This window comes from Azospirillum fermentarium, assembly GCF_025961205.1.
GTDB classification, from domain to species: domain Bacteria; phylum Pseudomonadota; class Alphaproteobacteria; order Azospirillales; family Azospirillaceae; genus Azospirillum; species Azospirillum fermentarium.
The window spans coordinates 2,265,950-2,323,620 of record NZ_JAOQNH010000001.1; the positions used below are offsets into that span (position 1 = coordinate 2,265,950).

Annotated in this window: 45 protein-coding genes and 1 tRNA gene (2 of these 46 running past the window's edge); 23 read left to right on the forward strand and 23 right to left on the reverse strand. The window is 67.8% G+C overall.

Translation table 11 applies throughout. From position 1 onward, the window contains the following. On the forward strand, positions 1-211 hold the 3' portion of the coding sequence (locus tag M2352_RS10735; RefSeq protein ID WP_264664481.1) for a hypothetical protein. It extends 179 nt beyond the left edge of the window; 211 of the gene's 390 nt are visible here — the last part of the coding sequence; its start codon lies off the left edge, out of view; it ends in the stop codon at positions 209-211. An 11-nt stretch (positions 212-222) separates the two neighbouring features. On the opposite strand, the gene M2352_RS10740 is transcribed toward M2352_RS10735, so the two are convergent. Then, a complete protein-coding gene (locus M2352_RS10740) occupies positions 223-1,305 on the reverse strand; it encodes a BsuBI/PstI family type II restriction endonuclease (RefSeq protein WP_264664482.1) in 1,083 nt (360 codons plus the stop codon). Further along, positions 1,302-3,113: an HsdM family class I SAM-dependent methyltransferase gene (locus tag M2352_RS10745; protein WP_264664483.1), complete on the reverse strand. Its 1,812-nt coding sequence runs from the start codon at positions 3,111-3,113 to the stop codon at positions 1,302-1,304. Before M2352_RS10745 ends, M2352_RS10740 begins: the two co-directional genes overlap by 4 nt. A 195-nt stretch (positions 3,114-3,308) precedes the next feature. On the opposite strand from M2352_RS10745, the gene uvrB reads away from it, so the two are divergent. Continuing rightward, the gene (uvrB, locus tag M2352_RS10750; RefSeq protein WP_406567245.1) at positions 3,309-5,489 is read left to right on the forward strand and encodes an excinuclease ABC subunit UvrB; all 2,181 of its coding nucleotides are present in this window, start codon (positions 3,309-3,311) and stop codon (positions 5,487-5,489) included. Positions 5,490-5,560: 71 nt separating this feature from the next. Further along, entirely contained in the window at positions 5,561-7,018 is a 1,458-nt protein-coding gene (locus tag M2352_RS10755) for a TrkH family potassium uptake protein (protein ID WP_264664484.1), read from the forward strand. A gap of 28 nt (positions 7,019-7,046) precedes the next feature. Here M2352_RS10755 and M2352_RS10760 read toward each other — a convergent pair whose 3' ends face one another. Continuing rightward, complete coding sequence (locus tag M2352_RS10760; RefSeq protein ID WP_264664485.1) at positions 7,047-7,946, reverse strand: manganese catalase family protein; 900 nt, start codon at positions 7,944-7,946, stop codon at positions 7,047-7,049. A 102-nt stretch (positions 7,947-8,048) separates the two neighbouring features. After that, positions 8,049-8,555 (reverse strand): GNAT family N-acetyltransferase, encoded by a 507-nt coding sequence (locus M2352_RS10765; RefSeq protein ID WP_264664486.1) that lies wholly within the window; start codon positions 8,553-8,555, stop codon positions 8,049-8,051. A gap of 153 nt (positions 8,556-8,708) precedes the next feature. On the opposite strand from M2352_RS10765, the gene glmM reads away from it, so the two are divergent. After that, entirely contained in the window at positions 8,709-10,082 is a 1,374-nt protein-coding gene (glmM, locus tag M2352_RS10770) for a phosphoglucosamine mutase (protein WP_264664487.1), read from the forward strand. After that, entirely contained in the window at positions 10,083-10,883 is an 801-nt protein-coding gene (gene thiD, locus M2352_RS10775; protein ID WP_264664488.1) for a bifunctional hydroxymethylpyrimidine kinase/phosphomethylpyrimidine kinase, read from the forward strand. It begins immediately after the preceding gene. Positions 10,884-10,967: 84 nt separating this feature from the next. On the opposite strand, the gene M2352_RS10780 is transcribed toward thiD, so the two are convergent. Then, positions 10,968-13,814 carry a beta strand repeat-containing protein gene (locus tag M2352_RS10780; protein ID WP_264664489.1) on the reverse strand — a complete coding sequence of 949 codons (2,847 nt, stop codon included), beginning with the start codon at positions 13,812-13,814 and terminating at the stop codon, positions 10,968-10,970. Positions 13,815-14,063: 249 nt separating this feature from the next. Here M2352_RS10780 and M2352_RS10785 point away from each other — a divergent pair, with 249 nt between their 5' ends. Beyond that, positions 14,064-15,647, forward strand: coding sequence for a tetratricopeptide repeat protein (locus tag M2352_RS10785; protein WP_264664490.1), 1,584 nt, complete (start codon positions 14,064-14,066; stop codon positions 15,645-15,647). Between the two features lie 24 nt (positions 15,648-15,671). On the opposite strand, the gene M2352_RS10790 is transcribed toward M2352_RS10785, so the two are convergent. Genes M2352_RS10790 through M2352_RS10805 form a run of 4 tightly spaced genes read right to left on the reverse strand, consistent with a single transcriptional unit; the run spans position 15,672 to position 18,982 of the window. Beyond that, positions 15,672-16,295: a GNAT family N-acetyltransferase gene (locus tag M2352_RS10790; RefSeq protein ID WP_264664491.1), complete on the reverse strand. Its 624-nt coding sequence runs from the start codon at positions 16,293-16,295 to the stop codon at positions 15,672-15,674. A gap of 27 nt (positions 16,296-16,322) precedes the next feature. Beyond that, complete coding sequence (gene sseA, locus M2352_RS10795; RefSeq protein WP_264664492.1) at positions 16,323-17,198, reverse strand: 3-mercaptopyruvate sulfurtransferase; 876 nt, start codon at positions 17,196-17,198, stop codon at positions 16,323-16,325. Between the two features lie 48 nt (positions 17,199-17,246). Next, positions 17,247-17,954, reverse strand: coding sequence for an alanyl-tRNA editing protein (locus tag M2352_RS10800; protein WP_264664493.1), 708 nt, complete (start codon positions 17,952-17,954; stop codon positions 17,247-17,249). Positions 17,955-17,980: 26 nt separating this feature from the next. Beyond that, positions 17,981-18,982, reverse strand: a complete 1,002-nt coding sequence (locus tag M2352_RS10805) for a cysteine synthase A (RefSeq protein ID WP_264664494.1) — start codon at positions 18,980-18,982, stop codon at positions 17,981-17,983. Between the two features lie 237 nt (positions 18,983-19,219). Here M2352_RS10805 and M2352_RS10810 point away from each other — a divergent pair, with 237 nt between their 5' ends. Beyond that, positions 19,220-20,380 (forward strand): phosphoserine transaminase, encoded by a 1,161-nt coding sequence (locus M2352_RS10810; RefSeq protein ID WP_264664495.1) that lies wholly within the window; start codon positions 19,220-19,222, stop codon positions 20,378-20,380. A gap of 27 nt (positions 20,381-20,407) precedes the next feature. Here M2352_RS10810 and M2352_RS10815 read toward each other — a convergent pair whose 3' ends face one another. Then, positions 20,408-21,028, reverse strand: a complete 621-nt coding sequence (locus M2352_RS10815; RefSeq protein ID WP_264664496.1) for an NUDIX domain-containing protein — start codon at positions 21,026-21,028, stop codon at positions 20,408-20,410. 133 nt (positions 21,029-21,161) lie between these two features. On the opposite strand from M2352_RS10815, the gene M2352_RS10820 reads away from it, so the two are divergent. Next, positions 21,162-21,350: a hypothetical protein gene (locus M2352_RS10820; protein ID WP_264664497.1), complete on the forward strand. Its 189-nt coding sequence runs from the start codon at positions 21,162-21,164 to the stop codon at positions 21,348-21,350. A gap of 79 nt (positions 21,351-21,429) precedes the next feature. Further along, positions 21,430-21,669 carry a hypothetical protein gene (locus M2352_RS10825; protein WP_264664498.1) on the forward strand — a complete coding sequence of 80 codons (240 nt, stop codon included), beginning with the start codon at positions 21,430-21,432 and terminating at the stop codon, positions 21,667-21,669. A gap of 70 nt (positions 21,670-21,739) precedes the next feature. On the opposite strand, the gene M2352_RS10830 is transcribed toward M2352_RS10825, so the two are convergent. After that, positions 21,740-21,813: transfer RNA gene (locus tag M2352_RS10830), tRNA-Cys, on the reverse strand. A gap of 286 nt (positions 21,814-22,099) precedes the next feature. Here M2352_RS10830 and M2352_RS10835 point away from each other — a divergent pair. The 4 genes from M2352_RS10835 (at position 22,100) to M2352_RS10850 (ending at position 27,946) form a co-directional block, all read left to right on the forward strand. After that, a complete protein-coding gene (locus M2352_RS10835; protein WP_264664499.1) occupies positions 22,100-22,771 on the forward strand; it encodes a protein-L-isoaspartate O-methyltransferase family protein in 672 nt (223 codons plus the stop codon). Positions 22,772-23,009: 238 nt separating this feature from the next. Beyond that, positions 23,010-24,422 (forward strand): TolC family outer membrane protein, encoded by a 1,413-nt coding sequence (locus tag M2352_RS10840; RefSeq protein ID WP_406567246.1) that lies wholly within the window; start codon positions 23,010-23,012, stop codon positions 24,420-24,422. A 108-nt stretch (positions 24,423-24,530) separates the two neighbouring features. Further along, positions 24,531-25,232: a DUF2497 domain-containing protein gene (locus M2352_RS10845; protein ID WP_264664501.1), complete on the forward strand. Its 702-nt coding sequence runs from the start codon at positions 24,531-24,533 to the stop codon at positions 25,230-25,232. 65 nt (positions 25,233-25,297) lie between these two features. Next, on the forward strand, positions 25,298-27,946 hold the full coding sequence (locus tag M2352_RS10850; RefSeq protein WP_264664502.1) for a valine--tRNA ligase: 2,649 nt from the start codon (positions 25,298-25,300) through the stop codon (positions 27,944-27,946). 61 nt (positions 27,947-28,007) lie between these two features. On the opposite strand, the gene M2352_RS10855 is transcribed toward M2352_RS10850, so the two are convergent. After that, a complete protein-coding gene (locus M2352_RS10855; protein ID WP_264664503.1) occupies positions 28,008-28,208 on the reverse strand; it encodes a hypothetical protein in 201 nt (66 codons plus the stop codon). 234 nt (positions 28,209-28,442) lie between these two features. Here M2352_RS10855 and gyrA point away from each other — a divergent pair, with 234 nt between their 5' ends. Both gyrA and coaD read left to right on the forward strand, forming a co-directional pair. Beyond that, positions 28,443-31,196: a DNA gyrase subunit A gene (gyrA, locus tag M2352_RS10860; RefSeq protein ID WP_264664504.1), complete on the forward strand. Its 2,754-nt coding sequence runs from the start codon at positions 28,443-28,445 to the stop codon at positions 31,194-31,196. A gap of 23 nt (positions 31,197-31,219) precedes the next feature. Beyond that, the gene (gene coaD, locus M2352_RS10865) at positions 31,220-31,762 is read left to right on the forward strand and encodes a pantetheine-phosphate adenylyltransferase (RefSeq protein WP_264664505.1); all 543 of its coding nucleotides are present in this window, start codon (positions 31,220-31,222) and stop codon (positions 31,760-31,762) included. 251 nt (positions 31,763-32,013) lie between these two features. Here the strand turns inward: coaD and M2352_RS10870 are convergent, their stop codons facing one another. The 5 genes from M2352_RS10870 to M2352_RS10890 all read right to left on the reverse strand — a co-directional run bounded on the left by M2352_RS10870 (position 32,014) and on the right by M2352_RS10890 (position 39,937). Then, positions 32,014-35,145 (reverse strand): efflux RND transporter permease subunit, encoded by a 3,132-nt coding sequence (locus M2352_RS10870; RefSeq protein ID WP_264664506.1) that lies wholly within the window; start codon positions 35,143-35,145, stop codon positions 32,014-32,016. A 10-nt stretch (positions 35,146-35,155) separates the two neighbouring features. Further along, entirely contained in the window at positions 35,156-36,334 is a 1,179-nt protein-coding gene (locus M2352_RS10875; protein WP_264664507.1) for an efflux RND transporter periplasmic adaptor subunit, read from the reverse strand. Then, positions 36,331-37,008 (reverse strand): TetR/AcrR family transcriptional regulator, encoded by a 678-nt coding sequence (locus M2352_RS10880; protein ID WP_264664508.1) that lies wholly within the window; start codon positions 37,006-37,008, stop codon positions 36,331-36,333. The genes M2352_RS10875 and M2352_RS10880 overlap by 4 nt, the downstream gene beginning before the upstream one ends. Positions 37,009-37,073: 65 nt before the next feature. After that, complete coding sequence (locus M2352_RS10885) at positions 37,074-37,361, reverse strand: hypothetical protein (RefSeq protein WP_264664509.1); 288 nt, start codon at positions 37,359-37,361, stop codon at positions 37,074-37,076. A gap of 125 nt (positions 37,362-37,486) precedes the next feature. Beyond that, entirely contained in the window at positions 37,487-39,937 is a 2,451-nt protein-coding gene (locus M2352_RS10890; RefSeq protein WP_264664510.1) for a methyl-accepting chemotaxis protein, read from the reverse strand. Between the two features lie 519 nt (positions 39,938-40,456). On the opposite strand from M2352_RS10890, the gene M2352_RS26580 reads away from it, so the two are divergent. Further along, positions 40,457-41,005 carry a helix-turn-helix domain-containing protein gene (locus M2352_RS26580; RefSeq protein WP_406567247.1) on the forward strand — a complete coding sequence of 183 codons (549 nt, stop codon included), beginning with the start codon at positions 40,457-40,459 and terminating at the stop codon, positions 41,003-41,005. 20 nt (positions 41,006-41,025) lie between these two features. On the opposite strand, the gene M2352_RS10900 is transcribed toward M2352_RS26580, so the two are convergent. The 3 genes from M2352_RS10900 to dacB form a co-directional block, all read right to left on the reverse strand. After that, positions 41,026-41,817, reverse strand: a complete 792-nt coding sequence (locus M2352_RS10900) for a methyltransferase domain-containing protein (RefSeq protein WP_264664511.1) — start codon at positions 41,815-41,817, stop codon at positions 41,026-41,028. 4 nt (positions 41,818-41,821) lie between these two features. After that, entirely contained in the window at positions 41,822-42,466 is a 645-nt protein-coding gene (locus tag M2352_RS10905) for a chemotaxis protein (RefSeq protein ID WP_264664512.1), read from the reverse strand. Positions 42,467-42,570: 104 nt separating this feature from the next. Then, positions 42,571-44,055 carry a D-alanyl-D-alanine carboxypeptidase/D-alanyl-D-alanine endopeptidase gene (gene dacB / locus M2352_RS10910; RefSeq protein ID WP_264664513.1) on the reverse strand — a complete coding sequence of 495 codons (1,485 nt, stop codon included), beginning with the start codon at positions 44,053-44,055 and terminating at the stop codon, positions 42,571-42,573. A gap of 103 nt (positions 44,056-44,158) precedes the next feature. Between dacB and M2352_RS10915 the strand changes: the two genes are divergently transcribed. The 3 genes from M2352_RS10915 to ade all read left to right on the forward strand — a co-directional run bounded on the left by M2352_RS10915 (position 44,159) and on the right by ade (position 48,690). Continuing rightward, positions 44,159-45,982: an FHA domain-containing protein gene (locus tag M2352_RS10915; RefSeq protein WP_264664514.1), complete on the forward strand. Its 1,824-nt coding sequence runs from the start codon at positions 44,159-44,161 to the stop codon at positions 45,980-45,982. Then, the gene (locus M2352_RS10920) at positions 45,983-46,810 is read left to right on the forward strand and encodes a hypothetical protein (RefSeq protein ID WP_264664515.1); all 828 of its coding nucleotides are present in this window, start codon (positions 45,983-45,985) and stop codon (positions 46,808-46,810) included. 152 nt (positions 46,811-46,962) lie between these two features. Continuing rightward, positions 46,963-48,690, forward strand: a complete 1,728-nt coding sequence (ade, locus tag M2352_RS10925; RefSeq protein ID WP_264664516.1) for an adenine deaminase — start codon at positions 46,963-46,965, stop codon at positions 48,688-48,690. Between the two features lies 1 nt (position 48,691). On the opposite strand, the gene M2352_RS10930 is transcribed toward ade, so the two are convergent. Beyond that, positions 48,692-50,659, reverse strand: coding sequence for a methyl-accepting chemotaxis protein (locus M2352_RS10930; protein ID WP_264664517.1), 1,968 nt, complete (start codon positions 50,657-50,659; stop codon positions 48,692-48,694). Positions 50,660-50,867: 208 nt separating this feature from the next. On the opposite strand from M2352_RS10930, the gene M2352_RS10935 reads away from it, so the two are divergent. From M2352_RS10935 to M2352_RS10950, 4 genes are all read left to right on the forward strand, one after another. Continuing rightward, positions 50,868-52,232: a cytochrome ubiquinol oxidase subunit I gene (locus M2352_RS10935; RefSeq protein WP_264664518.1), complete on the forward strand. Its 1,365-nt coding sequence runs from the start codon at positions 50,868-50,870 to the stop codon at positions 52,230-52,232. 5 nt (positions 52,233-52,237) lie between these two features. Beyond that, positions 52,238-53,257, forward strand: a complete 1,020-nt coding sequence (gene cydB / locus M2352_RS10940; protein ID WP_264664519.1) for a cytochrome d ubiquinol oxidase subunit II — start codon at positions 52,238-52,240, stop codon at positions 53,255-53,257. A gap of 186 nt (positions 53,258-53,443) precedes the next feature. Continuing rightward, the gene (locus M2352_RS10945) at positions 53,444-54,469 is read left to right on the forward strand and encodes a methyl-accepting chemotaxis protein (RefSeq protein WP_264664520.1); all 1,026 of its coding nucleotides are present in this window, start codon (positions 53,444-53,446) and stop codon (positions 54,467-54,469) included. 79 nt (positions 54,470-54,548) lie between these two features. Continuing rightward, entirely contained in the window at positions 54,549-55,886 is a 1,338-nt protein-coding gene (locus M2352_RS10950) for an amidase (protein ID WP_264664521.1), read from the forward strand. 381 nt (positions 55,887-56,267) lie between these two features. Here M2352_RS10950 and hisI read toward each other — a convergent pair whose 3' ends face one another. Then, positions 56,268-56,711, reverse strand: a complete 444-nt coding sequence (gene hisI, locus M2352_RS10955) for a phosphoribosyl-AMP cyclohydrolase (protein ID WP_264664522.1) — start codon at positions 56,709-56,711, stop codon at positions 56,268-56,270. Positions 56,712-56,725: 14 nt separating this feature from the next. Continuing rightward, positions 56,726-57,671, reverse strand: partial view of a cystathionine beta-lyase gene (gene metC, locus M2352_RS10960; RefSeq protein WP_264664523.1) — the 3' portion only. The gene runs 230 nt beyond the window's last position; only the last 946 of its 1,176 coding nucleotides appear in the window; its start codon lies off the right edge, out of view; its stop codon occupies positions 56,726-56,728.

Consider the following 57,671-nt stretch of genomic DNA (forward strand, 5'->3'; position numbering starts at 1 on the left):
CACGCTGGACCCCGCCGTTCGGCGGCAGGTGGCGGCGGACGCCGACAATGCCGCCCGCGACACGGTGGAACTGCGCCACCGGGTGGGCGGCTTCCTCGGGACGCCCGTGCGCAAGCCCGTGCCCGCCGCGCCCTCGGCCCAGGCCGGCAGCGCCTTCCTGGCCGCGCTCAACAACCGCCGCCGTCAGACCGGCGGCGGGCGGGAAGGGTAAGGGCGCCGGCCCTACCCGATGAAGCCCGCGTTGGTGCGCAGGCTGAGCAGCAGGTCGGGTTCGGCCATGAACCACAGATAGCCGTCCACCGCCACCGCCGACAGCCGCGCCTTGGCCGGGGCGGCACCGCGGTGTTCGAACACGCTGACGAACACCACCTGCCGGTCGGCAAAGCCCGCCCGCCGGGTCATGGCCAGCAATTCGGCCTTGCGGTCCTCGGTCACCGGGCCGTCGGTGGCGACGATCTCCACGAACACCACCAAAATCTCCGGCGCGCCCAGGTCGGCCAGAACCACGTCGGGCAGCAGCTTTTGCTGGTCGATGGGCAGGCCGATGTCGCGCATCAGCGCGTCGTCCTGCGCCACCACCTTGGCCCCGCTCTCGCTGATCCACAGCACGGCGGGCTGGCGCAGGTGGCGGGGCGCGAAGTCCTCGATCACCGCCTTGGCCATCTGGGAGCTGAGGCCGGGGGCCATCATCCGGCTGCCGCCGCTGGGCAGGCGCACCTCCACCGCGTCGCGGTCGGCGACCCGGGTGCGCAGGATGCGCACGCGGGCCAATTGGTCCGGGCGCAGGTTCTGTTCGGTCCAGGCGGCGGCCAGGGCCGGGAAGTCCTCTTCCCCCGCCGTGACGACGGCGGCGAAGCTGGCGCGCAGCGCGTAGCGGCCCAGGCTGCTGGTGGTGGACACCCCCTCGCGCTGGATCACCGCGTTGTTGGTCAGCAGCCCCTGGCGCAGGGTTTCGTCGCGGATGGGTTCGCGGGTGTTGTCCTTGTACCACGGCTTGCCCAGCGCCTGGAAACCGGGGCGTACGGACTCGTCGGCGAACGACGCCCGCTCCCGCGGTTCGGTCAAGACGGCCTGGGCATCGCTCATGCGGCAGACCTGCCGCGGGGCCAGCCACACGCCGCCGTTCTCCACCGCCCCGATGTAGAGCATGGCAAAGATGGTGCGCGCCGCCATCTTGCGCACGACATAGTTGTGATCAGCGATGCCCTCGGGGAAGATGACGGGCAGCCGCTCCTGAATCACCTCCACCGGCACCAGGGCCGGCAGCTCGGGCGGGAACAGGGGCAGGTGGGGCAGATGGCTCATGGGCCGTACACCTTCCAGATCAGGGCCTCGACCGCGGCATGGTCAGCGCCTGTGTCCATCAGCGCCTGGATGCGCAGCATGTCGGCGGGGGCGGGGATGGGGGTGGCTTCCACCTCGTACGCCGACACCGCGGGTGTGCCGTTGATGCAGCGGAAGGCCAGATCCGCCGCCTCGCTGTTCAGCAGCCGGGCGATGGTGGAGGCACGCACCACCGGGGTGGTCCCGGCGGCGGGGCGGATCATGTTCAAGTGGTTTTCCACCGACACCGCCCCCTTGTGCTCGTCGATGAACGACTGGGGCAGTTCGGCGGCGATCAGCCGGCGGGCCTGCTCCAGCGCGGTGGTCCGTTGCAGCAGCACGCAGGCGCGGCGCACCACGTTGGACTGGTCGCGCGGGCCGGGGGTGAACCACAGGCGGTGGTTGCGGGTGGCCCCCTTGAACTCGAACCGGCCCGACCCGTCGGACGCCACGCATTCGGCCCAGATGACCGGGATGGCGCCGCGCGCCCGGCGGTCGTGCAGCTTGTCCTTGTGCCTATTCCACACCAGCGGTCCGGTGGACACCTCGTACCCCAGATCGGCCAGCCGGTGGGGCAGGGCCGACAGGCGGCGGGCGAGCGGCACATGGCTTTCGTGGCGGGGCAGGGTCCAGGGCCGCGACGGATCGGCGGGCAGGGCATAGGTGCCGCCCGGCTTCACCAGCGCCCCCCCCTGTTCGCGGGCGCTGAGGAACGACACCCGCACATCCCCCGCGGTCCCGCCGCGGCGGTAGACGGCCAGCAGCGTTTCCTGCAGCACGTCGGCGAACACGCCCTTGCGGGTGTCCACGAAGTCGATGGACAGCGGCGGCGCCTCGTCCACCAGCAGCCGGCGCAGGTGCTTGAAATACTCGCCGCCCAGGAATCCGGCGGGGGTGACGAAGCCCACCACCCCGCCGGGCCGGGCCAGCCGCACCGCCAGATCGGTGAACAGGCCATAGATGTTGGCGTGCCCGTACAGGCCGCGCGCCCACCGTTGCCGCTCCTCCGCCGACAGGGTGACGCGGCCATAGGGCGGGTTGCCGATCACCAGATCGTACCCGCCATCCGTGTCGATGGCCTCGTCGGGCAGGGTCAGGCTGTTGCGCACGGTGATGCCGTCCAGCCGCAGCCGCCGGCCCGCCGCCAGCATGTCGGCGGCCAGGGACGCCTCCAGGAACAGCCCGGCCATCCAGGCGGCCACCCGGTCGATCTCGAAACCCGACAGGTGGCGTTCCACATGGGCCAGCCGTTCCCGCGGGGTGCGGTCGGCCAGGGCCGCCACCATCCGCCGGGCGATGGGGGCCAGAAAGGCGCCGCCGCCGCACGCCGGGTCCAGCACGCGGGCGGTGGTCCAGTCCACCCCCGCCGCTTCCGCCTGATCCAGCAGCCGTTCGGCCAGGGCCGGGGGCGTGTAGAACACGCCCAGTTCGCCCCGATACCCCGGCGGCAGCAGGATGGTGTAGATGGAGCCCAGCAGATAGGCGGCCTCCGTCACCCCGAACCCGGCGGCGACGTCGGCCAGCGCGTGGGCCAGGCTCTTTTCCCCGGCGCGCAAGGCCCCCTTGGGCTGGCCGGCGGGCCACGGCGGGGCCAGCGTGTCGGGCACCGTCAGCAGCCAGTAATGCCCCACCGCCAGCATGGCGAAGGTCTGGGCGAAGCGCAGCCGCTCGCTGTCGCCGATCCGGGATTCGGCGAAGCGCCGCGCCGCGTTGCGCAGTTCCTTAAAGGCATCGTGGGGCGCCGGGCCGGAGAGGGAGGCCGGCACCCTGTCGTCAAGTCTGGGCGGCACGCGCGGGTCTTCGCGGAAGGGACGATGGGGCGGGGAACTCTAGGCCAACGCCCCGCCCGCCGCAACGCGGGTGAGCGGCGCATGAGCCCCCGGCGCCTCACGGGACTGGTGTGCGCCGCCGGGTGGTGACATAGTGCTCCGGTTCCTGTTCCGTACCAGTTCTCCCGTCGTTTCCGCAAGGGTGGTGATCCCATCATGGCCGTCCCCGTGTTGACCAACCCGCCCCCGCCCCGTCCGCCGCTGGCCAAGCTGATGCCCGGCAAGCGGCTGGAGGTGGTGTCGCCCTTCGAACCCGCCGGCGACCAGCCGCGCGCCATCGCCGAACTGACCGAGGGGCTGGTGCGCGGCGAGCGGGATCAGGTGCTGCTGGGCGTCACCGGCTCGGGCAAGACCTTCACCATGGCCCATGTGATCCAGACGGTGCAGCGGCCCACGCTGATCCTGGCACCCAACAAGACCCTCGCCGCACAACTTTATGGGGAGATGAAGTCGTTCTTTCCCAACAACGCGGTGGAATACTTTGTCTCCTACTACGACTATTATCAACCGGAAGCCTATGTTCCGCGCACCGACACCTATATCGAGAAGGAATCCTCGATCAACGAGCAGATCGACCGGATGCGCCACTCGGCCACCCGCGCGTTGCTGGAACGGGACGACGTGATCATCGTGGCGTCGGTGTCGTGCATCTACGGCATCGGCTCGGTGGAGACGTACTCGGAAATGACGGTGGACCTGCGCGCCGGCACCTTCGTCAACCGCAACGACCTGCTGCGCTCGCTGACCGAACTGCAGTACAAGCGCAACGACGCCGCCTTCGGGCGCGGGCTGTTCCGGGTGCGCGGCGACACGGTGGAACTGTTCCCCGCCCACATGGAGGACCGCGCGTGGCGTATCTCCCTGTTCGGCGACGAGATCGAGGCGATTCACGAGATCGACCCGCTGACCGGCGAGAAGCTGATGGCGCTGGAGGCGGTGCGCGTCTATCCCAACAGCCACTATGTGACGCCCAAGCCGACGCTGCATCAGGCGATCCAGCAGATCAAGCGCGACCTGAAGCTGCGGCTGGAGGAATTCACCCGCGACGGCAAGCTGCTGGAGGCCCAGCGGCTGGAGCAGCGCACCACCTTCGACATCGAGATGATGGCCGCCACCGGGGCCTGCGCCGGCATCGAGAACTACAGCCGCTACCTGACCGGGCGGGCGCCGGGGGAACCGCCGCCGACCCTGTTCGAATACCTGCCCAACGACGCGCTGCTGATCGTGGACGAAAGCCACGTGATGGTGCCGCAGATCGGCGGCATGTACCGCGGCGACTTCATGCGCAAGGCCACGCTGTCGGAATACGGCTTCCGCCTGCCGTCCGCCGCCGACAACCGCCCGCTGAAGTTCGAGGAGTGGGAGGCGATGCGGCCCCAGACCGTGTTCGTCTCCGCCACGCCGGGCAATTGGGAGATGGAACGCACCGGCGGCGTCTTCGCCGAACAGGTGGTGCGCCCCACCGGCCTGATCGACCCGGAGGTCATCATCCGCCCCACCGAGACCCAGGTGGACGATCTGATCGACGAGTGCAAGCAGCTCTCGGCCCGCGGCCAGCGGGTGCTGGTCACCACGCTGACCAAGAAGATGGCCGAGGCGCTGACCGAATACATGCACGAGGCGGGCTTGCGGGTGCGCTACATTCACTCGGACGTGGAAACGCTGGAACGCATCGAGATCATCCGCGACCTGCGGCTGGGCGCCTATGACATCCTGATCGGCATCAACCTGCTGCGCGAGGGGCTGGACATCCCCGAATGCGCCCTGGTCGCCATTCTGGACGCCGACAAGGAGGGCTATCTGCGCTCCAAGACCTCGCTGATCCAGACCATCGGGCGCGCGGCGCGCAACGTGGAGGGCCGGGCCATCCTCTACGCCGACAAGATCACCGACAGCATGAAGTACGCCATCGACGAGACCAACCGCCGCCGCGAACGGCAGCGGGCGTACAACGAGGCCAACGGCATCACCCCGGAAAGCGTCAAGAAATCCATCACCGACATTCTGGAAAGCGTCTATGAGCGCGGCGACCACGTGACGGTGAAGACCGGCACCGGCGATACCCAGCTTGTGGGGCACAACCTCAAGAGTGTGATCGCTGATCTGGAAAAGCGGATGAAGGCCGCCGCCGCCGACCTGGAATTCGAAGAGGCGGCCCGCCTGCGCGACGAACTCCGCCGGCTGGAGGCCATGGACCTGGGGCTGGAGGGGGAGGGCGAGGCCCTGCCCAAGATCGGCATCTCCACCGGGCGCATCGGCCGCGGCGTGCCGGCGGGCGCCGACCCCGCCGGGGGCAAGAAGAGCCGGGGCGGCGGGCGGCGGCGCAAGGGGCCGTAAGCGTGGACAGGGCGCCCTACCTCCGTTAGACAAACCGGACAGAGGCTTGGCTGAACGGGGTTGGAGCCATCGTGCACGGACGCATCACCTTTCGCCCGGTCTTTCACATCATCGGCGTGCTGCTGACCGTGCTGGGGCTGGGGATGCTGATCCCGGCGCTGGCCGACGCCGCCGTGGGCAACCCCGACTGGACCGCCTTCGTCGGCGCCAGTGCCGCCACGCTGGCGGTGTCGGGGGGCATGTACCTGGGCACGGCGGGGGAGATCGAGACCATCAGCGTGCGCCAGACGTTCCTGCTGACCGTGCTGGCGTGGGTGATCCTGGCGACGTTCGGCGCCCTGCCGTTCCTGTTCTCCAGCCTGAAGATGGATTTCACCGACGCCTATTACGAGGCCATGTCGGGGCTGACCACCACCGGCGGCACGGTGATCGTCGGGCTGGATTACGCCCCGCCGGGCATCCTGCTGTGGCGGTCGCTGCTGAGCTGGCTGGGCGGGGTGGGGATCATCGTCATGGCGATTGCCGTGCTGCCCATCCTGCGGGTGGGCGGCATGCAGCTTTTCCGCACCGAATCCTCGGACAAGAGCGACAAGCCCTTCGCCACCGTCGCCGACACGGCGGGCGGCATCATCATGACCTATCTGATCCTGACCATCCTGTCGGCGGTGCTGTTCCGGGTGGCGGGGATGAACTGGTTCGACGCCGTGTGCCATGCCATGGCGTCGATTTCGACCGGCGGTTTCTCCACCAAGGACAGCTCGCTGGGCTTCTTCGATTCCCACGCGGTGCTGTGGGCCGCCACCGCCAGCATCGTCGCCGGGGCGATGCCGCTGACGTGGTACATCCGCATGCTGCGCAACACCCGCGGGTTCGCGCGGCTGGACCGGCAGGTGTCGGCCATGCTGAAGATCCTGGGCGTCAGCATCGCCGCCATGACCCTGTGGGCCTGGCTGAAGGTGGGGCTGCCGTTCTGGGACGCCCTGTCCCACAGCGCGCTCAACGTCTCGTCGGTCATCACCACGTCGGGGTTCGTGTCCACCGACTATTCGGCGTGGGGCAGCTTCGCCATCGTGGCGTTCTTTTTCTTCTTCTTCATCGGCGGCTGCACCGGCTCCACCACCGGGTCGATCAAGATTTTCCGCTGGCAGGTCCTGGCCCAGTCCATGCGCAATCAGATGCTGCGGATGCTGAAGCCGCGGCGGGTGCTGGTGTCGCTCTACAACGACAAGCCGCTGGACCCGGACGTGGTGGATTCCGTGATCAACTTCGCCTTCGCCTATATGGCGTCGTTCGGCATCCTGGCCCTGGCCATGGCGGCGCTGGACGTGGATTTCCTGTCGGCGGCCAGCGCCGTCGCCGCGGCACTGGGCGGGGCAGGGGCCGGGCTGGGGCCGGTGGTCGGGCCGTCGGGCACCTTCGCCCCCTTGCCCGACGCCGGCAAATGGCTGCTGTGCCTGGCGATGCTGCTGGGCCGGCTGGAGGTGTTCACCGTGCTGGTGCTGCTGATCCCCAGCTTCTGGAAGGATTGAGGGGGCCGGGTGCCGGCCCCCCCGCCGCTTACGCCTTGACCGGCTTGGTGGTGCCGGCACCCGGCCCGGCGCCGAGGTCGGCCCCGGTGGTGGGGTCGATGCCGGTGCGCGACATGGTGCGCTTGGCGGTCTTTTCGATGGCCTTCATCTCGGCGGCGGCCAGCTTGACCGTGGGGTTGCCGTCGCCGCCGTCCACGGCGCACTGTTCATCGAACGAATCCACGTACTGCCACTGGTCGCCCTCGTTCCACGGGCCGCGGCTGTCGCCCTCGCCCTGGCTGGAGTTGAAATATTTGTCGGCGTAGGCGGGATTGCCCGGCAGCTTGCCCGGCGGGAAATTGTTTTCGATGGAATAGAGCGCCTTTTCGAAGGATTTCTGGTGCGCCACTTCGCGGGTCATCAGGAACCCCAGCGCGTCCTTCACGCCTGGATCGGTGGTGACGTTGATCAGGCGCTCATAGATGATCTTGGCCCGCGATTCCGCCGCGATGTTGGACCGCAGGTCGCAGGTGGGATCGCCCAGCGTGTCGATGTAGGCCGCCGTCCACGGCACCCCGGCGGAATTGACCAGCGCCGGCCCGCCGCCGTACAGCAGCGACAGGGTGTGGCTTTCGCCGCCGCCGGTGATGGTGGAATAGAGGTCGGCGGTCTCCTCCGCCCCTTCCGACAGTTTGCCCTTCACCCCCTTGGTCAGCATGGCGACGATGTTGCCGATGACCTCCAGGTGGCTCAGCTCTTCGGTGGCGATGTCGATCAGCATGTCCTTGCGGCCGGGGTCCAGTTCGCCGATGCCCTGGGTGAAATAACGCATGGCGGCGGCCAGCTCGCCCTGCGGCCCGCCGAACTGCTCCAGCATCAGGCTGGCCAGACGCGGATCGGGTTCCGACACGCGCACGGTGTACATCAGCCGTTTGTTGTGCATGAACATGGAAGCAAACCTCCCGTTAAGCCGTGGCATGGCCGAGGCTGTCCGCCCCGGTCCTGCGAGCCAACAGGAGGTTTTTGTAACCGTTCCAAACAAAAAGACCGCTTACCCTTCCGACAGAACCCTTTGCAGGAACACCAGCGTCAGCCAGCGCCCGAACTTCTGCCCCACCTCGGGCATGCGGGCGGTTTCGGTGAAGCCGGCGCGGGCGTGCAGGTACAGGCTGGTGGCGTTGTCGGCGTCGATGCCGGCCACCATGACGTGAAAGCCCTGGCCCCGGCCCCGCTCCACCAGGGCGGCCAGCAGTTGCCCGCCGATGCCCTGGCCGCGGCGGGCCGGGTCCACGTAGAGCGAATTCTCCACCGTGCCGCGGAACCCCGGCCAGGGGCGGAAGGGGCCGTAGCTGGCGAAGCCGGCCACATGCCCGGCGTCATCCACCGCCACCAGCACCGGCATGCCCTGCTCCTGCTTCAGGGCGAACCACGCCCGCTGCTCGTCGGGGGTGCGCGGGGTTTCGGTGTAGACGGCGGTGGTGTTGACCACGGCGTCGTTGTAGACGGTCAGTATGGCATCGAGATCGCCGGGGCCGGCATCGCGGATCAGAACGGGCATCGGGGGCATCCTGGCGGGAAGGGCAGCGGTTGGCCTACCCCGATCATGCCAGTGCGAAAGGGCGCTTGACCACAGGCATCCCCATTCCCAAGAAGTGTTTTCATAACGCTTTGTGCGTTACAGTACCGCACCATTTTCCCAAGGGATCTTCATATGACGCGACACCTGTTCGGCACCGACGGAATCCGCGGCACGGCCAATACCGAGCCGATGACCGCGGACATCGCGTTGCGGGTGGCGATGGCGACGGCGTTGCAGTTCCGCCGCGGGGACCATCGCCACCGGGTGGTGATCGGCAAGGACACCCGCCTGTCCGGCTATCTGCTGGAACCGGCGCTGACCGCCGGCTTCATCTCCATGGGGATGGACGTGGTTCTGGTGGGGCCGCTGCCGACACCGGCGGTGGCGATGCTGACGCGCTCGCTGCGCGCCGACATGGGGGTGATGATCTCCGCCTCCCACAACCCATACCAGGACAACGGCATCAAGCTGTTCGGCCCGGACGGCTACAAGCTGTCGGACGAGATGGAAATGGCGATCGAGGCGCGCATGGCGCTGCCCTTCGCCCCCGATCTCGCCGGATCCGCCGATCTGGGCCGTGCCAGCCGGCTGGACGACGCCACGGGCCGCTACATCGAGTATGTGAAGAACACCTTCCCCCGCGGGCTGCGGCTCGACGGGCTGAAGATCGTGGTCGATTGCGCCAACGGTGCGGCGTACAAGGTGGCGCCCAAGGTGCTGTACGAACTGGGCGCCGACGTGATCCCCATGGGGGTGTCGCCCAACGGCACCAACATCAACGACGGCTGCGGGGCCACCGCCACCAAGGCGCTGCAGGACCGCGTGGTGGCCGAGGGCGCCCACCTGGGCATCGCGCTGGACGGCGACGCCGACCGCCTGATCATGGTGGACGAGGGCGGGCGCAAGATCGACGGCGATCAGGTGATGGGCCTCGTCGCCACCTCGTGGGCCCAGGCACAGACGCTGCGGGGCGGCGGGCTGGTCGCCACCGTCATGTCCAACCTGGGGTTGGAGCGTTACCTGAAGGGGCTGGGGCTGGAACTGGTCCGTACCCCCGTGGGCGACCGCTATGTGGTTGAGCACATGCGCGAGCATGGCTACAACGTGGGCGGGGAACAGTCGGGGCACATCGTGCTCAGCGATTACACCACCACCGGCGATGGCCTCCTGGCCGCGTTGCAGGTGCTGGCGGTGATTCAGACCTCGGGCCGGGCGGCCAGCGCGGTGTGCCGGGTGTTCGATGCCGTGCCGCAGAAGCTGACCAACGTCCGCTTCGCCGCCGGCTCGGCGCCGCTGGCCGTTCCCGCGGTGAACGAGGCCATCCGCGACGGGGAGGCCCGGCTGGCCGGCAACGGCCGGCTGCTGATCCGCAAATCCGGCACCGAACCCCTGATCCGCGTCATGGCGGAAGGCGACGATGCCACATTGGTGGACAGCGTGGTGGGCGATATCGTGTCGGCCATTCAACAGGCGGTAAACCAGGAACAGACGGTAGAGGCGGCGTAAATGAAAGGTCGGGTGCTGATCGTTGCCGGGTCCGATTCCGGCGGCGGGGCCGGAATTCAGGCGGATATCAAAGCGGTCAGCGCCCTTGGCGCCTATGCCGCCACGGCCATCACGGCCCTGACGGCGCAGAACACGCTGGGGGTCCATGGCGTTCTGCCCATCGACCCGGCGTTCGTGGTCCAGCAAATGGCGGTGGTGCTGGACGACATCGGCGCCGATGCCGTCAAGGTCGGCATGCTGGCCACGGCCGAGGTGATCGAGGCCGTGGCCGCCACCTATGAAACCCGCGCGGTGAACGTGCCGCTGGTGGTCGATCCGGTGATGGTGGCCAAGGGCGGACATTCCCTGTTGGCCAGGGAAGCGGAACTGACGCTGAAGAAGCGCCTGCTGCCGCTGGCCGAGATCGTCACCCCCAACCTGCCGGAGGCCGAGGCGCTGACCGGGCTGGCAATCCACGATCTGGACGAAATGCGGCGGGCCGCCGGCATGATCCTGTCTTTCGGCGCCCGCGCGGTTCTGTTGAAGGGCGGGCATATGGAGGGGGAGCGGCTGCAGGATCTGCTGCTGACCGAGGATGGGGAGCGGGTGTTTGAAAGCCCGCGCCTGCACACCCCCCACACCCACGGCACCGGCTGCACGCTGGCCTCCGCCATCGCCGCCGGCATCGCCCAGGGGCTGAACGTGGTGGACGCGGTGACCCGTGCGCGCACCTATGTGCAGATCGCCATCGAAACGGCGCCGGGCCTGGGCCATGGGCACGGGCCGCTGAACCATCTCCACACGGTCAGGCCCTTCACCTGAGCCTGTCGGCCTTTCAGCGGTCCGAAGAAAAGCAGAGCGGCCCGGCGGGATCATCCCGCCGGGCCGTTTCCCCGTGGGGGATGCTTATGTGTTGTAAACGCTGAAGTTGTCGGCGCTCAGCCCGGTGGTCCCGCTCACCAGGCCCAGAAGCGACACTTCCCCTGCACCCACCCCGCCGGTGCCGTTGCTCTTGACCAGATAGATGCCGGTGTCCGTACCGTTGTTTGCCGCGACGATCAGGGAGGCCGTGCCGTCGTTGGTCAACGATCCCAAGGCCGTGCGGAAGTTCTGATACCCGCTGTCGGTCAGGGAGCCGCTGACGGCGGAGGTCAGGATGACGATCTCATCGCCGGAGGCATCCACGGTTCCACCTGCCCGGTTGGTGACCGTCAGACCCGACGATCCCTTGTCGATTTCGGACAGCAGGGGACCCGTCTGAATGGCAATGCTGTCGTAACCGGCATCGAAATTATAGATGGTGTCGTAACCGCTGTTCACTCCGGCGGCGGAACCGTCGGTGGATGCGGTGTAGACGATGCTCTGATGGCTGGGCGGGCTCCAGACGGTTCCGGGCATGTTGAACGTGTCCCCGCCGCCGCCGCCGATCAAGGTGGCGTTTCCGTCGGAGACGTTGATGGTCTCGCTTCCCTCCGTGCCGTACAGCACGTCGATCCCGTTGATGGTGAGAACGGTGCTGGAGCCGGTCAGATGGACCGCCTGATAGGAGGAATCCCCCGACAGATTGCTGAATCCCTGAATGGTCATGGAGGAGGCGTTGCCGACGATCGAAACGCTGCGCGATGCACCGTCTTCGGACGCCAGCGATTCCACATCGCTGACCTGCAGGGTGAAGCCGTTGCTTCCGGCCACGCTCACGGCGTCATAGCCGGCACCGCCGACGATGGTTTCGATGTTGTAGACGGACACGGTGTTGCCCGACGAACCGAGGGTGAGGGACTGCGCCGGATTCCAGTAAGGATAGCCCTGGTCCACCACCTTTTCGACGTTCGAGACGCCGATGTCGCCGCCGCCCGTGATGGTGACCGTGTTGTATTGGTCGTTGCCGATGATCTGGTAGTTGCCCTTTACGGTCACGGATGTCTGCGTCCCGCCCAGCGTGACGGTGTTGTGACCTCCGGTCTCCCACGACTGGTAAATCTCTTCGATCCCGTTGATGGTCAACTGATTGAAGGAGCCGATGAGATTCACGGTCTGATAGCCGTCGCCGCCGTTCAGAACCTCCACGTTCTTCACCGCGATCCAGCTCTGTGCCGGAGCGACGGTGACGACATCGGTCCCCGTTCCGCCGGCCACCGTGTCGATACCGGCCACGGTGACGGTGTTGCCGCCGTTGGCAAGGTGGACATCGAAGCCGCTGCCCTGGCTGACGATCGATTCAATGGACGAAACGGTGATGGTCGAGGAACCGCCCTGGAGCGTCAGGGTGTTGAAGGAGGTGTTTCCGATGATGGAATGGGCGTTGGAGGAGCTGATGAAGGTCAGATCGTTCTGATAGTCCCCCAGCCGGACGGCGTTGTCCGTGTAGCCGCCGTGCACCGTCTCGATCCCGCTGATGGTCAGGATGTTCGCGCTGTCGCCGGCCAGGGTGACGGTTTGGTTGGTGCCGGACCAGTCCGTCAGATATTCGAGGTTGCCGACAGTCAGGTTGCCGATGCTGTGGGTCAGGATGGCAGCCTCATAGCCGCCGACACCGCCATGGATTTCCCGGATACCGGGGCCGGACACGAAAACGGTGCCCCCGCCGTCGGCAAGGCGGACGGTGTGATAGCCGGAGTCGCTGGTGATCGATTCGATCGACGAAACGTTCACATCCGACGAGGAACCCATCAGCGTCAGGGTGTTGAAGGACGCGTTGCCGATGATGATGTTGCGAACACCGGAGCTGCCGTTCTGGTACGTCAGATCGCTCTGACCGCTGGCCAGAGTGATGACATTGGTTCCCGAATAACCGCCCTGGACCGTCTCGATGCCGCTCACGGTCAGGGTGTTGCCATAATAACCGGAAAGAACCGCCTTCTGAGCCTTGCCGGACAGGTCGGTCAGCGATTCGATGCCACTGACCGTCACGATGCCGGTGCTGCCGGTCAGGGTGACCGCATCGTACCCGCTGCCCCCGTTAACCATTTCGATCCCGTTGAGGGTGATCAGGTTCACGCTGTTGTCCGACAGACTCACCGCCTGTGAGGCGCCGGAGACATCGGTCAGGGATTCGATTCCGCGGACGGTCAGAAAGTTGATGCCGCCGGCCAGTATGACCGCATCGTAGCCGCCGGTGCCGGTGATCTCCTCGATCCCGTTGACGGTGACGGCGCTGCTGCTCCCGGTCAGGGTGACCATCTGGTATGAGCCGTCACCCACAACCGATTCAATCGAAGACATGGTTACGTTGCTGCTGCCCTGGATCGTCAGGGTGTTGAAGGAGGCGTTGCCGATCACGGCCTCCACCTCTTTGACCGCGTACGATCCGGTGATCGTCAGCGCCGTCTGGCCGTCACCCAGGATAACGGCGTCATACCCGTAGCCGCCCTGGACCGTTTCGATTCCCTGGACGGTGATGATGTTCGTGCCGCCTTCCAGCGCCACCGCCTGACTGGTGCCGGTCAGGTCCGTCAGGGATTCGATGCCCTGGACCGTCAGGAAGGAAGAGGTTCCGCTCAGCGCCACAGCATCGTAGCCGTTGCTGCCGGCAAGATGTTCCACACCACTGATGGTCAGAAAATCAACGGAATTGCCCAGAGTAACGCTGTCTATCCCACTGGATCCCTGCACCGCCTCCACATCATAAATGGTGGTATGGAGCACATGCTGGCCGAGGGTGATCGAATCCGCACCATCGGTGCCGATCACCGTCACGAAATCATATGTATCAATAAATTGGTGCCCGCCGCTCAATTCGATTGTGGTCGCCATGACGATCGCCGCTTCCTGAGGGGGTTGGTCTTTAGCATCGACTATAGGTGGTGATTAGCTTTGTATGCCATGGTAATTTGTCGCACAAGTATGTTTCTCGGGGGAAAAATTTCGTGAAAGGCGAAATAGCTGCGACTAAAATACCTTTAATAAGGCATCGAATGAATTATGTGGGGGGCACCATGAAACAGGACGGTGCGATCCGGGGGTGGCGGCAGCGTGCCTGATGTGTTTATGGGAAGGTCCGACGTGACCGTCCGCCGGGGTGCTCCGCCGTCGGTGGAGCAGGCTGCGGAACAGATGCTCCGCTCCGGCCGCCTCGACGAGGCGGAGCGGCTGTGCCGCCGGGCTCTGTCCGTGACACCGGACTCGCCACAGGCGCTGGGCGTGCTGGGGCTGGTGTTCCAGCGCCGCGGGCGCGTGGCGGAGGGAATGCGGATGGCCGGGCGGGCGCTGGCCACCGCGCCGTCCGCGGCCGCACCGTGGCTGTACCGTGGGATGATTCATCAAGGCTTGGGCGATGCGCCAAGGGCGGAGGCGGACTTCCGTTGCGCTTTGGCCCTGGCACCCGCCTTGGGGGAGGCCTGGGGGTATCTGGGGTTGGCGGTGCAGCGCCGCGGCGCTGCCGTCACGGGAGAACGGCTGCAGCGCCGTGCCGTGAGCCTGAGTGGTCCCGATGCGGTCAATCTGTTCAACCTGGCCTGCTGTCTGGAAGCGCAGGGGCGCGTCACCGCCGCCGAGGGGCTTTACCGCCGTGCCGCGGCCCTGCGGCCCGACATGGCGCAGGTTCACGTCAACCTGGGTTACGCCGCCCTGGCCCGCACTGCCGATTCAGAGGCGGAGGCCGGATTCCGCCGGGCGGCGCTGCTGATGCCGTCCCTCGCGCCGGCCCATTGGAATCTCGGGCTGGCGTATCTGAAGCGGGGGATTCTGGACGCCGGATGGCGGCATTACGAGCACCGTTTCGCCGCCGTCGGCATGTCGCTGTCCTTCCCCATGCCGCGCTGGAACGGGGCGGCGTTGGACGGGCGCCGGCTTGTGGTGTGGCGGGAGCAGGGGCTGGGGGACGAGCTTCTCTTCGCGTCCTGCTACCCGGATCTTGAGCGGCTGAACAGTCCGGTGACCATCGAATGCGACCCACGGTTGCTGGGGCTGTTCGGGAGGTCGTTTCCCTGGGCCGACCTGCGCCCCGTCGGGCGCCCGGTGCGCCGGGGAGACGCCGACGTGCAGATTCCCGCCGGATCGCTGCCGCAACTCTGCCGGTTCCGTCTGGCCCGCGTTCCCGCCCGCACCGCCTATCTTCAGCCCGATCCGCTCAAGCTGGCGTGGTGGCGCCGGCATCTGGCGCCGCTGGGGCAGGGGCGGCTGCTGGTGGGCATCGGCTGGCGCAGCCAGAAGATCGACGCCTACCGCCGCAACGCCTACACCGATCTGGTCCGGGAATGGGGGCCCATCCTGACGGTACCGGGGATTTCCTTCGTCAATCTGCAATACGACGATTGCAGCGACGAGATCCGCCGGGCCGAGGACCGTTGGGGTGTCCCGCTCCACCGTTTCGCCCATCTGGACCTGAAGAATGACCTGGAGGGGCTGGCGGCGCTGATCGCGGCGCTGGATCTGGTGATCGTGCCGGCCACCGCCGCCGGCGAACTGGCCGGGGCGCTGGGGGTGCCGGTGTGGCGGCTGTGCCGGGACGACTGGACCCGGCTCGGCACCGGCACGCGGCCCTGGTTTCCCAGCCACCGGGTGTTCTCCCCGGCTCTCTGCCAGGACATGGGGGAGATGCTGCCCGCCGTGGCAGCCGCCTTGCGGCGGCTGTCGGCGGGGCGTTGATCCCGGCCCAAGGGAAAGAAAGGGTCAGGACGCGGCCAGCGGGATGTGTGCGGCGCAGCCGCGCGGCAGCACCCCTTGCAGCCGGGGATCGGTCACCACCCGCGTCACGTGGCGCACCGGAACGAACCCCAGGCTCTGGTACAGCGGCAGTGCCCGGGGGTGGTCGAAGGAGCAGGTGTTGACGGTCAGCGCCGCCGCCCCGCCGTCCCACGCCATGCGGATGCCGCGGTCCAGCAGCCACGGCCCCAGCTTGCGCCCGATGAAGTCGGGGAGCATGCCGAAATAGGCGATGTCCGCCGCCGCCGGGTCGCGGCGGTCGATCTCCACATAGCCGGCGGGGGTGCCGCCGTCGTACAGAACCCACACCTCCACCCGCGGATCGGTGACGATGGGGGCCAGTTCGGCATCGGTCATCCGCCGCCGCTCATGCCACAGCCACGGTTCACCCACCGTGTTGTAGAGGTAGCGGTAAAACGAGACACCGGGCGGGTCGGCCCGCCGCAGTTCCAGCCGCGCGGCCCCCGCCGGGGCGGGGACGGGGGGCCGGTCGGGCGGGGCGGCCATGGACAGGTAGGTGACGATGACCGACAGATGCCCGCGCGGCACCGGCGCGGACTTGCCGGGCTTCAACTCGAAACGTTCAGCCATGATGCTCTGTGATGTGTCCTGAAACGGTCAATCGGCGGGGCCGGTGGCCACGGGCGTGTCGCCGGGCAGGCCCCACTCGGCCCACGACCCGTCGTACACCGCCACATCGGTCTTGCCCAACTGATACAGCCCCAGCGCCAGGACGCAGGCCGTGACCCCGCTGCCGCACGACGCCACCACCGGACGGTCCAGCGTCACGCCGGCCCCGGCGACCTTGCCCTGAAGCTGATCGGCGGGCAGAACCACCTTGGTCGCCGGGTCGAGCAGGTCGGTGAAGGGCAGGTTGCGGCTGCCGGGAATGTGGCCGGCGCGGCGGCCGGGCCAGGATTCCGCCACCGACCCGTCGAACCGCCCGGCGGCGCGGGCATCCACCACCTGTTCCTGCCGGCTGGTCAGGTTGGCGAGCATATCGGCCTTGCTGCGCACCAGTTCGGGGCGGAAGGCGGGGGTGAAGGTCTTGAACGCCGGGGTCGGCTGGCCGCCCACCACGGCGTGCCCATCAGCGATCCATTGGGGCAGGCCGCCGTCCAGCACCGCCACGCGGTCATGCCCGAACACGCGGAACATCCACCACGCCCGCGCCGCGGTCATCAGCCCGTGGGTGTCGTAGCACACCACGAAATCCTCGTTGCCGATCCCCAGCGCCCCGACCTTGGCCGCGAAATCATCGGCGGACGGCAGCATGTGGGGCAGGGGATCGGTGTTGGGCCGGGCGATGGCGTCGATGTCGAAGAACACCGCGCCGGGGATGTGCCGTTCGGCGAAGGCCGCCTTGGGATCGGCGCCGCTGGCCGGCATGGCCCAGGTGGCATCGACGATGTGCAGGTCGGCGTCGTTCAGGTGTTCCGCCAGCCAGGCCGTGCTGACCAAGGCGCCGGGTTTGCGGGTACCGGAGTTCTGCATGGTGGGGTTCCGCCCTTCTTGTCGGTCTTTACCGGCGCGCCGCCGTCATCACGAAGTCAGGGCGATGATGACACGCCGGTTCTGTTTGCCCTTGTTCTCGATCTTCACCACCTCGACCGTTCCGATCTCGCCGGTGCGGGCCACGTGGGTGCCGCCGCAGGGCTGGAGATCGACCCCCTCCACGGACAACACCCGCACCCGGCCGGAACCGCTGGGCGGCTTTACCGACATGGTGCGCACAAGTTCGGGGTTGGCGGCAAGTTCTTCGTCGCTGATCCAGGTTGTGGCGACGGCAATATCGCCGGCGACGATGCGGTTGATGGCCGCGGCGATGGCGTCCTTGTCCAGGCTGGCCGTGGGAACGTTGAAATCCAGCCGGCTCTTGTCCGCGGCGATCTGGCCGCCGGTCACCGATCCCGGCACCACCGCGCACAGCAGGTGCAGGGCGGTGTGCATGCGCATGTGGCGGTAACGGCGCTCCCAGTCGATTTCGGCGTCCATCGCCGTGCCGGGGGCGGGGAGGGGAACCCCCGCCGCCGGGATGTGCAGCACGTCGTCCGGCCCGCGGCCGCCCTTCACCGTGTCGATGATGGGGATCTCCACCCCGCCGGCCCGCAACACCCCGGTGTCGCCGGGCTGGCCGCCGCCGGTGGGATAGAACACCGTGCGGTCCAGGCGGATGCCGGTCTCGTCGGCGGACACCACCGTGGCGGTGCAGGTGCGGGTGTAGGCGTCGTCGCGGAACAGCAGCTCCATAACCCCTCCGTTTGCGGATGGCCGGGTCAGTCCAGCCAATCGGGCACGGGAAGATTCTTCTCACGCAGGAAGGTCGGATTGAAGAGTTTCGATTGATAGCGCTGCCCGCCGTCGCACAGAATGGTGACGATGGTGTGCCCGGGGCCGAGATCGCGGGCCACACGCATGGCCGCGGCCACGTTGATGGCGGTGGAACCGCCCAGAACCAGACCTTGCGTCTTCACCAGGTCGAACAGGATCGGCAGCGCCTCCTCGTCGGTGATCTGCAGGGCCGAATCGATGGGCGCCCCTTCGAGGTTGGCGGTGATGCGCGCCTGCCCGATGCCTTCGGTGATGGAGGTGCCCTCGGCCTTCAGCTCGCCGCTGGTGTAGTAGTGGTAGAGCGCGGCGCCCATGGGGTCGGCCAGCACGATGCGGATGTCCGGGTTGAATGCCTTCAGCGCCAGCCCCACCCCGGCCAGCGTGCCGCCGCTGCCCACCGCGCAGGTGAAGGCATCGACCCGCCCGCCGGTCTGCTCCCAGATTTCCGGGCCGGTGGTCAGGCGGTGGCCGTCGCGGTTGGCCACGTTGTCGAACTGGTTGGCCCACACCGCCCCGTTGGGCTCGGTGGCCGCCAATTCCTCGGCCAGACGGCCGGAATAGCGCACGTAGTTGTTGGGATCCTTGTACGGCACGGCCGGGACCAGCCGCAGGTCGGCGCCGATCAGGCGCAGCATGTCCTTCTTTTCCTGGCTCTGGGTTTCCGGCATCACGATGACGCTGCGGTAGCCCAGGGCGTTGCCCACCAGCGCCAGCCCGATGCCGGTGTTGCCCGCGGTCCCCTCCACGATGGTGCCGCCGGGCTTCAAGAGGCCCCGCTGTTCGGCGTCGCGGATGATGGCCAGCGCCGCGCGGTCCTTCACCGACCCGCCGGGGTTGAGGAACTCCGCCTTGCCCAAAATTTCACACCCCGTTGCCCGCGACGGGCCGTCGAGCCGGATGAGCGGCGTGTTGCCGATGGTACCGATGAAACCGTCGCGGATGGTCACGGCTGTGTATCCTCTGAGAAAACGGATGAAACGCCGAAATCATATCGGAAAAAACAGCAGGGTTTCAATGTTGGTTTGTTGATTGCCTGGAATACACATAATTTATATGTTGTTTATCAGGGCTGCCCGATCCGCCCGTTGACGCCCGCTTCGCGGCGGCCCTATGGTCCGAATGGCGTGGGATACGTCCCTCGCCGATCTTGCGCGATGCCTGTCCCTGTTTTGAGGATACCGTCCATGAAGCCGTCGGTTCGGCCCGCTGTTCCCACTTTCTCCTCCGGTCCCTGCGCCAAGCGTCCCGGCTGGTCGCTGTCGGCGCTGGACGATGCTTTTCTGGGCCGCTCCCACCGCTCCAAGACCGGCAAGGCCAAGCTGGCCGAGGTGATCGAGCGCACCCGCGCGGTGCTGGGCATCCCCGCCGACTACCGCATCGGCATCGTCCCCGCCTCCGACACCGGGGCGGTGGAGATGGCGCTGTGGTCGCTGCTGGGCACCCGCCCGGTGGATGTGCTGGTGTGGGAAAGCTTCGGCAAGGAGTGGGCCACCGACATCACCAAACAACTGGCGCTCGACGCCCGCGTGCTGGAGGCGCCCTATGGGCAGGTGGCCGACCTGAACGCCGTGGACTGGTCGCGCGACGTGGTGTTCGCCTGGAACGGCACCACCTCGGGCGTCCGGGTTCCCGGCGCGGACTGGATCGCCGACGATCGCCAGGGGCTGTCCATCTGCGACGCCACCTCGGCAGCGTTCGCCATGGACCTGCCGTGGCACAAGCTGGATGTCGTCACGTGGTCCTGGCAGAAGGTGCTGGGCGGGGAGGCGGCCCACGGCATGCTGGTGCTGAGCCCCCGCGCGGTTGAGCGGCTGGAATCCGCCCCCCCGCCGCGCCCGTTGCCCAAGATCTTCCGCATGACCAAGGGCGGGAAGCTGATCGAGGGCATCTTCAAGGGCGAGACCATCAACACGCCGTCGATGCTGGCGGTGGAGGATGCCATCGACGGGCTGCAATGGGCCGAGTCCATCGGCGGCCTGCCGGCTCTGATCGCCCGCAGCGAGGCCAACCTGAAGACGGTGGCCGATTGGGTGGCGACAAGCCCGTGGATCTCGTTCCTGGCCACCGACCCGGCGGTGCGCTCCTGCACCGCCATCTGTCTGGTGATTTCCGATCCCGCCGTGACGGCGCTGCCCGCCGCCACCCAGGAGGAGATCGCCAAGAAGATCGTCTCGCTGCTGGACAGGGAAGGGGTGGCGTACGACATCGGCTCCTACCGCGACGCGCCCGCGGGCTTCCGCCTGTGGGGTGGGGCGACGGTGGAGACGGCGGACATCGCGGCGCTGCTGCCCTGGCTCGACTGGGCCTTCGCCACCGTGAAGGCCGAGGTTCTGGCCGCCGCCTGACGGGAATGTGGGGGGGACGGGGGCCGCTCAGGCCCCCGCCTCACCACCCAGCCATTGCGCACGCACGGTGTCGCGGTGGCGGGCGAACCACGCCAGGGCGATGACCGTCACCGAGTTGTTCAGCTTGTTTTCGTCCAGCAGGCGGATGCCTTCCTCGGCGCTCAGCACGTCGATGCGGATGTCCTCGTGCTCCTCGGCCAGCCCGCCGATGCCGCCGGCCCCGCTGCTGTCCACCCGGCCGCAGAACACCGTGACCCTTTCGGAAAAGGCGCCGGGGCTGGAGAAATAGTCGCAGACCTTCACCAGATCGGTCACCACGCAGCGCGCCTCCTCCAGGGCTTCGCGGCGGGCAACGTCCTCGGGCGTCTCACCCTCTTCGATGATACCGGCCACGGTTTCCCGCATCCACGCCGGCCCGCCGCCGGCGGCGGCCCCCACGCGGAACTGCTCGATCATCACCAACTCGTCCCGCACGGGGTCATAGAGCAGGACGCCCACCGCGTGGCCGCGCTCGCACACCTCCCGCGGGGGGAGCACGCCGCTCCAGGTGCCATCGAACTTCTTGTGACGCAGGCGGTAGACATCGACCTGCAGATAGCCCTTGTAGGCGGTCTTCTTCTCGACGATTTCGATGTCGGGATGGTCCATGGCGGGTGCTTTCCCCTGATGCGGCGGGCCGATATGCCCGGCCCAAGATGTAACGCAAACAGCGGGCACGATGAAACAAGGGCGCCCGCCGGGGCGTTGTTCGTGCATCGACAACGGCGCCGGGATGCCCGCCATGCCCATTCACAGCGATGCCGACCTGGAAAAGGCGGTTTCCGAGTTCCAGACGCTTCAGGACGCCCCCGACGATTCGGCGCAGGCCGAGCGGCGGCGCGAACTGGACGCGGCCATCAAGGATTATTACGCCCGCCACGGCAACGACCTGCGCCCCGGCAAGCCGCCGTCGGCTCCCCACGGCGGCTGACGGGCAACAATCCGCTCGACCTTGCGGGGCGGGTGGCCGTAAATGGTCGCTCCCGTGATTTTCCCGCCCGTGAGCGCCGATGGCCACCAAGCGACTCGAAACCTGTTACTCCTGCCGCTACTGGGAAGGGCAGGGGGTCCGCCAGCGCGGACCCAAGGGCGTGTGCCGGCGCTATCCCCCCATGGTCACCCCCCGTGACCCCGAGGGGCGTTTCCCCATCACCCAGACATCCGATTGGTGTGGCGAATGGAAGCGTGAAAACCTGCCCCCCATTCCCGCCGACGACGCGCGCACGCTCTACGACGAACTTGGTTCGTAGGCGGAACCAAGGGCGGGCGGGAAAAAGGAAAAGGGCCGCTTTTCCGGTCGGGAAAGCGGCCCTTTCGAATTGGAGGCACGGGCGGGAATCGAACCCACGTACACGGATTTGCAGTCCGCTGCATCACCACTCTGCCACCGCGCCAACGGTGTTCAACATCGGTCCGTTTCGCTTCCCGTTCGTTCGCCGTTCGGCGCCGGTCCGTGTTGGGAGCGCACGTATAGTCCCTGTTCGCGGAGCGGTCAAGCCGTCGTTTTGCAGGAACGGCATTTTTCCCTTGGTCTTCGGACCGGCGGTGCCGCAGACCGCGGACCGGTCCGCCCTCGCCGTTGTGTTCGTGAGGCGTTGCGGATATATACGCCGATGGCAGCGAAGCCGTTATCGCCGGCTTGGCGGGCCACCCGTTTCAACCCGAACGATTGCGACCGCCATGACCGTGACCGCTCTGTCCGATACCGCCGCCGCCCGCGTCCATATGGTCGAGGGTCAGATCCGTCCCAACAAGGTGACGGACGAACGTCTGGTCGAGGCTCTGCTGGAAATCCCGCGCGAACTGTTCGTGCCCAAGGCCGCCCGCGGCATCGCCTATGTGGACCAGACCCTGCCCGTGGGCAACGGCCGCTGCCTGCTGGAGCCGATGCTGTTTGGCCGCATGCTCCAGGAGGTGGTGATCGAGCCCACCGACACAGTGCTGGATGTGGGCTGCGCCACCGGCTATTCCACCGCCGTGCTGTCGCGTCTGGCCGCCACCGTGGTCGGTATCGAATCCGACGGCGATCTGGTGCAGCACGCCACCCAGGCGCTGGCCGCCGTGGGCGCCGACAACGCGCTGGCGGTGGAAGCGGACCTGCCCGGCGGCTATCCCGCCCAGGGGCCTTATGACGTGATCATCGTCAACGGTTCGGTGGCCGAGGTGCCGGACGCGCTGCTGAACCAGCTCGCCCCCAACGGCCGGCTGATCGGCGTCGTTCTGGGCGCCCGCGGCCTGGGCGAAGTGCGGCTGTACCGCCGTGTGGGCGACACCGTGTCCAGCCGGGCCCTGTTCGAATCGCAGCCGCCGGTGCTGCCCGGTTTCGAACCGAAGCCGGTGTTCCAGTTCTGAGTCGCGTGACACCGGGTCACCGGACAACGGCGCCCGCGTACCATGGGGTGGTGTGGGAAAGAAACGGAACCGTTGGGTTCGATGCTGAACGGTGCGGACAGGGGCTCCAGGGGGCTGGTGCCCCTGTCCGTTCGGTCTGTCCTGAAAGGAAAGCTTCGGAACGGCGCCAAGGTTCTGTATTCTCCCGCACCGAAAGGGAGCGTCGGTTGAAACCCCGAAACAGTGAAGGCCGGAAGAGATGACCGTGCGAAGCCACAGTGTGCGCAGCTATCCGGGTGTGCGCCGCTATCTGATTGCCACCGTCGCCTGGGGCGCGGTGGCGTTGGGGATGGCGCAACCGACGTGGGCGCAGAGTCTTGAGCAGGCTCTTGCCCAGGCTTATTCCAACAACCCGTCGCTGGCTGCCCAGCGCGCGCGGCTGCGCGCGGTGGATGAATCGGTTCCCCAGGCCCTGTCCGGCTATCGCCCGTCGGCCCGCGCCACGGCGTCGATCAGCCGCTCCGTGACCGAATCCCAGGTCGAACGGGTCGGGACCAGCAATTCCGCCCTGACGCCCAAGTCGGTCGGCGTGTCGGTGACCCAGCCGATCTATGACGCCACCGTCTCCCCGGCGGTCCGCCGGGCGGAAAATCTGGTGCAGGCTCAGCGCGCAACCCTGATGGGTGCGGAACAGGACGTGCTGCTGAGCGCGGCCACCGCCTATCTGGACGTGGTGCAGAACCAGGCGGTGCTGACGCTCAACATCAACAACGAGCGGGTGCTGAAGCGGCAGCTGGAAGCCGCGGGCGACCGTTTCCGCGTGGGCGAATACACCCGCACCGACGTCAGCCAGTCGGAATCGCGCCTGTCCGGCGCCGTCGCATCGCGCATTTCGGCGGAAGGGCAGCTCGCCAGCTCCCGCGCCACCTATGAACGGATCATCGGGGCGAGCCCCGGTCCGTTGAAGGCGCCCAAGCCCGCTTTCAAGCTGCCGGCGACCCTGGACGAGACGGTGGAGATGGCCAAGGCCAACAACCCCACGGTTCTGTCCGCCGCCTTCAACGAGGCGGCCCAGCAGGCCACCGTCGATCAGCAGTTCGGGCGCCTGCTGCCCAGCGTCAGCCTGAACGCCCAGACCGCCCGCACATGGGACGGCAGCCGGTCGTCGGGCCTGATGGTCGATCGTTCCGACACCTCGCAGATCACAGCCCAGGTCACCATCCCGCTGTATCAGGCGGGCTTGCCCGAAGCCCAGGTGCGCGAAGCCAAGCAGACCGCGAATCAGTACCGCATGCAGATCGACGACGCCCGCCAGCGCGCGGTCGAAGGGGCGGTCAGCGCGTGGCAGTCGCTCGCCACCTCCCGCGCGGCGATCAAGTCCTACCGGGATCAGATCAAGGCCGCCCAGATCGCGCTGGATGGTGTGCGCCAGGAAGCCCAGGTCGGTTCCCGCACCGTTCTGGACGTGCTGAACCAGGAACAGGAACTGCTCAACGCGCGCGTCAATCTGGTGCGTGCCGAGCGCAACGAAATGGTTGCGGCCTTCACGCTGCTGTCCGCCATCGGGCAGTTGACGGCGGAACAGATGGCGTTGCCGGCCAAGTACTACGACGCCCAGCAGAACTACAAGAACACCCGCGACAAATGGATCGGTTTGGGCACGGGTGAGTAAGATCGGTGGCATGCGGCACGTTGCGCGGGCGCGCGGCGTGCCGTTCGTATGGCTTTTCACACAGTCCTGGCCTAGTGTGGGGCAGGTTGACGTCCCGGATTTGTCCTGATGAGCGATAAAGGCCAGCAAGAACCGTCGATGGAGGAAATTCTCGCCTCCATTCGGCGTATCATCTCCGAGGATGGCGACACCGCTTCCAAGACGTCGGAGCCGGCGGCGCCTCAGGCCCCACCTCCGCCTCCGCCGCCCCCCCCGCCGCCACCTCCACCCCCTCCTCCGCCGCCGCCCCCGCCGCCGCCGCCCATGATGATGGACGAGGACGAGGATGATGTCCTCGAACTCACCCAGGCCATGCCGGAACCGGAGCCGGAGGACGATCAGTGGGATATGGATGTCCCGGCGTTCCCCGATCCCCCGGCGGACACGCTGCCCGATTTCGACGATTCCGAACCGGAACCGCCACCCCCGCCGCCTCCGCGGCCACGGCCAAGTTTCGATTTCGACGACGTGACGGAAATGCCGTCCCCGCGCCCGCGGGGCCGTTCCTTCATGGAGGATTTCGACGACGGGCTGATTTCCCGGCGCACCGCCGACGATGCATCGCAGCATCTGACCCATCTGGCGCGCAAGCTGGGTGACGACCTGTCCATCGGCCCGATGCCGGTGGGCATCCGCACGGTTGAGGATGTGGTCCGCGAGCTTCTGAAACCGCTTCTGAAGGAGTGGCTGGACGAAAACCTGCCGACCATCGTCGAACGGCTCGTACAGCAGGAAATCGACCGGATGATCCGGCGGACCCAGCGGTTCTGATCCGTTCCTCGCCCTTTCAACCCGCTGCCCAATACCTGAAGACCGCTTCAGCGAAAGTGTGAATCATGATCGAAAAGACCTACCGGCCCGCCGAGGTCGAGGAAAAGCACTACCGCCTGTGGGAAGAATCGGGGGCGTTCGCCGCCAACACCGATGCCAACGGGCACCCCTACACGATCATGATGCCGCCGCCGAACGTAACGGGCAGCCTGCACATGGGCCACGCCCTGACCTTTACTTTGCAGGACGTGCTCATCCGCTACAACCGCATGCGCGGCAAGGACGCCCTGTGGCAGCCGGGCACCGACCACGCCGGCATCGCCACCCAGATGGTGGTGGAACGCAACCTGGCCAAGGACGGCGTGACCCGTCACGACCTGGGCCGGCAGGAGTTCATCCGCAAGGTGTGGGAGTGGAAGGCGGAATCGGGCGGCACCATCACCCGCCAGCTCCGCCGTCTGGGCGCCTCGCCCGACTGGGCCAAGGAACGCTTCACCATGGACGAGGGGCTGAGCAAGGCCGTCGTCAAGGTGTTCGTCCAGCTTCACAAGCAGGGGCTGATCTACAAGGACAAGCGGCTGGTCAACTGGGACAGCAAGCTGCACACCGCCATCTCCGACCTTGAGGTCGAGCAGAAGGAGATCAAGGGCAGCCTCTGGCACTTCCGCTACCCGATCGAGGGGGAGGAGGGGCGCTTCATCACCGTCGCCACCACCCGCCCGGAAACCATGCTGGGCGACACCGGCGTGGCCGTGCATCCCGAGGATGAACGGTACAAGGATCTGATCGGCAAGTTCGTGGTGCTGCCGCTGGTGGGCCGCCGCATTCCCATCGTCGGCGACGAATACGCCGACCCCGCGACCGGCTCGGGTGCCGTGAAGATCACGCCGGCCCACGACTTCAACGACTTCGAGGTCGGCAAGCGCTGCGGGCTGGAAGCCATCAACATCATGGACCGCGATGCCCGTCTGAACGACGCGGTGCCGGAAGCCTACCGCGGTCTCGACCGCTACGAGGCACGCAAGAAGGTGGTGGCCGAGATCGAGGCCCTGGGCCTGCTGGAGAAGATCGAGCCGCACACCCACATGGTCCCCCACGGCGACCGTTCGGGCATCGCCATCGAACCCTGGCTGACCGACCAATGGTACGTGGACGCCGCCACGCTGGCCAAGCCGGCCATCGACGCGGTGGAGCAGGGCCGCACCACCTTCGTGCCCAAACAGTGGGAAAACACCTATTACGACTGGATGCGCAACATCCAGCCATGGTGCATCAGCCGCCAGATCTGGTGGGGCCACCAGATCCCCGCGTGGTACGGGCCGGACGGCGCCTTCTTCGTGGAGGAAACGGAAGAGGCGGCACGGGCGGCGGCGGCGGCCCACTACGGCAAACCCGTCGAACTGACCCGTGACACCGACGTGCTCGACACGTGGTTCTCGTCGGCGCTGTGGCCGTTCTCCACCCTGGGCTGGCCGGAACAGACGCCGGAACTGGCGCGCTATTACCCCACCGACGTGCTGGTCACCGGTTTCGACATCATCTTCTTCTGGGTGGCCCGGATGATGATGATGGGCATCCATTTCATGGGTGACGTGCCGTTCCGCACCGTCTACATCCACGCCCTGGTCCGCGACGAAAAGGGCCAGAAGATGTCGAAGTCCAAGGGCAACGTCATCGACCCGCTGGACCTGATCGGCGAATACGGCACCGACGCGCTGCGCTTCACCCTGTCGGCCATGGCCGCCCAGGGCCGCGACATCAAGCTGGCGGTCAGCCGGGTGGAGGGATACCGCAACTTCGCCACCAAGCTGTGGAACGCCGCCCGCTATTGCCAGATGAACGGCTGCGAGCCGGTGCCGGGCTTCGCCCCCACCGGCCTGACCCAGACGGTCAACCGCTGGATCGTCGGCGCCGTCCGCGATGCCGGTGCCCGCATCGCCGAGGCCATCGACGGCTACAAGTTCAACGAGGCCGCCAACGCCGCGTACCAGTTCACCTGGGGCACCTTCTGCGACTGGTATCTGGAATTCACCAAGCCGATCCTGACCGGCAATGACGAGGCGGCGAAGGCCGAAACCCGCGCCACCACGGCGTGGGTGCTCGACCAGATCCTGCACCTGCTGCACCCGATCATGCCGTACATCACGGAAGAGCTGTGGGAGCAGTTGTCGCCCGACCGCGCCAACCGCCTGATCAGCGCAGCGTGGCCGGAACCGGCGGCGGATGCCGGCGGTGCGGCGGCGCAAGCCGAGATGGATTGGGTGGTGCGGCTGATTTCCTCCGTGCGCTCCATGCGTTCGGAAATGAACGTGCCGCCGTCGGCCCAGATCGCGCTGATGCTGAAGGATCCGTCGGCTCAGACCCTGGAGCGGCTGGCCACCCACCGCGACCTGATCCTGCGCATGGGCCGTCTGGCCTCCGTCGAGCCGCTGGACGGGGCCGTGCCCAAGAGCGCCGTTCAGTCGGTGCTGGACGAAGCCACGGTCATCCTGCCGCTGGAAGGCATCGTCGATCTGGACAAGGAGCGTCAGCGCCTGACCAAGGAAATCGACAAGCTGGCCGGCGAGATCAAGAAGATCGACGCCAAGCTGGGCAACGAGCAGTTCCTGGCGAAGGCCAAGGAAGAGGTGGTGGCCGAGCAGCGCGACCGCCGCGACGAGGCCGCCGCCACCCGCGACAAGCTGCAAAAGGCGCTGGACATGCTGGGCGCCTGAGCCGCGCACAATTGGGAAGAACGCGAACGGGGCCGGTTTCGGCCCCGTTTTGCTTTGCGGCTCATGCCTGGGTCGGCGGCGGCACCGCGGGTGGGGGTGTTTCCACCGGGGGCGTGATTTCCGGCAGGGTGTCGGGGTTGGGCGGCACCCGCGGCTCCGGGCTGGTGGGCGGGGCGGACGGCGGAACCTCCGGCGGCTCGCGGGGCGGTTCGCCGCCGCTGGTGTAAAAGCCGCTGTGGTAATAAGGAATGGGCGGGAACATCGGCACCTCCTGTCTTTTCCCCATAACGGCGGGGGGAGGGGAGGGGTTCCGCACCCCTTGGGGTGATGGCTTTTGTGGCAAAAGACCGCTTTCTCGGCACCCCGGCATGGGTGAATCATTGTGAGCATATGCGGAAACTGGTAAAAAGGTGGGCGTGCCTGTGCTGAACGGCGCCCGGCCCGCGCGAACCGATACCCCCGCCCGCCGTACCCGTTAAAGCGAGAGCTTCGTTTCTTGAGCACGACCCCGACCTCCCCCGCTTTCGACATCGCGCCGGTCACGATCGAAGACGAGATGCGGCGTTCGTACCTCGATTACGCCATGAGCGTGATCGTCAGCCGCGCTCTGCCCGACGTCCGCGACGGGCTGAAACCCGTCCATCGCCGCATCCTCTATGCGATGAAGGAGGGTGGGTACGATTCGACCAAGCCCTACAAGAAATCGGCCCGCATCGTCGGCGACGTGATGGGTAAATATCACCCGCACGGCGACTCCTCGATCTACGACGCCATGGTGCGCATGGCGCAGGATTTCTCCATGCGGCTGCCGCTGATCGACGGCCAGGGGAATTTCGGCTCCATGGACGGCGACCCGCCGGCGGCCATGCGCTACACCGAAGCGCGGCTGGCCAAGGCGGCGGAAGCGCTGCTGGACGACATCGACAAGGACACGGTGGATTTCCAGGCCAGCTACGACGATTCGGGCCGCGAGCCGACGGTGATCCCGGCACGCTTCCCCAATCTGCTGGTCAACGGGGCGGGCGGCATCGCGGTCGGCATGGCGACCAACATCCCCACCCACAATCTGACGGAAGTCATCGACGCCTGCTGTGCCACCGTCGATAACCCCGACATCACCATCGACGAGCTGATCGACCTCATCCCTGGGCCGGATTTCCCCACCGGCGGCCTGATTCTCGGGCGCTCGGGCATCCGGTCGGCCTTCCACACCGGGCGCGGCTCGGTGGTCATGCGCGCACGCACCGACATCGAAGAGGTGCGCAAGGACCGCATGGCCATCATCGTCACCGAGATCCCGTATCAGGTGAACAAATCCAAGCTGATGGAACGCATCGGCGAGGTGGTGAACGACAAGATCGTCGAGGGCATCGCCGACCTGCGCGACGAATCCGACCGCGACGGCGTGCGCGTGGTGATCGAGCTGAAGCGCGACGCCGTGCCCGACGTGGTGCTGAACCAGCTTTACCGCCACACCCAGCTCCAGACCACCTTCGGCGTCAACACCCTGGCCCTCAACGGCGGCCGGCCGGAACTGATGACGCTGAAGGACATCATCGTCGCCTTCCTGCGTTTCCGCGAACAGGTCATCACCCGGCGCACCGAATACCTGCTGGGCAAGGCGCGCGAGCGTGCCCACACCTTGGTCGGTCTGGCCGTCGCCGTCGCCAACATCGACGAAATGATCAAGCTCATCCGCTCCGCCCCCGATCCGGTGTGGGCGCGCGAGGAGATGATGGCCCGCGACTGGCCGGTCCACGACGTCGGCCCGCTGATCGAGCTGATCGACGAGCCGGGCCGCGGCATCGGCCCCGGCGGCACCTACCGCCTGTCGGAACAGCAGGCCCGCGCCATCCTGGATCTGCGCCTGCACCGCCTGACCGGGCTGGAGCGCGACAAGATCGGCGCGGAACTGAAGGACGTCACCGACCAGATCGTCGATTTCCTGGAAACCCTGGCCAATCGGCCCAAGCTGCTGGGCATCCTCCGGGAAGAGCTGGTGGACATGAAGGAGCGGTTCGGCACCCCGCGCCGCACCGAAATCCTGGAACTGGAATTCGAAGCCGACATCGAAGACCTGATCCAGCGCGAGGATATGGTCGTCACCGTCAGCCAGTCGGGCTATGTGAAGCGCACGCCCTTGTCCACCTACCGTGCGCAGAAGCGCGGCGGCAAGGGGCGGGCGGGCATGAGCACCAAGGCCGAGGATGCGGTGGCCGACCTGTTCGTCGCCAACACCCACACGCCGCTCCTGGTGTTCTCCACCCGCGGTCTGGTCTACAAGCTGAAGGTCTGGCGCCTGCCGCTGGGCAACCCGCAGTCGCGCGGCAAGGCCTTCGTCAACCTGCTGCCGCTGGAGGAGGGGGAGACCATCTCCACCGTCATGCCGCTGCCGGAGGACGAGGCCGCCTGGGCCAACCTGCACGTCATGTTCGCCACGTCCCACGGCAACGTGCGGCGCAACCGCCTGTCCGACTTCCAGAACATCCGCTCCAACGGTCTGATCGCCATGAAGCTGGATGAGGAGGGCGAACGGCTGATCGGCGTGCGTACCTGCGACGAGGGCGACGACGTGCTGCTGGCCGCCAGCGGCGGCAAGTGCATCCGCTTCCCCGTGGAGGATGTGCGCGTGTTCGCCGGCCGTACCTCCACCGGTGTGCGCGGCATCAAGCTGGCCGAGGGCGACGAGGTGGTGTCCATGTCGATCCTGCGCCACGTCGAAGCCTCGCCCGAGGAGCGTGCCGCCTTCCTGCGCATGAAGCGGGAAGAGGGGCTGGACATGGTGGGCGACGCCGCACCGGAAGCCGACGAGGTGGCCGCCGATTCCGTCACCCTGACGCCGGAACGCTACGAGGAGTTGAAGCGGCAGGAACAGTATGTCCTGACCGTCTCCGACCGTGGCTATGGCAAGCGCACCTCGTCTTACGAATACCGGGTGGCGGGCCGTGGCGGCCAGGGCATCTGGAACATGGAGATGGGAGAGCGCAACGGCGCCGTGGTCGCCGCCTTCCCGGTCGAAGAGTCCCATCAGGTGATGATGGTCACCAACGGCGGGCAGGTGATCCGCATGCCGCTGCACGACGTGCGGGTGGCCGGGCGCAAGACCCTGGGCGTGACGCTGTTCCGCGTCGGCGCCGATGAGCGGGTGGTGTCGGTGGCGTCCATCGCGGACGACGGCGACGGTGATGCCAACGGGACCGCCGCGTCCGCGGGCGTGGAGGATGATTCCACCCCGCCGGCGGTCGAGTGATGACTGTGGGAAAGAGGTCCAGCATGTCCAAGGGCCGTATCGGGGTCTATCCCGGCACCTTCGATCCCATCACCAACGGTCACCTGGATATCATCCAGCGCGCCTCGCGGCTGGTGGACCATCTGGTGGTCGGGGTGGCGCGCAACGCCGGAAAAGGGCCGCTGTTCTCCACCGACGAACGGGTCAGCATGGTCCGCGAGGATGTGGCGGCGCTGAACAACGGCGCCAGCATCGAGGTGCGGGCCTTCGACACGCTGCTGATGCACTTCGCCGTTGATATCGGCGCCTCCGTCATCATCCGCGGCCTGCGCGCCGTCTCGGACTTCGAGTATGAATTCCAGATGGCGGGCATGAACGCCCGGCTGAACCCCAAGGTGGAGACCATGTTCCTCATGGCCTCCGAACGGCATCAGTTCATCTCGTCCCGCTTCGTCAAGGAAATCGGCCGGCTGGGCGGCGATATCGCCCATTTCGTGTCGCCGCGGGTGGCCGTTCACCTGGGGGAGCGCTTCGCCCTGGAAAAGACCAACGGCGATGAGACGAAGCGGGTGCAGACGCTGAAGTAGAAAACCCGATGGTGGTGCGGACCGCGTAAGGCCGGTGCCTCTCTGGAAACGTCAGTCCTTGATCTTCTGCCGTGTATCGGGAACCGGATAGCGCCGCATGGGGATCGCCGTCCATCCGATGGCGGTCGCTGCCGCGTCCCGGATGGCCTGCTGCTTCCTTCGATCAGGACGCTGGCCGGTTTTTGGTCTATCGGAGGGGCGGGCATTTGGAACAGATGCCCGCCACATGACCGGATGGGCAATAACCGTCCCTACTCCGCCGCGGCGCGGGCGTCGGCGTCGGGATCGCGGTGGGCGAACCAGCGGGTGACCCACGCCCCCAGCGCGTCCAGATAGGTCAGGATCACCGGCACCACCACCAGCGTCAGCACGGTGGAGCTGAGAAGGCCGCCGATCACCGCGTGGGCCATGGGGGCGCGCTGCTGCGCCCCTTCGCCCAGACCCAGCGCCAGCGGGATCATGCCGCAGATCATGGCCGCGGTGGTCATCACGATGGGGCGCAGGCGGATGATGCCGGCCTGGACCAGCGCCTCTTTCAATTCCACCCCGCGGGCGCGGGCCTGGTTGGCGAAATCCACCAGCAGGATGGCGTTCTTGGTCACCAGCCCCATCAGCATGATGAAGCCGATGGCGCTGAAGATGTTCAGGGTGGTGTGGGCCACCAGCAGCCCCAGGAACACCCCCACCAGCGACAAGGGCAGCGAGGCCATGATCGCCAGCGGCTGGAGGAAGCTGCCGAACTGCGATGCCAGGATCAGATAGATCAGGATGACCGCCAGCAGCAGCGCCTGGGCGGCGTAGCCGCTGGTCTCGGCGATGTCCTTGGTCGATCCGCCGAACACCACGCGGTAACCGGGGGGAAGGTCGAGCTTTGCCAACGCGGCCTGCAATTCCCGTCCCGCATCGCCCGCCGCCCGGCCCTGGACGTTGGCGGTCAGGTTCACCTCCCGCTGCAAGTCGCGGCGGTTGATCTGGGACGCGCCGAGGGAGACCTGAACGTCCGACACCTGCGACAGCGGCACGACCACCGGGCTGCCGGCGGCGTCCTTGTGGCTGGTGGTCAGGTAGATGCGGTCCAGGTCGGCGCGGCCCACGCGGTCCTCCGCCGGCAGCCGCACCAGCACGTCGTAGCTCTCGCCGTCCGGCGCCTTCCAGGTGGAAACCTGTTCACCCGCAAACAGGGGGCGGAGCGCGGTGGCCAGTTGCTCGGTGGAGATGCCCACGTCGCTGGCCATGTCGCGGTTGGGGCGCACCGACAGGGTGGGCTTGGCCGCCTTCAGGGTGGAGTCCACGTCCACCATGCCGGGGATGGCGCGCATGGCCTCCATGATCCGGGTGGACAGCCGGTCCAGTTCGCGCAGGTCGCGGCCCTGGAGCGAGACCTGGATCTGCTTCTGCGACCCGCCGACGCCGGGGATCACCACGCTGGCCGTCACGCCGGGGATGACCTCCAGCCGCCGCCGGATCGGCTCGGCCAACTGGGCGGGCGACCGGGTGCGTTCGCTGATGGGTTTCAGGCGGATGTAGATGGTGCCGCGGTTCTTGCCCGATGTGGTGCCGGTGTTGATGGTGGCATAGGTGTAGGCCACCTCCGGCAGTTCGCGGATGGCCGATTCCACCTGCGCCATCTTGGCCTGGGTGTAGTCCAGCGACGAGCCGACGGGGGTCTCCACCTCCACCGAGGTTTCACCCAGATCGGCGGAGGGGGCGAATTCCACCCCGATCAGCGGCACCAGGAAGAAGCTGCCCACAAAGCTGGCCAGCGCCACCAGCAGCACCAGCCACCGCCGCCGCAGACACGCCCGCAGCAGCCGGCCATAGGCCGCCGCCACCGCGTCGAACCCGCGCTCGAACCCGGCGGCGATGCGGGCAAACGGCCCGCGCCCGCGGCGCCCGTGGGCCGCCGGGTCGTACCACACGCTGGACAGCATGGGGTCGAGCGTGAACGACACGAACAGCGAGATCAGCACCGCCGCCGACACCGTAAGCCCGAACTGCAGGAAGAACCGCCCGATGATGCCACCCATGAAGGCCACGGGCAGGAACACCGCCACGATGGTCAGGGTGGTCGCCAGCACCGCCAGCCCGATCTCGGTGGTGCCGTCCAGGGCCGCCTGCCGGTGGCCCTTGCCCATGGCCAGATGGCGCATGATGTTCTCGCGCACCACGATGGCGTCGTCGATCAGAATGCCGATGGCCAGCGACAGCGCCATCAGCGTCATGACGTTCAGCGAGAATTTCATCAGCAGGAGAACGCCGAAGGTACCCAGCACCGCCACCGGCAGCGTCAGCCCGGTGATGACCGTGCTGCGCCACGAGCCCAGGAACAGCAGAACGATCAGGATGGTCAGCACACCGCCTTCCACCAGCGTCTGCTGCACGTTGTTCAGGGAATTGGTGATGCCGCGGGCGCTGTCGCGCACCACGTTCATCCGCACGTCGGCGGGCAGCTTGCCGGAGGACTGAAGCTCCTCGATCGCCTTCTTGACGCCGCGGGCCACCTCCACCGTGTTGGCGCCCTGGATCTTCACCACATCCACGGCCAGGGCCGGCTTTCCGTTGAACAGGGCGGCGGTTTCCCGCTCCTCCTGCCCGTCGATCACCTCGGCCACCTGTCCCAGCCGCACGGGCGTGTTGCCGCGGCGGGCGACGATCAGGTCCAGCAGGTCGCGGGGATGCTCCACCCGCCCGTCCACCTGCACCACCCGTTCGCGGCCCTCGCCGCTGACGATGCCGGCGGGGCGGTTCTGGTTTTCGCCGCGCACGGCGCTGATCACCTCGTCCACGCCGATGCCCAGCGCTTCCAGCCGTTCGGGCGACAGGCGGACGTGGATCTGCCGCTTGGCCCCCCCGGCGATGGTGGCCCGGCCCACGCCGCGGACGTTCTGCAGTCCCTTCAGGATGATCTGGTCGGTCAGCGTGGTCAGGTCGCGCAGGGACCGGATGGGGGAATCCACCGCGATGGACAGGATCGGCTGGTCATCGGGGTTGAAGCGGGTGATGAGGGGATCCTTCACCTCGTCCCGGAAGGTGGAGCGCAGGGCCGCCACCTTTTCCCGTACGTCCTGGGCCGCCTGGACCGAACTGGTGGTCAGGTCGAATTCGGCGATGACCACCGAGATGCCCTCGTACGAGCGGCTGGTCAGGGTCTTGATACCGGCGATGGTGTTGACCGCCTCTTCGATGGGGCGGCTGAGTTCGCTTTCCACCGTCTCGGGCGAGGCGCCGGGATAGTTGGTCTGCACCACCACCACGGGGAAATCCACGTCGGGAAACTGGTCCACCCCCAGACGCTGGTACGAGAACAGGCCGAGCACCATCAGCGCCACCATCATCATGGTGGCGAAGACCGGGTTGTCGATGCTGATGCGGGTGATGGGCATGATCGGGGGGTCAGCCGGCGGTGGCGGTCACGGTGACGGTGTGTCCGGCCTTCAGGCCGGGCAGGGGGGCGGTGACCACGGTCAGGCCGGGGGGCAGCCCCGTCACCTGCACCATGTCGCCGCGCGCCCAGGTGCGCACCACGCTTACCCCGCGCCGTTCCAGCCGCCCGTTGTCCACCACCAGCACGAAATCCCCCTCGCCGTCGTGGCGCAGCGCGTCGGCGGGCACGGCCGTGGCCCCGTCGGCACGGTCCACCAGCGCTTCGCCCACCGCGAACATACCGCCGCGCAGGCTGCCGTCGGGGTTGTCGATGGCGATGTAGACGGGGATGGCACGGCTGCCGGTCTGGGCCATCGGGTTGATGCGGGCGATGGTGCCGGTGAAGCGCCGGTCGCCGAACCCGTCCACCGCCACCGTCACCGGCTGGCCGGGGGCGAGGCGGGCCACGGTTTCGGCGGGCACGGTAGCTTCCACCTCCACCCGGCTCAGATCCACGACGGTGAACAGCTTGGCGTTGACCGCCAGATTTTCCCCCGGCTGCACCGCGCGTTCGGCGACCATGCCGTCGATGGGGGACGTCACCACCGCGTCGCGGAGCGATTTGCGGGCCAGCGCCACCTGCGCCTCCAGGGCGGCCACCGCCGCCTGCTGCGCCTGGGCGGCGCTCAGCGCCTGATCGAAGCTGGTTTCGGCGACGATCTGCTTCTGCCGCAGGGTGGCGTTCTTGGCGCGGGTCTTTTCGGCGTAGTCGAGCTGGGCGCGGGCACCTTGCAGGTTGGCCTCCTTCTCCCGCAGGCGGGCGGCCAGTTCCACGGTGTCGAAGCGGGCCAGCACCTGCCCCTTGCGCACCGCCTCGCCCTCGCGCACCAGCACCTCGGTCAGGCGGGCGGCGACCTCCGACTTCAGGCTGGTCTGTTCCAGCGGGCGGATGGAGCCGCTGAGGCGCACCCGTTCCTCCAGGGTCCGAGGCGCCACCCGCGCCACCTCCACCGCCGCCAGTTCGAACGGGCGGACGGCGGGCGGGGCGGCGGGGGCGGCGGTGACCGCCGCCTGTCCCGACATGCGTGCCTGCCACGCCACACCGGCGGCGGCCAGGGCGCCGGCAACCAGGGCGGTGGCGGTGAACCAGCGCACACCGCGACGACGGCCAGTGGGGCGCGAACGGGTGGGATCGGTGGTGGCGGTCATGACGGCTCGGTCTTTCCAGGCGGCGGCAGGGTGGGGCCGGGAGCGGCCAGCCCGGCCAGCACCACGTCGAGATAGGCGTCGATGTAGCCTTCGGGCGTGGTGCCGGTGGTCTCGTCGAACGGGGCCAGCGAATGGCTCCAGATGCACAACAGCGACAGCGGGGCCGACAGGACGCGGGCCATGTGGGGCACGTCCACCGGGCGGAACTCCCCCCGCTCGATCCCGCGGGTGATGATGGCGGCAAAGAAGGCGCGGCCACGGGCCACCACCTCCTCGGCGTAGAAACGGGCGATGTCGGGAAAGGCATGCGCCTCGGCGATCACCAGCTTCGGGATTCCGCCGATGGGGGAATGCATGGTTTCCAGAAAACCGCGGGCCACCAGCCGCAACAGATCGGCGGTGGAGCCGGCGTAACTGCGCAGCATGTCTTCCCCCTGCGCCACCTGGGGCAGAAGGGTGGCGCGCACCACCGCCTTGAACAACCCCGCCTTGTTCTCGAAATAGAGATAGGGCAGGCCGACGCTGACACCTGCCCGGCGGGCCACGTCCTCCACCTTGGTGGCGGCATAGCCGCGCTCGATGAACAGGGCGCGGGCCGCCTCGATCACCTCGGCGGGGCGGGCGTCCTTGCGGCGGGTGCGCCGCGGCGTGGGAGTGGCGGTGCTGTCGGGCATGGCCGGAACAAGCTTAATGAGTGGCCATTCAATAACGCCGGGAACCGGCCGCTGTCAAGGCGGCTTCAGGTGTCGGTGCCGTCGGGCTGGGCGGGGGGCTTGCGCGGCGGCGGTTCGGGCAGGTGGCGGCGGATGATGATGTCGCCGTTGGGCAGCACCTCCGGCGCGCTGTAGGTGGGGAAGCGCTTCAGCCACCCTTCCAGCGCCCGCAACAGATCCTGAAGGTCGGCGAGCGGCCGGGGGGAATCGTCCTGTTGTGCCTGGGCGGCGATGAGCGGGGGCGGTGCCGCGGCGGCAGGCAAGGGGGCGGCGGCCAGAAGGGCCAGCATCAGGGCAGGTGCACGGAGCGGCACGGGCGTTTCCCTCCTCCTCGAAACGGAACCGGGAGCCGCGCCGGATGACGGGGCTCCCGGTTTGCCGTCAGAAGATGAACACCCGCCACCCGCCGGTTATTCCGTCCGGGCGGCGGGAAGGGGAATCAGAATTCCTTCCAATCGTCCTCGTCGGTGTTGGCGTGGGACAGGGCGGCGGCGGTGGCGGCGCGGGCCGGGGCCGCTGCCTTGGCCGGGGCGGCGGGCTTGCGGGCCGCCGGACGGGTGGGGGCGATGTGGCGCTTGACCGCCGCCGGGGCCCCCCCGCCGGAGGACGGCGCCGTGTGGAGGGCGGGCGTCACCACCGTGGGTGCGCGGTTCGCGCCGTCCAGGCGGAAGAAGCCCACCAGCGACCGCAGATCCCCCGCCTGACCGGCCAGCGAATGGGCGGCGGCGGTGGTTTCCTCCACCAGGGCGGCGTTCTTCTGGGTCATCTCGTCCATCTGGGCGACGGCGGAGTTGATCTCGTCCAGAGCCGACGCCTGCTCGGCAGAGGCCGATGCCATCTCCGCGATCAGCGAGGCCACCTCGTGCACGCCGCCGACGATGCCTTCCAGCGCCGCCCCGGCCTTCTGCACCAGTTCCACGCCGCCACGGACCTGGGAATCGCTGTCCATGATCAGGGACTTGATTTCCTTGGACGCCTGGGCCGAGCGCTGGGCGAGGTTGCGCACCTCCTGCGCCACCACGGCGAAGCCGCGGCCCGCATCGCCGGCCCGCGCCGCCTCCACCGCGGCGTTGAGCGCCAGCAGGTTGGTCTGGAACGCGATTTCGTCGATCACGCCGATGATGTCGGTGATCTTGCGGCTGGCATTCTCGATCTGGCGCATGGCCTCCACGGCGGAGGTGGCGACCTGCCCGCCCGATTCGGCAGCGGTGCGGGCGTCGGACGCCATGCGGTTAGCGCGCTGGGCGTTGTCGGCGTTGGAGCGCACGGTGGCGCCCAGCTCTTCCATGCTGGCCGCGGTCTCCTCCAGCGAGGAGGCCTGCTGCTCGGTGCGCTCGGCCAGGTCGGAGGAGCCCATGGACACCTCCGACGCGGCGGAGGTGATGGCGTCGGTGGCACGCAGGATCTGCCCGACGATCTCGCCCAGCTTGGACGAGGTGGTGTTGACGTTGGTCTTCAGGGCCTGGAAGGCGCCCTGGTAATCCTTGTCGATACGGCTGTTGAGGTCGCCTTCGGCCAGCGCGCCCAGCACGCGGCCCAGGTCGTCGATCACCGCCTTCACCGTGTCGGTCAGGCGGTTGATGCCCTCCGACATGGTGCGGTAGAAGCCGTCCTTGCCGTTCAGGTCGATGCGGCGGCTGAGGTCGCCCTTGGACACCGAATCGATCAGCGCCGCGATTTCCTGGCCGATGGCCTGTTCGCGGGCGCGCTGGGCCTCGTCCTCGCGGCGCTCCTGTTCGATGCGGGCGCGCTCGGCCTCGTCCATCCGCTTCTTTTCGATGGCGTTGTCCTTGAACACCTGCACGGCCTTGGCCATGGACCCGATCTCGTCCTGGTTGGCCAGGGCGGGAATGGTCACGTCCAGCTGACCGCCGGCCAGGTGGGTCATGGTGTCGGTCATGTCGGTCACGGGCCGCACGATCGACCGCGCCACCAGCCATGCGAACAGGATGCCGATCACCAGGGCGGCGGCGGCGATGGCGATGTTCTGGGCCTGGGTGTTTTCCATCTGGGCGGTGGTCGCGGCCAGAAGCTGGTCGCGGTTGCGCCCTTCGGTATCCACGGTCTTTTCCGCCAGATCGGCGAATTCGGCCCCCATGCCGGCCAGCCGGGCGACGGTGGCGGTGTTTTCCAGCACCGCGGCGGCCACCTGGTTGAAGCCGGCCAGATACTGGGTCGCCGCATCCACCGATGCCTGCGCCAACCGGCGGCGGGTGGGGTCGGTCAGGCTGGCGGCGAAGCCCTCGGCCAGCGACAGGAATTGCTGGTTGGCGGTGCGGGTGCGGCCGGCCGTGGCCTCGTCGGGGGCGCCCAGGAACCGCTGAGCCTCCAGCCGGGCGGCCATCAGCCGCTCGATCACCGGGCCAAGCTGGCCGGCGGCGGCGGTGTCGCCGTCCCTCATCGCGCTGGCGTGAATATCCGCCAGCGCCTGCTGCGCCTTGTCGCCCAGCGGGATGAGCTGCTCGCGCACCAGCGTGTCGCGCTGGCGGCGCAGTTCGACCAGCTTGCCGAAACCGGCCTGATAGGTATCGAACAGACTCGTCATCTGCGTCAGGGCGGGGCGAGTCTGGTCGGAGGCGGTGCCGACCGCTTCGCGCAGATCCTTGCCCAGGGCTTCCTGGATCGAGCGGACCTGGGTGGCGATCGCCTCGTCACCCGAATTGATGTAATTGACCGCAATGCGGCGCATCTGCGCCACGTTGGCGTTGATGTCCAGAACCAGCAACGAGTGATTGCTGACCGTTGCGTAGGTGCCGAATCCGGTGCGGGCCGATACGAGCCCGCTGATACCGCTGACCGAACCCAGGATCAGCAACGCCAGAATCACGGCGAAACCGAAATAGATCCGGGTTCCGACCTTGAACCGCCCTGCCAGCCCGCTTTCCTGCATGATCAAACCTCTTTTTCACCACCACGGTCACAATGGGCCGGGACGGCTGTCCACCGAAATGATGATAACCGTGCGCATAATCGGCTTAGATGGTTATCAAAAGGTTTCCATGTTGACGAGAGGAAAAGGGATGGCAATTGCGGCGTGTATAAGTGCGCAACAATATTGAAAGCCCTGCCGGCCCGCGCATTTTTGTGCGGTTTTAACAAAAACGTCCTTGGGAATTGGAAATGGGCGCCAAGAAAGTCGTCCGCTGAATTTCAGTCGAATCGGCAGGGGTTTTCTTGGGCTCGCAAAGGTAATTCGGTATAAAGGTATAACTAATTTCGTAGAGCCAGAACATTTCACTTGATCCGGTGCGGGGGGTATGCCACAAATATGTGATACAAATAATTTTTCCCATAGTGGCCACGCAAAAAGGTTGCGGGTGCAATGAGCGAACTTATTGTTCGAAAACGCGGCAGACGTGGTTCACCGGAGTCCTGGTCCGTCGATGCCCATGTCGGCCAGCGTGTGCGGATGCGCCGCACTTTGCTGGGCATGAGCCAGGAGCGACTTGGTGAAGCCATCGGGCTGACGTTTCAGCAGGTCCAGAAATACGAGCGGGGCTCGAACCGCATCTCCGCCGGCACCCTGTTCCGGCTGGGGCAGGTTCTGGAGGTTCCGGTCAGTTTTTTCTTCGATGACTACGACGACGGCCAGCCGCACCCCGGGCAGTCGTCCACCGCGGTGAACGCCGATGGCAGCATCATCAGCCGGCGGGAGGCCCGCCTTCTGCGCCTGTGGCGTGCCGCCCCCGGCGGCGTTGCCGATGAAGTGCTGGCGCTGTTGTCGTCCCTGTCCCCCCACCTGCGCGATCCCGTGGAAGAGGGAGAGGCGGTGTCTTCCAGCGCCGGAGACGGCGAAGCGGCCGAAGACGCCAAGCCGGCGGCCCGCCGTGCCGAAAAGACGGAAGGCCGCGCCACCCGCAGCAGCGATGGCGAAGGAGGGGGCAAGCAGCGCAAACCCCGCCGCCGGCACGGTGCCGTGTGGGATCCCACCGATATCTACCGTTCGGCCAAGAGCTGACCGCCGGTGATGGGCGGGCGTCACGGGTCGGTATGGCCCGTTGACGGATGGGACAGGAACAAAAAATTACGGTTGATCCGGTGCCGCCGCCGGCGGTGTGGGGTCAGCAGCAGACGGGAATCGACGCAGCGCCCCGTCAGCCCTTCGTCCGACAGGCGCGCCGCGGTATCCCGGCCATAGATCCGGTAATGATAGGGGTGGCCGTACGCCTCCAGCCGTTTGGACGGGGTGTCCATGGCGGGATCTTCCTGCGTCGGCTGCCGCGGATCATAGGGAAACAGCAGAACCGCCCACCCGGATGGTTTCAGAACCCGCGCGATTTCCCGCAAGGCCCGGCGGTCGTCGGGTACGTGTTCCAGCACATGGCTGGACAGCACCACATCGAACGAACCGGCCGGAAACGGCAGATCCGTCAGATCGGCGTTCACGTCGGCCAGCGGCGAGAAACGGTCCAGGCTGACATAACCGCGCCCATGCAGCCCCCGCAACCGCGGCTCCAGGCACTCTTCGGGGGCCGTGTGCAGCACCCGCAGGCGGCGGCGGAAGAACGGCGTGCGCTCCCGCAGATACAGCCATAGGAAACGGTGCCGTTCCAGTGATCCGCAATGGGGGCATTGGGCGTTGCGCCGTCCGCCCAGCCCGAAGGTCAGGAAACGGGCGGCGGACCCGTTGCAGATAGGGCAGAGCAGCGGCCCCGCCGGCACGCGCCCGGTGCGCTTGCGGTGATAGAGTGCCGGACGGCGGTACACCGCCGCCTCGTCCAGCCCATGGGCGGTGATGGCGGGAATCAGGCGGGACAGGCCATGAAGCATGGGATCAGAACAACTCGATATCGCCGTCGATGCGGGTTTTGCGCAACCGCTCCATGAAGGAGGATTCGCTGCGGGTGATGTCGCGGATGGCATCGCCCCCGACGAGCCGGCGTTGGCTGCGCCCCGTGGCGGGATAGAACCGGATGGAGCGGGCCTGCGTTCCCCCCACATCCCAGCTGATGGTGGGGATTCCTTCGGTCGCCAGATATTCCATGGCGAAGTCGATGTTGCGCTGACCGATGGAGTTGCGGGTGCCGGTGACCCCGGCCCCGCCGAACACCTTGGCCCGCAGCCGGTCGCGCCGCCCGGTGATGGACAGCATGCGGTTGATGAGCTGTTCCATCGCCGCGCTGCCGTAACGGGCCGACGCCGACAGGGTGTCGCTGCCGCCGTCGGGCAGCAGGAAATGGTTCATGCCGCCCACGCCGGCCACCGGATCGAACAGACAAGTGGCGATGCACGATCCCAGCGTGGTGGTGATGATGACGTTGGGATCGCTGCTGACGCAGCAACCGCCCACCACGATGCTGACGATTTCGGCATCCAGCCGGTGGTCGCGGTACCGGCGGTGCCCGTCGTCGGGGGCGGCGGCGCCATGGGGCCCTGTGCCGCCCAGGCCACGGGGCGGGTGTTGCGTGGGGGCGGTCATGCGCCTGGGAACGGTGGGTGGGCTTGGCAAACGCGGACCCTGTTCATGAGGCGGCGGGACGGCGGGGCGATGAAACGAACCGAAACCACCCCTGGACGAAAAGTTTAAGGGATTTTACGTGTTTCCTCAAGCGGTGCTTCGGGGCCGTCCACCCAGTGGGCCAGCAGCGCCGCCTGCAGCATCCGCGCCCGGTCCAGCCACGCGCGGGCCTCGGGCGGCATGGCGGGAACGTCGCGCCCGGCGGTGCGGTCCATGGCCTGGCGCTGCCCCTCGTCGGCGATGAACAGGACAAAACCCAGCCGCTGCCCGCCGGCCGTGGACAGCACCCCGGCCAGCCCCTTCACATAGGCCATGGTGCCCGATTTGGCCCTGGCGCCGGGGGTGGGCTTGCCCTCGTCCTCACCGGGCAGCAGGGGGTAGAAGGGCTCGCCCCCGATCCGCAGGATGGCGGCCATCTGCCGTGGCGTCACCCGTGACCGCACCGTCAGGCCGGAGAAGTTCGCCAGGGTGAAACCGCTCCAATCGGTGCCCGGCGCCTGGGCCTTCAGCCATCCGGCCAGCGTGCCCGCGGCCTGGGGCAGGGTGGTGGCGGGGGAGGGGCCGAGGCGGCGCGCGGCCGCCAGCCCGATCAGCTCCGCCGACAGGTTGTTGGAATAGCGCAGAACCCCGGCGGCGACGGTGGCCAGCGGCGGGCTGTCCCGCTGGGCCAGCGGCCGGGCGGCGGCGGGGGCTGTCCCCGGCCGGGGCGGGGGCAGGGTGATGCCGTTCATGCCGGCGATGCGGTGGAACAGCCCCGCCGTCACCGCATCGGCCCGCCGCACCGGCATCCAGAACGCCCCCTTGTCGCCCGTGGCGGGGAAACCCACCTGCCAGCTCTCCACCCCGCCCGCGGGAACGGCGGCGGGGGCCAGCGTGCCGGGGCGGGGGACAGCGTGCAGAGTCACGCCGTCGATGGGCAGGCGCCCCTTGTCCGATACCGTCCAGGTCTGGGCCGCGACCACCCCGTTGCGGCGGGTCCAGGTCACCTGGGCGCGGTTGAAATTCACGGTCAGCGCGCTGACCCCGGTGTTGTAGCCGGCACCGTAGGGCTGCTCCGGCTCGATCTCCGGCAGGACCGGCAGGTCGGACGCGTCGTACAGGAACCGCCCCGTGATCCCCCGGATGCCCTGGGCGGCCAGGGCGCGGGCCAGATCGGTCAGGCCGCCGGTGTCCAGGGTCGGGTCGCCGCCGCCCTTCAGCACCAGATCGCCGGCCAGAACGCCCCCCTGCACCGGACCCGTGGCCAGAAGCCTGGTGGTGAAGCGCCAGCCGGGACCGAGAAGGGCGAGCGCGCCCACGGCGGACGGTACCTTCGCCACCGATGCGGGGATGAAGGGGGTGTCGGCCCGGTGCTCGGCGACGATCCGTCCATCGGCCGGGTCGAACAGCAGGAACCCCACATCCGCTGCCCGGAAACCGTGTTGCCGAATAAGGGCTTGTGCATCCAAACGTGGAGTTTCGGCCGTCTGGGCCACCGCCGGCCCGCACAGGATGGCCGGCAGAAAAAGCACAAGGTGGATGCAGGATTGCCGGATCGTGTGTGGTGGCATACGATTGCTTCTATTGCGTGGGGTAGGGCGAAGTGACGCACACGTCAGTGATGCAGGACACAGCGACGTGTGCCGTCTGTGCGGGACGGGGCAGTTTGAAGCGATGTTGCAGCGCCGGGAAGTCAAATTCGAAGTGGTGGTGGAGGCTGACGGCAAGCCCAGCATCGACGGTGTGTTCGCCGATGAAAAGGATGCCGTCGAGCGCGCCAGATATCTGCTGACTCTGGCGAAATACTCCGTGGTCCGGGTATCGCGCGTGAATCAGGCCGGGCGCGAAGAGACGATTTTCGAAAAGAAATACATGGGTGGTGGAAAGGTCACCACCATCTCCGCCATCGACGAGGCGGCGTTCTGTACCGATGTCCTGGATGTCTTCGGCTTTGAAAGCCGCATGACCCTGCTGCGCCTGTTTCGCCGCTACTGGGACGAGCAGATCGTGATCCCGGCGGAACAGCTTCACCGCTATTACCCCTTGCGCTATTTCGAGCGCGAACAGACCCTGTTCAACCCCGGCCTCAGCCGTCTGGCGGCGCTGCAGGCGCCGAAGGCCGGCGTGAACCCGTTCCAGCGCCAGGACGAGCTGGCCCGCATGTTCAACAAGCTGAAGGAGATGGCCCAGGAAGGCGACGTCCTGGCCCCCTTCGACAAGGTGTTGGGCAGCAGCGGCGTGGCCGGGCTCCTGGCCGAGGCCGCGGCCAAACGCCCGCCGGAGGAGCGGGACCGGCTGGTCACCCATGCCTTTTCCGTGGTGCTGGAGCCGGCCCGTGACTGGCAGGAAAAGGTCCAGACGCTGCTGCGTTTCCACGAGGAGGATGCGCCCCCCACCATCGCCGTGGTCGATGAACTGCTGGCCGAGATGCTCGACGGGCGGGAGCCGATTCGCGCCCTGATCGGCTATGCCCCCGACCTGTCGTCGGCGCTGCAGGCGCTGCTGGCCACCGTGCGCGGCGACCTGGACGACCGCCTGCCCAACACCGATGTGCTGCTGACCGTTTCCAACGTCATGGGCGGCGGCGGGTATGAGCGCACGCGCGCCGCCCTGCTCAACCGGGTCCAGGGCGGGCTGGAAGGCACCCATCCCCTGACCCGTACGGGGCAGGCGGCGGATTACCGCGCGTGTCAGGCGCTGGTGGACCAACTGGCGGGTTTCGACGGCTTCATGGGCGGGCCGCCCATCGCCGCGGCCATCACCATGCGGGCCAAGACCGCGTTCCGCGAGCGCGACCACGACCTGCCGTTCGAGGAAACCGTCCAGCGGCTGTCGGCGCGGCTGGGCGGGGCGGCGGCGCGCATCGGCTATATGCTGGACCTCGCCACCAGCCCGTACGGGCGGCGGCGCATCAGCTATCTGGTGGAACGGCTGACCGAGCAGTTCAACCGCGTCCGGTCCGCCGCCGAACTGGCCGCGCCGGGAACGCCGGTGGACGCCATCCGTTCCGGCCTGGGGCGCAAGCTGCGCAACGCCGGCATCCCCCGCGCCCTGGCCGACGCGCTGGTGGCCAAGGTCGCCAGCATTCCCGATCACGAGCGCGTGGTGCCCACGGTGCCGCCGGTCACCGAAACCACGGTGGAAATCCGCGCGGCCCGGATACCGCCGCGCCGCCGGCTGATGGTCAGCGTCAACGGCCAGCGTTTCGTGATGCCCAAGGATACCACCGAACTGGTGATCGGACGGGCGGTCGATTCCCATGTGGTGCTCGACGTGGCCTCCGCCTCCCGCCGCCATGCGGTGATCCAGTATCAGAAGGGCGAGTTCATCCTCAGCGACAGCAGCCGCAACGGAACCCGGCTGCTGGAGGACAAGAGCGAACCGCGGACCTTGGAAAAGGGACGCTCGGCCCCCTTGCGCACCCGGGGGGAAATTGTCATCGGTTCTCCCAGCGCCGGGGAGACGCCGGTGCGGATCGCGTGGGAAGTGGTGAACTGAATGCGTCGTGCGGCGGGTGTGATGGCGGCGGCCCTGATGATGCTGGCGGGGCCGGTCGCGGCGGACGAGGCCGATCCGTCGGTGGCGGCCCTGGACCGGCTGATCGGGCGGGCGGCGGAGGCCGCGCGCCTGGCCCCGGCGGCGGAAGAACGGGATGCGGCCCAGGCGGCTCTGGCCCCCTGGACGGCGGAGCGCCGCCGCGTCCTGGCCGGCGGTGACGTCAAGGAGCGGGTGGCGGTGGCCGAAACCCGCCTGCGTGCCGTGCTGACGGCGGCCCCGTCGGCGGCCCGTGCGGTGGCGCTGGCCGCCGCCAAGCCCATCGACCCCCTGCACGAGAATGGCGCGGCGGCGGAGGAGGGGGCCGCCCTGGCCGCCTATGCCCTGACCACCCTGTTTCCCGCCCCGCCGCGGCCCCAGGCCGACGAATACATGACCGGATACGAGCGCTACGCCGGTTTCACCTTCATCGGCGCGCTGCCCGACGGGCGGCGGCTGGCGGTGGTGCCGGAGGATTGCGGCACCCTGCACTGTACCAACGCTCCCTTCCTGCTGGACGAGGCCGGCGGCACCGTGGCGCGGGCAGCGGTGGAGGTGCTGGAATCCGGTGCCCCGGTGGCGAAGGGCGATGCGGTGCTGACCGGCGTGCCCGCCCTGGCCGCCGGCGGGGTGGAGATCACCGAACTGGCGCGGGCGGAGGGCGGGTGCGGCACCCGCTGGGCCTATGCCGCCGAGGGAACCACGCTGCGCCTTCTCAGCCGGACGGTGAAACCCGCCTGCGACGGACAGCCCTGGACGGCGCAATCCACCATGACCAAGCGGTACCGCTGAGGGACCATTCATGGCAAAGGGTTGATCGGCTGCGGTTTTTCCCCTAAACGGCACCCCCCTTTCCCCATATGGGCGGGGCTTGGCGGTGTTGACCGGCGGTTCAGGCGGCAACACTTTGCTGTCAAAGAAATGCGGAAAAGGCGGGGGACACGATGGCCGTGCAGGATGAACGATTTCCGACCGACGGCCTGAAGCGCCGCATCGATCAGGCGCTGGGGCGGACGCGCGCCGATCTGGTGGTCAAGAACACCCGCTTCCTCAACGTGGCGACCGGCGAGCTGGCGGACGGAGACGTCGCCGTGTGCGGCGACCGCATCGTCGGCACCTACGAATCCTATGACGGGGTGGAGGAGATCGACGGGCGCGGGCTGACCGTGGTGCCGGGGTTCATCGACACCCATGTGCATTGCGAATCCACCTGTGTCACCCCGTTCGAATTCGACCGCTGCGTCCTGCCCCGCGGGACCACCACGGCCATCTGCGACCCGCACGAGATCTGCAACGTGCTGGGAGAACGGGGCCTGCGCTATTTCCTCGACAGCGCCGAAGGGACGGCGCTCGACCTGCGGGTGCAACTGTCGTCGTGCGTGCCGGCCACCGACCTGGAAACCTCGGGCGCCACGCTGACCGCCGCCGATCTCGTGCGCCACCGCGACCACCCCAAGGTGCTGGGCCTGGCGGAATTCATGAACTTCCCCGGCATCTTCACCAAGACCGACGCGGTGCTGGAAAAGCTGGCGGCGTTCGAGGGGCGCCACATCGACGGGCACGCGCCGCTGGTGTCGGGGCGGGAGCTGAACGCCTATTGCGCCTGCGGCATCCGCAACTGCCACGAATCCACCACCGCGCACGAGGCGTTGGAGAAGATCCGCAAGGGCATGCAGGTGCTGATCCGCGACGGCTCGGTGTCCAAGGACGTGGCGGCCCTGGCCCCGGTGATCGGGCCGATGACGTCCCCCTTCGTGGCGCTGTGCACCGACGACCGCAACCCGCTGGACATTGCCGAGGAAGGGCACATGGATCACCTGATCCGTGCCGCCATCCGGGCGGGGGCGCCCATGGAATCGGTGTACCGCGCGGCCACATGGTCGGCGGCGCGGGCCTTCGGCCTGTTCGACCGCGGGCTGGTGGCACCGGGGCAGCGGGCCGATCTGGTGCTGCTGGACGATCTGGAAACCTGCGCCGTCAACCGGGTGATCCAAGGCGGGCGGGTGGTGACGCCCGAGCGTTTCGCCCACCGCGCCACGGTCAGCCCGGTGGGGCTGAACTCCGTCCGCCTGACCCCGGTGGCGGTGGAGGATTTCGCCATTCCGGCCAACGGCGGCGGCGAACGGTCGGTGATCGGGGTGCAGCCGGGCAAGATCATCACCGACCATCTGCGGCTGGACGTTCCCACCCGCAACGGGCAGGCGGTGGGCGACCCGCAGCGCGACATTCTGAAGATCTGCGTCTTCGCCCGCCATGGAATCAACCGGTCGGTGGGCCGCGGCTTCGTGCGCGGCTTCGGCCTGACCGGGGGGGCCATCGCCTCGTCGGTCGGCCACGACAGCCACAACATCTGCGTGGTGGGCAGCGACGATGCCGCCATGGCCATCGCCGTCAACCGCCTGATCGAACTGCAGGGCGGCTTCGTCGCCGTGGCCGGGGATCAGGTGGTGGCCGAACTGGCGCTGCCTCTGGCCGGGCTGATGAGCCTGGAGCCGTTCGAGACGGTGGAGCGCCACTTGCGCACCCTGCGCGCCACGGTGCGGGAGATGGGATGCCCGCTGGAGGAGCCGTTCCTTCAGCTTGCCTTCCTGCCGCTGCCGGTGATCCCGCACCTGAAGATCACCGACCGCGGGCTGGTGGATGTTGACCGTTTCTGCCTGATTCCGTCCTGATTTACGACGCCTGCCGCACGTCGGTGACGAAACGCCCGATGCAGCGGGCCAGTTCGCCGGTTTCCCGTGCCAGGGCGTCGGACACCCCCAGCACCCGGCCGGCGGCGGTGTCGGTGTGGGATGCGGCGGTCTGCACGCCCTGAATGTTGCTCAGCACCTCCTGCGTGCTGGATGCTGCGTGCTGGATGCTGCGGACGATTTCGCGGGTGGCGGCGTCCTGCTCCTCCACCGACGCGGCGATGGCGGCGGAGATGCCGTTGATTTCGGTGATGGTGGTGGTGATGTCGCCGATGGCGGTCACGGCACCCTGGGTCGCCGTCTGCATGGCGGCGATCTGGGCGGAGATCTGGTCGGTGGCCTTGGCCGTCTGGGTGGCGAGCGTCTTCACCTCGCTGGCCACCACGGCAAAGCCCTTTCCGGCATCGCCGGCGCGGGCCGCCTCGATGGTGGCGTTGAGCGCCAGAAGGTTGGTCTGGCTGGCGATATCGGCGATCAGCCGCACCACGTCGCCGATGCCGCGGGCCTGCTCGTCCAGAGACAGGATGGCGCCGTTGGTGGTGCCGGCCCTGTCGGCGGCGTTCTGGGTGATGGCGGCGGAGCGCGAAACCTGCCGGGTGATTTCAGCGATGGAGGCGGCCATCTGTTCCGCCGACGCCGCCACCGTCTGCACGTTCATGGAGGTCTGTTCGGTGGAAACGGCGACCGCCGTCGCCTGGCTCCGGCTCTGCTCGGCCACGGCGACCAGATTTTCCGATGCCTCCCGCATGGTTCCGGCGGAGTTTTCCAGGGCACCCACCATTTCTTCCGCCTGACGGTTGAAGCCGGTGACCAGGGATTCCAGCCGGCGGGCGGCGTTCAGGCGGCTTTCCTGTTCCGCCGCCCGGTCGCGGGCTGCCTGTTCCGCGGCAATAGCCGCCTCCTTGAAGCCTTGGACGGCGTTGGCCATGGCGCCGATCTCGTCGCCCCGGTCCCGCCCCGGCACCACGGCGGAATGATCGCCGCGGGACAGGGTGAGGGTGACCGCGGTCAGGTCGCTGATGGGCTGATAGATCCCCCGCGCCACCACCGCCGCCCCGATGGCGAAGCCGGCCAGCGTCAGCAGCATCACCGTGCCCATGATGCGGGTCGCGGAGGCCCGCTCCATCTCCATATCGGCCTTGGCCTCTTTCAGGTCGGCCTTGATGCCGTCTTCCAGCTTTTGCAGCACCGGTTCCATGGCGGCATAGGCGGCGGAAAGATCCTTGAGGGAGGTTTCGACCGCCCGGATGTCGGCGACGATGGCGCCGAAGGCCGACTGGTAGCGCTCCATCAGGCCGGCGATGTCCGACTTGTCCGCCGGCGGCAGGGAGGACGCCCCGATGGCGGCGGTGAAGGGTGCCGCCTGGGCCATCATGCTGGTGACGGATTTGTCGTCCTTGCGTGCCAGGAAGTCTTTTTCATAACGGCGCATCAACAGCATCTGCACCATCAGCGCCGGGTCGTCGTACCGGCCGAGCCGCTCCTCCACGGCATGAACGGCCTGGCGCAGGGCCTTCTGGCTGCCGTCGTTCTCGGTCAGCCCCAGCGCCGTGCGCAGAGTGACCATCCGGGTGAAGCTGGCGGCGTAGACGCCGGTCAGGCGATGGACGGTGGCGGCGGCATCCTGCTCGGCAGGGGTGCGGGCACTGCGCTCCAGGACATCCAGATGGACGCGCACCTGTTCCATCACCCGCGCGTGGTTGGACGCCGGTTCCTGGCTGTTGCGCAGCAGGAAATCCTTTTCATGCCGCCGGGCCTGCAGCATCAGGGTGGACAGCCCGCTGACGGCGTTGTCCAGGGTGGTGACTTTTTCCAGAAACTGTTCGTGGTCCGCCAGAATCATCAGGCTGCGGCCATAAGTCAGGCCGATGGCTGCGATCCCCACCAGCCCCAGCACCGCGATCAAGGCGATTTGCGTGCGGATTCGCAAACGCGATAGTTGCCGTGTCATGAATTTTCCCGTTTTCCGTTTATTGCCTTGATGCGCCGCGATAAGGTTCGGTATCTAATAATTAGGGCGGTTTCCTGAAAGGAAAGTGTGACAAAAAACACACATTTCCCATGGGGTTTTGCCTCCCGGCGTCCTCCCGGCGATAAGCGCGGGCAGGGCGGGAACTCCCCCGGTGCCGCCAGCGTTGACGGGGCAGGGGAGAGAAGATATGGACGCACTGCTGCTGAGCCGGCTGCAATTCGCCTTCACCATCGGCTTTCACATTCTGTTTCCCACCCTGACCATCGGGCTGGGTCTGTTCCTGGTGGTGCTGGAGGGGCTTTGGCTGAAACGGCGCGACCCCGGCATTTACCGGATGCTGCGGTTCTGGACGCGGGTGTTCGCACTGGCCTTCGGGGTGGGGGTGGTGTCGGGGCTGGTGCTGTCGTACCAGCTCGGCACCAACTGGGGGCGTTTCACCGCGGTCACCGGCAACGTGCTGGGGCCGCTCATCAGCTACGAGGTGGTGACCGCCTTTTTCCTTGAGGCCGGGTTCCTGGGCATCATGCTGTTCGGGTGGAACCGCGTGCCGCCGAAAATCCATTACCTGTCCACCATCCTTGTGGCGGTGGGGACGTTGATTTCCACCTTCTGGATTCTGTCCGCCAATTCGTGGATGCACACCCCGGCGGGGTTCGCCATGGATGGGGAACGGATGGTGGTCACCGACTGGATGGCGGTGGTCTTCAACCCCTCCTTCCCCTACCGGCTGGCGCACATGGTGGTGGCGACGCTGGTCGCCACCGCGTTCCTGGTGGCGGGGGTGGGGGCGTGGTGCGTGCTGCGCGACCGGCACCGGGATTTCGGGCGGCGCAGCCTGTCCTTCGCGCTGGGCATGGCGGCGGTGGCCGCCCCGCTTCAGGTGCTGGTGGGCGACCTGCACGGGCTGAACACGCTTGAGCACCAACCGGCCAAGGTGGCGGCGATGGAAGGGCATTGGAATGCCCATGACGGCCCGGCGCCCTTCATCCTCTTCGCCCTTCCCGATCAGGCGGCGGGGCGCAACCGGGCGGAAATCGCCATTCCCTACGCCGGCAGCCTGATCCTGACCCACAGCCTGTCGGGCGCGGTGCCCACCCTGGCCGCGGTCGCGCCGCAGGACCGGCCGCCGGTGGCGGTGGTGTTCTGGGCCTTCCGCCTGATGGTCGGGCTGGGCCTGTGGTTCGTGGTGCTGGCGGGGATCGGGCTGTACGCCCGCCGCCGCTACGCGCTGACGCAATGGCGCTGGTATCTGCGCCTGCTGGCGGGCACGGCACCGCTGGGGTTCGTGGCGGTGCTGGCCGGGTGGGTGGTGACCGAGGCGGGGCGCCAGCCGTGGCTGGTCTATGGCCACCTGCGCACGGCCGACGGGGTATCGCTGGTGCCGGCGGAATCGGTGGCGGTGACCTTCGGGCTGTTCATCCTGGCCTATGGTGTGCTGCTGGCGGCGTTCCTGGCCTTTTTCCTGCGCATGGTCGCACGGGGGCCGGGGGATGCCGACGATCCGCCCCATTTCCAGAACAAGGCCAAGGCCGCGGTGGTGGAGGAGGGCTGACGATCATGGATCTGGACCTGCCCCTGATCTGGAGCGCCATCATCGCGCTCGGCGTCTTCATGTACGTGCTGCTGGACGGGTTCGACCTGGGGGTGGGGATCCTTTTTCCCTTCACCCGCGATGCGGGCGAGCGCGACGTGATGATGAACACCGTCGCCCCCGTGTGGGATGGCAACGAGACGTGGCTGATCCTGGGCGGGGCCTCGTTGCTGGGGGCGTTTCCGCTGGCCTATTCCACCCTGTTGCCGGCGCTGTACCTGCCGGTGATGGTCATGCTGTTCGGGCTGGTGTTCCGCGGGGTGGCGTTCGAGTTCCGCTTCAAGACCGCGGGCCGGCACCTGTGGTGGGACCGTGCGTTCTTCACCGGCTCGCTGGTGGCGTCCTTCGCGCAAGGGGCGCTGCTGGGCGCCTTCATCCAGGGTGTTGCGGTGGAACGGGTGGCGGACGGCGGCTACCGCTACACCGGCGGGGCGTTCGACTGGCTGACGCCGTTCAGCGTGATGACCGGGGTGGGGCTGGTGTGCGGCTATGCCCTGCTGGGTGCCACATGGCTGGTCTGGCGGACCGACGGGGCGCTGCAGCAGCGCGCCCTGTCCGCGGCGCGGGGGCTGACGCTGGCGGTCCTGGCCTTTGTGGCGGTGGTCAGCCTGTGGACTCCGTGGGCCAACCCTCCCATCGCCCAGCGGTGGTTCGCGTGGCCCAATCTGGTGCTGCTGGCGCCGATCCCGCTGGCGGCACTGGCCGCGGCGCTGGTGCTGCTGCGCGCCCTGGCCCGCGGGTGGGAGCGGATGCCGTTCCTGATGACGATGGCGCTGTTCCTGCTGTCCTATGCCGGGCTGGCGGTCAGCCTGTGGCCGTTCGCCGTGCCGCGGGTGATGACCATCTGGGACGCGGCCTCGCCGCCGGAATCGCAGATGTTCCTGCTGGCCGGGGTTGCGGTGCTTCTGCCGGTTATTCTCGCCTATACCTTCTATTCCTACCGCGTGTTCCGCGGGAAGGTCAGGGCCGGCGCCGGATACCACTGAAGGGTGAGGCGGGGGAAGGGGGCCGTGCGGCTGGACGGCGAAAGCCTGCGGCTGTGTGAAGTTAATGTTGCAGATGCATTCTTATAACGACACTATCGAACAATGCGTTGGTAAAACTTTTCTTTTGGCAAACAACCTCCGGCCCGGACCGCCCCCCTCGCGGCCGGGGCCGCCAGGGAGATTCTTATGCCCGAGCGGATCGTCGCCCTGTCCCACGCCGTGTCCGACCTTGCCACCCGCAAGATGGACGAGATCCAGGCGGTCACCAACACCACCAAGATCCTGGCCCTCAACGCCCTGATCGAAGCCATGCGGGCGGGGGAGGCGGGGCGCGGCTTCGCCGTCGTGGCGCAGGAGGTGAAGGCGATTTCCGAGCGGATCACCGGCATCGGCAACGAGCTGCGCATGCAGATGGCCCACCAGACCGGAGAGTTGGACACGCTGGGCCGCCGTCTGGTGGCGCAACTGCGCGGCAACCGGCTGGCCGATCTGGCGCTGAACATGATCGATATCATCGACCGGAACCTGTACGAGCGGTCATGCGACGTGCGCTGGTGGGCCACCGACAGCGCCATGGTGGATTGCGCCGCCGACCCGACGCCGGAGCGCAGCGCCTACGCCGCCAAGCGGCTGGGGGTGATCCTCAACGCCTACACCGTCTATCTCGACCTGTGGGTGGTGGACCGGCGGGGGGTGGTGCTGGCCAACGGGCGGCCCGACCGCTACCGCCGCGCCGTGGGATCGTCGGTGGCGGGGGAGGCGTGGTTCCGCGATGCGCTCAACACCCGGACCGGCGACGATTTCGCCGTGGCCGACATCGCGGTCAACGACCTGCTGGATCACCGGACGGTCGCCACCTACGCCACCGCCATCCGGGCCGGCGGTGACGCCAACGGGGCGGTGACGGGGGTGCTGGGCATCTTCTTCGACTGGCAGACCCAATCGGACACCGTGGTCAAGAGCGTGCGCCTGACCGAGGACGAGCGGGCCGGCACCCGCTGTCTGCTGGTGGACCGCCGCCACCGGGTGATTGCCGCCTCCGACGGGCGCGGGGTGCTGAGCGAGACCTTTCCCCTGAAGACCGACGGGCAATCCCAGGGGTGCTACACCGACGACAAGGGCGGGGTGGTCGGCTTCGCGCTCACCCCCGGTTACGAGACCTACAAGGGGCTGGGCTGGTACGGGGTCATCACCCAGGAAGCCACGCGCTGACCCGAGCCGGCTTCACGGGGCGGGGAAGGGGGGTGTAGGCTCGCGCCAGCCCTTTTCCCTTGAAAGGTTCGCCCCGGACATGAGCCGTCTTCCCACCCTGGCCTCTCTGGCCGACGCGCTGGCCAGCGGCCAGACCACCAGCACCGCCCTGGTTACCCAGGCGCTCGACCGTATCGCCGACCCGGCGGGGGAGGGTGCCCGCGCCTTCACCCGCGTGGACCGTGACGCCGCCCTGGCCGCGGCGGCGGCCAGCGATGCCTTGCGCGCTCATGGAGTGGTGCCGTCGCCGCTGGCGGGGATTCCGGTGTCGGTCAAGGATCTGTTCGACATCCGGGGCCAGACCACCGCCGCCGGTTCCCGCCTGCTGCGCGATGCCCCGCCGGCCACGGCGGACGCGGCGGTGGTGGCGCGGCTGCGCGCGGCGGGCGCGGTGATCGTGGGCCGCACCGCCATGACCGAATTCGCCTTTTCCGGCCTGGGCCTCAACCCTCATACCGGCACGCCGGGCAACCCGTTCGGCCGGGACCGGATTCCCGGCGGCTCGTCGTCGGGGGCGGCGGTGTCGGTGGCCGACGGCATGGCCGCGGCGGCGGTGGGCAGCGACACCGGCGGGTCGGTGCGCATCCCCGCCGCCTTCTGCGGGCTGGCCGGGTTCAAGCCGACGCAGGCGCGGGTGCCGCGCGACGGCGCCTTCCCCCTGTCGTGGACGCTCGACACCGTGGGGCCGCTGGGCCGTTCCGTCGCCTGCTGCGCGCTGATGGATGCGGTGATGGCGGGAGAGGCCCCGGAGGTGCCGGAGCCTGCCCCCGTTGCCGGCCTGCGGCTGGCGGTGCCGCGCTGCCACGCGCTGGATGGGCTGGACGCCACCGTGGCCGCCGCCTTCGCCCGCGCGCTGGACCGGCTGTCCGCCGCCGGGGCGCGGGTCGTCGAGATCGACGGAGCGGTGTTCGACCGCATCCCCCAAGCCAACGCCCGCATCAACTTTTCCACGGCGGAAGCCTATGCCCTGCACCGCCCGTGGCTCGCCACCCGCAGCGGGGAGTATGACCCGCGCGTGCGGGCGCGGTTGGAACGGGCGCTGCTGGCCACCGCCCCCGATTACGTGGACCTGATGCGCGCCCGGCAGGCGCTGATGGCGCAGGCCGATGCCCTGACCCGCGCTTACGACGCGGTGGTGCTGCCGTCGGTGGCGGTGGTGGCCCCGCGGTTCGACGAACTGACCGATGACGCCGACTACGCGCGCATCAATTTGTTGGTTCTACGGAATACCAGTCTGTTTAACTTTCTCGACCGTCCGGCGGTGTCGGTGCCGGTGGCCAGCGATGATCTGCCGGTAGGGTTGATGCTGGCCGGCGCCATGGGGGGCGACCACGCCCTGCTGTCGCTCGCCCAGGGCATCGAAGCCGTCGTTTGCTAACAAAAAGAAAGGAGGCTTCGCGATCGAAGCCTCCAAGAGCAAAAACAGGGAGGGTTAGAGACAGGATCTTTCTTATGCCGTTCCACCAGGGCGTTCGTTGATCCATATCAAGCCAAAAGGCCGAAGCTCCCCGTTTTTCGTATGGCGGCTGTGACGAAATTGGGGATGTTTAAAATATCGACCAGTAATGGCCCCGCTGGACCAATGGTCTGACCAGTCTCCCGCCCCCTCAAGGGCAACGCGACATAAAAAAACCGGAGGTTCCGATCGGAACCTCCGGCAAAGGCGATTACAGGGAGGGTTAGAGATGCGTTGGTTCTAACCCAAAAGGCCGATGCAGACTTTGACATAGATCAATCGATCGCCGCATTGCAGCAGTGTTTATGCTTTTTGCTTGGTATCACCACCGTAAAGGGCGGCGGGGTCCATGGTGACCTCCTGAATGACCTCCAGACCGTCGCCGCGGACCGCCTGGTAGAAGCACGACCGCCGTCCGGTGTGGCATGCCACGCCCAATTGATCGACCACCACAAGCACGGTATCGCCGTCGCAGTCGATGCGGAAATCGGCCAGCCGCTGCACCTGGCCCGAGGTTTCGCCCTTGCGCCACAGCCCCTTGCGCGACCGCGACCAGTAGCAGACCCGCCCGGTGGTCAGGGTTTCCGCCACCGCGTCGCGGTTCATCCAGGCCATCATCAGCACCTCGCCGGTGTCGGCCTGCTGGGCGATGGCCGGGACCAGCCCGGCGTCGTTGAAGCGGATGGCGGCCAGGGCCGCACCGATGGCGGCGGGGGTGGCGAAGGGGGTGGCCGTCTCGTTGCTCATCGCTTGTTCCTTGGTCACAGGGCCGCCGCCAGCCGGGCGAAGGCGCGTTCAAGATCGCGGATCAGGTCGTCGGGATCCTCCAGCCCGGCGTGCAGGCGGACCAGCGGTCCCGGCTCGTCCCAGCGGGTGGCGGTGCGGATGGCGCCGGGGCGCACCGGCAGGATCAGGCTTTCGAACCCGCCCCAGGAATAGCCGATGCCGAACAGTTCGAACCCGTCGAACATGGCGCTCAGCGCCGCCTTGGGCACCGGGTGCAGCAGGGCGCTGAACAGGCCGCAGGCGCCCGTGAAGTCGCGCTTCCACAGATCATGGCCCGGATGGTCGGGGCGGGCGGGGTGGATGACCCGCACCACTTCCGGGCGGCGGGACAGCCAGTCGGCCAGCAGCAGCCCGGATTCCTGGTGCTGCTTCAGCCGCACCCTCATGGTGCGCAGGCCGCGCAGGCCCAGATACACGTCGTCCGGCCCGGCGCAGGTGCCCAGGCTGACGGCGGCCTTCTTCACCGTGGCATAGACCTCCTCGGTGCAGACCAGAACGCCCAGCATGGCATCCGAATGGCCGACGATGTATTTGGTGGCGGCGTGCAGCGACACGTCCACCCCGTGGCGCAGCGGCTGGTAGAACAGCGGCGTGGCCCAGGTGTTGTCCATCACCACCCGTGCGCCCACGGTCTTGGCCGCCGCGGCGATGGCCGGAATGTCCTGCATCTCGAACGTCAGGGAGCCGGGGGATTCCACGAACACCAGCGCGGTGTTGGGCCGCAGCAGAGCCGCGATCCCCGCCCCGATGGCGGGGTCGAAATACTCCACCGTCACCCCGTAGCGGGTGAGGGTTTCGTTGGCGAAGCGGCGGGTGGGGCCGTAGGCGCTGTCGGTGATCAGCACATGGTCGCCGGTCCTGGTGAAGGCCATCAGCGCGGTGGAGATGGCCGCCAGACCCGACGCGGCGGTGACCGCGCGG

Coding starts and splice junctions, on each gene's coding strand:
- M2352_RS10740 (WP_264664482.1), bottom strand. CDS start 1,305: ATGAGCCATCTGCCCCACCTGCCCCTGTTCCCGCCCGAGCTGCCGGCC.
- uvrB (WP_406567245.1), top strand. CDS start 3,309: ATGGCCGTCCCCGTGTTGACCAACCCGCCCCCGCCCCGTCCGCCGCTG.
- M2352_RS10760 (WP_264664485.1), bottom strand. CDS start 7,946: ATGTTCATGCACAACAAACGGCTGATGTACACCGTGCGCGTGTCGGAA.
- M2352_RS10765 (WP_264664486.1), bottom strand. CDS start 8,555: ATGCCCGTTCTGATCCGCGATGCCGGCCCCGGCGATCTCGATGCCATA.
- glmM (WP_264664487.1), top strand. CDS start 8,709: ATGACGCGACACCTGTTCGGCACCGACGGAATCCGCGGCACGGCCAAT.
- thiD (WP_264664488.1), top strand. CDS start 10,083: ATGAAAGGTCGGGTGCTGATCGTTGCCGGGTCCGATTCCGGCGGCGGG.
- M2352_RS10780 (WP_264664489.1), bottom strand. CDS start 13,814: ATGGCGACCACAATCGAATTGAGCGGCGGGCACCAATTTATTGATACA.
- M2352_RS10790 (WP_264664491.1), bottom strand. CDS start 16,295: ATGGCTGAACGTTTCGAGTTGAAGCCCGGCAAGTCCGCGCCGGTGCCG.
- sseA (WP_264664492.1), bottom strand. CDS start 17,198: ATGCAGAACTCCGGTACCCGCAAACCCGGCGCCTTGGTCAGCACGGCC.
- M2352_RS10800 (WP_264664493.1), bottom strand. CDS start 17,954: ATGGAGCTGCTGTTCCGCGACGACGCCTACACCCGCACCTGCACCGCC.
- M2352_RS10810 (WP_264664495.1), top strand. CDS start 19,220: ATGAAGCCGTCGGTTCGGCCCGCTGTTCCCACTTTCTCCTCCGGTCCC.
- M2352_RS10815 (WP_264664496.1), bottom strand. CDS start 21,028: ATGGACCATCCCGACATCGAAATCGTCGAGAAGAAGACCGCCTACAAG.
- M2352_RS10820 (WP_264664497.1), top strand. CDS start 21,162: ATGCCCATTCACAGCGATGCCGACCTGGAAAAGGCGGTTTCCGAGTTC.
- M2352_RS10825 (WP_264664498.1), top strand. CDS start 21,430: ATGGCCACCAAGCGACTCGAAACCTGTTACTCCTGCCGCTACTGGGAA.
- M2352_RS10835 (WP_264664499.1), top strand. CDS start 22,100: ATGACCGTGACCGCTCTGTCCGATACCGCCGCCGCCCGCGTCCATATG.
- M2352_RS10840 (WP_406567246.1), top strand. CDS start 23,010: ATGACCGTGCGAAGCCACAGTGTGCGCAGCTATCCGGGTGTGCGCCGC.
- M2352_RS10845 (WP_264664501.1), top strand. CDS start 24,531: ATGAGCGATAAAGGCCAGCAAGAACCGTCGATGGAGGAAATTCTCGCC.
- M2352_RS10850 (WP_264664502.1), top strand. CDS start 25,298: ATGATCGAAAAGACCTACCGGCCCGCCGAGGTCGAGGAAAAGCACTAC.
- M2352_RS10855 (WP_264664503.1), bottom strand. CDS start 28,208: ATGTTCCCGCCCATTCCTTATTACCACAGCGGCTTTTACACCAGCGGC.
- coaD (WP_264664505.1), top strand. CDS start 31,220: ATGTCCAAGGGCCGTATCGGGGTCTATCCCGGCACCTTCGATCCCATC.
- M2352_RS10870 (WP_264664506.1), bottom strand. CDS start 35,145: ATGCCCATCACCCGCATCAGCATCGACAACCCGGTCTTCGCCACCATG.
- M2352_RS10875 (WP_264664507.1), bottom strand. CDS start 36,334: ATGACCGCCACCACCGATCCCACCCGTTCGCGCCCCACTGGCCGTCGT.
- M2352_RS10880 (WP_264664508.1), bottom strand. CDS start 37,008: ATGCCCGACAGCACCGCCACTCCCACGCCGCGGCGCACCCGCCGCAAG.
- M2352_RS10890 (WP_264664510.1), bottom strand. CDS start 39,937: ATGCAGGAAAGCGGGCTGGCAGGGCGGTTCAAGGTCGGAACCCGGATC.
- M2352_RS26580 (WP_406567247.1), top strand. CDS start 40,457: ATGCGCCGCACTTTGCTGGGCATGAGCCAGGAGCGACTTGGTGAAGCC.
- M2352_RS10900 (WP_264664511.1), bottom strand. CDS start 41,817: ATGCTTCATGGCCTGTCCCGCCTGATTCCCGCCATCACCGCCCATGGG.
- M2352_RS10905 (WP_264664512.1), bottom strand. CDS start 42,466: ATGACCGCCCCCACGCAACACCCGCCCCGTGGCCTGGGCGGCACAGGG.
- dacB (WP_264664513.1), bottom strand. CDS start 44,055: ATGCCACCACACACGATCCGGCAATCCTGCATCCACCTTGTGCTTTTT.
- M2352_RS10915 (WP_264664514.1), top strand. CDS start 44,159: ATGTTGCAGCGCCGGGAAGTCAAATTCGAAGTGGTGGTGGAGGCTGAC.
- M2352_RS10920 (WP_264664515.1), top strand. CDS start 45,983: ATGCGTCGTGCGGCGGGTGTGATGGCGGCGGCCCTGATGATGCTGGCG.
- ade (WP_264664516.1), top strand. CDS start 46,963: ATGGCCGTGCAGGATGAACGATTTCCGACCGACGGCCTGAAGCGCCGC.
- M2352_RS10930 (WP_264664517.1), bottom strand. CDS start 50,659: ATGACACGGCAACTATCGCGTTTGCGAATCCGCACGCAAATCGCCTTG.
- M2352_RS10935 (WP_264664518.1), top strand. CDS start 50,868: ATGGACGCACTGCTGCTGAGCCGGCTGCAATTCGCCTTCACCATCGGC.
- cydB (WP_264664519.1), top strand. CDS start 52,238: ATGGATCTGGACCTGCCCCTGATCTGGAGCGCCATCATCGCGCTCGGC.
- M2352_RS10945 (WP_264664520.1), top strand. CDS start 53,444: ATGCCCGAGCGGATCGTCGCCCTGTCCCACGCCGTGTCCGACCTTGCC.
- M2352_RS10950 (WP_264664521.1), top strand. CDS start 54,549: ATGAGCCGTCTTCCCACCCTGGCCTCTCTGGCCGACGCGCTGGCCAGC.
- hisI (WP_264664522.1), bottom strand. CDS start 56,711: ATGAGCAACGAGACGGCCACCCCCTTCGCCACCCCCGCCGCCATCGGT.